Annotated in this window: 49 protein-coding genes, 1 tRNA gene and 1 riboswitch (2 of these 51 running past the window's edge); of the genes, 27 read left to right on the plus strand and 23 right to left on the minus strand. The window is 69.4% G+C overall.

The window, feature by feature from the left end; all coding sequences use genetic code 11:
* Together AC1DSZ_RS06780 and AC1DSZ_RS06785 are read left to right on the plus strand one after the other, a co-directional pair.
* Positions 1–69, plus strand: partial view of a TIGR02186 family protein gene (locus AC1DSZ_RS06780; RefSeq protein ID WP_476837612.1) — the 3' portion only. The gene continues 693 nt to the left of window position 1, outside the view; 69 of the gene's 762 nt are visible here — the last part of the coding sequence; its start codon lies beyond the left edge, outside the window; the stop codon is at positions 67–69.
* Positions 70–131: 62 nt separating this feature from the next.
* Positions 132–629 (plus strand): DUF3429 domain-containing protein, encoded by a 498-nt coding sequence (locus tag AC1DSZ_RS06785; protein WP_476837613.1) that lies wholly within the window; start codon positions 132–134, stop codon positions 627–629.
* Here AC1DSZ_RS06785 and pdeM read toward each other — a convergent pair.
* Positions 626–1,342, minus strand: coding sequence for a ligase-associated DNA damage response endonuclease PdeM (gene pdeM / locus AC1DSZ_RS06790; protein ID WP_476837614.1), 717 nt, complete (start codon positions 1,340–1,342; stop codon positions 626–628). The two genes, AC1DSZ_RS06785 and pdeM, sit on opposite strands and share 4 nt — an antisense overlap.
* The gene (locus AC1DSZ_RS06795; RefSeq protein WP_476837615.1) at positions 1,339–3,915 is read right to left on the minus strand and encodes a ligase-associated DNA damage response DEXH box helicase; all 2,577 of its coding nucleotides are present in this window, start codon (positions 3,913–3,915) and stop codon (positions 1,339–1,341) included. Before AC1DSZ_RS06795 ends, pdeM begins: the two co-directional genes overlap by 4 nt.
* Before the next feature lie 170 nt (positions 3,916–4,085).
* Here AC1DSZ_RS06795 and AC1DSZ_RS06800 point away from each other — a divergent pair, with 170 nt between their 5' ends.
* On the plus strand, positions 4,086–4,418 hold the full coding sequence (locus AC1DSZ_RS06800) for a hypothetical protein (protein ID WP_476837616.1): 333 nt from the start codon (positions 4,086–4,088) through the stop codon (positions 4,416–4,418).
* A 104-nt stretch (positions 4,419–4,522) separates the two neighbouring features.
* On the opposite strand, the gene AC1DSZ_RS06805 is transcribed toward AC1DSZ_RS06800, so the two are convergent.
* Both AC1DSZ_RS06805 and AC1DSZ_RS06810 read right to left on the minus strand, forming a co-directional pair.
* Positions 4,523–5,866, minus strand: coding sequence for an MATE family efflux transporter (locus AC1DSZ_RS06805; RefSeq protein WP_476837617.1), 1,344 nt, complete (start codon positions 5,864–5,866; stop codon positions 4,523–4,525).
* 10 nt (positions 5,867–5,876) lie between these two features.
* Complete coding sequence (locus tag AC1DSZ_RS06810; protein WP_476837618.1) at positions 5,877–6,143, minus strand: DUF6460 domain-containing protein; 267 nt, start codon at positions 6,141–6,143, stop codon at positions 5,877–5,879.
* Between the two features lie 143 nt (positions 6,144–6,286).
* On the opposite strand from AC1DSZ_RS06810, the gene AC1DSZ_RS06815 reads away from it, so the two are divergent.
* Positions 6,287–7,231 carry an alpha/beta hydrolase gene (locus AC1DSZ_RS06815; RefSeq protein ID WP_476837619.1) on the plus strand — a complete coding sequence of 315 codons (945 nt, stop codon included), beginning with the start codon at positions 6,287–6,289 and terminating at the stop codon, positions 7,229–7,231.
* 24 nt (positions 7,232–7,255) lie between these two features.
* Here the strand turns inward: AC1DSZ_RS06815 and AC1DSZ_RS06820 are convergent, their stop codons facing one another.
* Complete coding sequence (locus AC1DSZ_RS06820) at positions 7,256–7,894, minus strand: response regulator (protein ID WP_476837810.1); 639 nt, start codon at positions 7,892–7,894, stop codon at positions 7,256–7,258.
* Positions 7,895–8,122: 228 nt separating this feature from the next.
* Between AC1DSZ_RS06820 and AC1DSZ_RS06825 the strand changes: the two genes are divergently transcribed.
* From AC1DSZ_RS06825 to AC1DSZ_RS06835, 3 genes are all read left to right on the plus strand, one after another.
* A complete protein-coding gene (locus tag AC1DSZ_RS06825; RefSeq protein ID WP_476837620.1) occupies positions 8,123–9,508 on the plus strand; it encodes a hypothetical protein in 1,386 nt (461 codons plus the stop codon).
* A gap of 101 nt (positions 9,509–9,609) precedes the next feature.
* The gene (locus AC1DSZ_RS06830; RefSeq protein ID WP_476837621.1) at positions 9,610–9,783 is read left to right on the plus strand and encodes a hypothetical protein; all 174 of its coding nucleotides are present in this window, start codon (positions 9,610–9,612) and stop codon (positions 9,781–9,783) included.
* Positions 9,784–9,807: 24 nt separating this feature from the next.
* On the plus strand, positions 9,808–10,413 hold the full coding sequence (locus tag AC1DSZ_RS06835; RefSeq protein WP_476837622.1) for an SCO family protein: 606 nt from the start codon (positions 9,808–9,810) through the stop codon (positions 10,411–10,413).
* Here AC1DSZ_RS06835 and AC1DSZ_RS06840 read toward each other — a convergent pair.
* Complete coding sequence (locus tag AC1DSZ_RS06840) at positions 10,358–12,268, minus strand: glycosyltransferase family 2 protein (protein ID WP_476837623.1); 1,911 nt, start codon at positions 12,266–12,268, stop codon at positions 10,358–10,360. The genes AC1DSZ_RS06835 and AC1DSZ_RS06840 overlap by 56 nt on opposite strands.
* 181 nt (positions 12,269–12,449) lie before the next feature.
* Here AC1DSZ_RS06840 and AC1DSZ_RS06845 point away from each other — a divergent pair, with 181 nt between their 5' ends.
* The 3 genes from AC1DSZ_RS06845 (at position 12,450) to AC1DSZ_RS06855 (ending at position 15,891) form a co-directional block, all read left to right on the plus strand.
* Positions 12,450–13,295 (plus strand): transporter substrate-binding domain-containing protein, encoded by an 846-nt coding sequence (locus AC1DSZ_RS06845; protein WP_476837624.1) that lies wholly within the window; start codon positions 12,450–12,452, stop codon positions 13,293–13,295.
* A gap of 115 nt (positions 13,296–13,410) precedes the next feature.
* On the plus strand, positions 13,411–15,126 hold the full coding sequence (locus AC1DSZ_RS06850) for a lysine--tRNA ligase (RefSeq protein WP_476837625.1): 1,716 nt from the start codon (positions 13,411–13,413) through the stop codon (positions 15,124–15,126).
* A gap of 3 nt (positions 15,127–15,129) precedes the next feature.
* Positions 15,130–15,891, plus strand: a complete 762-nt coding sequence (locus AC1DSZ_RS06855; protein WP_476837626.1) for a TSUP family transporter — start codon at positions 15,130–15,132, stop codon at positions 15,889–15,891.
* Here the strand turns inward: AC1DSZ_RS06855 and AC1DSZ_RS06860 are convergent.
* A complete protein-coding gene (locus AC1DSZ_RS06860) occupies positions 15,872–16,513 on the minus strand; it encodes a S24 family peptidase (RefSeq protein WP_476837627.1) in 642 nt (213 codons plus the stop codon). The genes AC1DSZ_RS06855 and AC1DSZ_RS06860 overlap by 20 nt on opposite strands.
* A gap of 158 nt (positions 16,514–16,671) precedes the next feature.
* Here AC1DSZ_RS06860 and AC1DSZ_RS06865 point away from each other — a divergent pair, with 158 nt between their 5' ends.
* From AC1DSZ_RS06865 to AC1DSZ_RS06880, 4 genes are read left to right on the plus strand one after another with little or no spacing between them, the layout of a single operon-like run.
* Positions 16,672–17,013, plus strand: coding sequence for a DUF952 domain-containing protein (locus AC1DSZ_RS06865; RefSeq protein ID WP_476837628.1), 342 nt, complete (start codon positions 16,672–16,674; stop codon positions 17,011–17,013).
* Positions 17,010–18,128, plus strand: a complete 1,119-nt coding sequence (locus AC1DSZ_RS06870; RefSeq protein WP_476837629.1) for a quinone-dependent dihydroorotate dehydrogenase — start codon at positions 17,010–17,012, stop codon at positions 18,126–18,128. The genes AC1DSZ_RS06865 and AC1DSZ_RS06870 overlap by 4 nt, the downstream gene beginning before the upstream one ends.
* A gap of 50 nt (positions 18,129–18,178) precedes the next feature.
* Positions 18,179–19,240, plus strand: coding sequence for a ligase-associated DNA damage response exonuclease (locus tag AC1DSZ_RS06875; RefSeq protein ID WP_476837630.1), 1,062 nt, complete (start codon positions 18,179–18,181; stop codon positions 19,238–19,240).
* The gene (locus AC1DSZ_RS06880; RefSeq protein ID WP_476837631.1) at positions 19,237–20,925 is read left to right on the plus strand and encodes a cisplatin damage response ATP-dependent DNA ligase; all 1,689 of its coding nucleotides are present in this window, start codon (positions 19,237–19,239) and stop codon (positions 20,923–20,925) included. Before AC1DSZ_RS06875 ends, AC1DSZ_RS06880 begins: the two co-directional genes overlap by 4 nt.
* A 301-nt stretch (positions 20,926–21,226) precedes the next feature.
* Here AC1DSZ_RS06880 and AC1DSZ_RS06885 read toward each other — a convergent pair whose 3' ends face one another.
* The 6 genes from AC1DSZ_RS06885 to AC1DSZ_RS06910 all read right to left on the minus strand — a co-directional run bounded on the left by AC1DSZ_RS06885 (position 21,227) and on the right by AC1DSZ_RS06910 (position 28,833).
* On the minus strand, positions 21,227–22,951 hold the full coding sequence (locus tag AC1DSZ_RS06885) for a serine aminopeptidase domain-containing protein (protein WP_476837632.1): 1,725 nt from the start codon (positions 22,949–22,951) through the stop codon (positions 21,227–21,229).
* Positions 22,952–25,369, minus strand: coding sequence for a glycoside hydrolase family 2 protein (locus AC1DSZ_RS06890; RefSeq protein ID WP_476837811.1), 2,418 nt, complete (start codon positions 25,367–25,369; stop codon positions 22,952–22,954). It lies immediately after the preceding gene.
* A 56-nt stretch (positions 25,370–25,425) separates the two neighbouring features.
* Entirely contained in the window at positions 25,426–26,403 is a 978-nt protein-coding gene (locus AC1DSZ_RS06895) for a DUF1839 family protein (protein ID WP_476837812.1), read from the minus strand.
* A gap of 47 nt (positions 26,404–26,450) precedes the next feature.
* Positions 26,451–27,359: an amino acid--[acyl-carrier-protein] ligase gene (locus AC1DSZ_RS06900; protein WP_476837633.1), complete on the minus strand. Its 909-nt coding sequence runs from the start codon at positions 27,357–27,359 to the stop codon at positions 26,451–26,453.
* 5 nt (positions 27,360–27,364) lie between these two features.
* On the minus strand, positions 27,365–28,510 hold the full coding sequence (locus AC1DSZ_RS06905) for an acyl-CoA dehydrogenase family protein (protein ID WP_476837813.1): 1,146 nt from the start codon (positions 28,508–28,510) through the stop codon (positions 27,365–27,367).
* Between the two features lie 71 nt (positions 28,511–28,581).
* Positions 28,582–28,833 carry an acyl carrier protein gene (locus AC1DSZ_RS06910; RefSeq protein WP_476837814.1) on the minus strand — a complete coding sequence of 84 codons (252 nt, stop codon included), beginning with the start codon at positions 28,831–28,833 and terminating at the stop codon, positions 28,582–28,584.
* Positions 28,834–29,198: 365 nt separating this feature from the next.
* Here AC1DSZ_RS06910 and AC1DSZ_RS06915 point away from each other — a divergent pair, with 365 nt between their 5' ends.
* Complete coding sequence (locus AC1DSZ_RS06915; RefSeq protein WP_476837634.1) at positions 29,199–30,197, plus strand: DUF2865 domain-containing protein; 999 nt, start codon at positions 29,199–29,201, stop codon at positions 30,195–30,197.
* On the opposite strand, the gene AC1DSZ_RS06920 is transcribed toward AC1DSZ_RS06915, so the two are convergent.
* On the minus strand, positions 30,198–31,904 hold the full coding sequence (locus AC1DSZ_RS06920) for an AMP-binding protein (RefSeq protein WP_476837635.1): 1,707 nt from the start codon (positions 31,902–31,904) through the stop codon (positions 30,198–30,200).
* A 339-nt stretch (positions 31,905–32,243) separates the two neighbouring features.
* On the opposite strand from AC1DSZ_RS06920, the gene AC1DSZ_RS06925 reads away from it, so the two are divergent.
* Complete coding sequence (locus AC1DSZ_RS06925) at positions 32,244–34,235, plus strand: HWE histidine kinase domain-containing protein (protein ID WP_476837815.1); 1,992 nt, start codon at positions 32,244–32,246, stop codon at positions 34,233–34,235.
* A gap of 18 nt (positions 34,236–34,253) precedes the next feature.
* Here the strand turns inward: AC1DSZ_RS06925 and AC1DSZ_RS06930 are convergent, their stop codons facing one another.
* Together AC1DSZ_RS06930 and AC1DSZ_RS06935 are read right to left on the minus strand one after the other, a co-directional pair.
* Positions 34,254–35,021, minus strand: coding sequence for a CYTH domain-containing protein (locus AC1DSZ_RS06930; protein WP_476837636.1), 768 nt, complete (start codon positions 35,019–35,021; stop codon positions 34,254–34,256).
* 240 nt (positions 35,022–35,261) lie between these two features.
* Positions 35,262–36,953 (minus strand): HWE histidine kinase domain-containing protein, encoded by a 1,692-nt coding sequence (locus tag AC1DSZ_RS06935; protein WP_476837637.1) that lies wholly within the window; start codon positions 36,951–36,953, stop codon positions 35,262–35,264.
* 188 nt (positions 36,954–37,141) lie between these two features.
* Between AC1DSZ_RS06935 and AC1DSZ_RS06940 the strand changes: the two genes are divergently transcribed.
* A complete protein-coding gene (locus AC1DSZ_RS06940) occupies positions 37,142–39,253 on the plus strand; it encodes a TRAP transporter permease (protein WP_476837638.1) in 2,112 nt (703 codons plus the stop codon).
* A gap of 172 nt (positions 39,254–39,425) precedes the next feature.
* On the opposite strand, the gene AC1DSZ_RS06945 is transcribed toward AC1DSZ_RS06940, so the two are convergent.
* Positions 39,426–40,622, minus strand: a complete 1,197-nt coding sequence (locus AC1DSZ_RS06945) for an O-succinylhomoserine sulfhydrylase (protein ID WP_476837639.1) — start codon at positions 40,620–40,622, stop codon at positions 39,426–39,428.
* A 52-nt stretch (positions 40,623–40,674) separates the two neighbouring features.
* Positions 40,675–40,749: riboswitch (SAM riboswitch) on the minus strand.
* 107 nt (positions 40,750–40,856) lie between these two features.
* Between AC1DSZ_RS06945 and AC1DSZ_RS06950 the strand changes: the two genes are divergently transcribed.
* From AC1DSZ_RS06950 to AC1DSZ_RS06990, 9 genes are all read left to right on the plus strand, one after another.
* Positions 40,857–41,951, plus strand: coding sequence for a 2'-deoxycytidine 5'-triphosphate deaminase (locus AC1DSZ_RS06950; protein ID WP_476837640.1), 1,095 nt, complete (start codon positions 40,857–40,859; stop codon positions 41,949–41,951).
* Between the two features lie 43 nt (positions 41,952–41,994).
* Positions 41,995–42,069, plus strand: a tRNA-Gly gene (locus AC1DSZ_RS06955).
* Between the two features lie 202 nt (positions 42,070–42,271).
* Entirely contained in the window at positions 42,272–43,306 is a 1,035-nt protein-coding gene (locus tag AC1DSZ_RS06960; RefSeq protein WP_188516278.1) for a sugar ABC transporter substrate-binding protein, read from the plus strand.
* A gap of 13 nt (positions 43,307–43,319) precedes the next feature.
* The gene (locus tag AC1DSZ_RS06965; RefSeq protein WP_476837641.1) at positions 43,320–44,819 is read left to right on the plus strand and encodes a sugar ABC transporter ATP-binding protein; all 1,500 of its coding nucleotides are present in this window, start codon (positions 43,320–43,322) and stop codon (positions 44,817–44,819) included.
* Positions 44,820–44,872: 53 nt separating this feature from the next.
* On the plus strand, positions 44,873–45,907 hold the full coding sequence (locus AC1DSZ_RS06970) for an ABC transporter permease (protein ID WP_476837642.1): 1,035 nt from the start codon (positions 44,873–44,875) through the stop codon (positions 45,905–45,907).
* Between the two features lie 109 nt (positions 45,908–46,016).
* A complete protein-coding gene (locus AC1DSZ_RS06975; RefSeq protein WP_476837643.1) occupies positions 46,017–46,916 on the plus strand; it encodes an MBL fold metallo-hydrolase in 900 nt (299 codons plus the stop codon).
* Between the two features lie 37 nt (positions 46,917–46,953).
* Entirely contained in the window at positions 46,954–48,210 is a 1,257-nt protein-coding gene (locus AC1DSZ_RS06980; RefSeq protein WP_476837644.1) for a 3-isopropylmalate dehydratase large subunit, read from the plus strand.
* 12 nt (positions 48,211–48,222) lie between these two features.
* Positions 48,223–48,735, plus strand: a complete 513-nt coding sequence (locus tag AC1DSZ_RS06985) for a 3-isopropylmalate dehydratase small subunit (protein WP_476837645.1) — start codon at positions 48,223–48,225, stop codon at positions 48,733–48,735.
* Positions 48,736–48,765: 30 nt separating this feature from the next.
* The gene (locus AC1DSZ_RS06990; protein WP_476837646.1) at positions 48,766–49,659 is read left to right on the plus strand and encodes an isocitrate lyase/PEP mutase family protein; all 894 of its coding nucleotides are present in this window, start codon (positions 48,766–48,768) and stop codon (positions 49,657–49,659) included.
* A gap of 171 nt (positions 49,660–49,830) precedes the next feature.
* Here the strand turns inward: AC1DSZ_RS06990 and AC1DSZ_RS06995 are convergent, their stop codons facing one another.
* The 6 genes from AC1DSZ_RS06995 to AC1DSZ_RS07020 all read right to left on the minus strand — a co-directional run bounded on the left by AC1DSZ_RS06995 (position 49,831) and on the right by AC1DSZ_RS07020 (position 55,231).
* On the minus strand, positions 49,831–50,526 hold the full coding sequence (locus AC1DSZ_RS06995; protein ID WP_476837647.1) for an ABC transporter ATP-binding protein: 696 nt from the start codon (positions 50,524–50,526) through the stop codon (positions 49,831–49,833).
* Positions 50,498–51,298: an ABC transporter ATP-binding protein gene (locus tag AC1DSZ_RS07000; protein WP_476837648.1), complete on the minus strand. Its 801-nt coding sequence runs from the start codon at positions 51,296–51,298 to the stop codon at positions 50,498–50,500. The genes AC1DSZ_RS06995 and AC1DSZ_RS07000 overlap by 29 nt, the downstream gene beginning before the upstream one ends.
* Complete coding sequence (locus tag AC1DSZ_RS07005; protein ID WP_476837649.1) at positions 51,291–52,193, minus strand: branched-chain amino acid ABC transporter permease; 903 nt, start codon at positions 52,191–52,193, stop codon at positions 51,291–51,293. The genes AC1DSZ_RS07000 and AC1DSZ_RS07005 overlap by 8 nt, the downstream gene beginning before the upstream one ends.
* A 1-nt stretch (position 52,194) precedes the next feature.
* Positions 52,195–53,082, minus strand: a complete 888-nt coding sequence (locus AC1DSZ_RS07010; RefSeq protein ID WP_476837650.1) for a branched-chain amino acid ABC transporter permease — start codon at positions 53,080–53,082, stop codon at positions 52,195–52,197.
* Entirely contained in the window at positions 53,082–54,248 is a 1,167-nt protein-coding gene (locus tag AC1DSZ_RS07015) for an ABC transporter substrate-binding protein (protein WP_476837651.1), read from the minus strand. Before AC1DSZ_RS07015 ends, AC1DSZ_RS07010 begins: the two co-directional genes overlap by 1 nt.
* Before the next feature lie 200 nt (positions 54,249–54,448).
* A complete protein-coding gene (locus tag AC1DSZ_RS07020) occupies positions 54,449–55,231 on the minus strand; it encodes an IclR family transcriptional regulator (protein WP_476837652.1) in 783 nt (260 codons plus the stop codon).
* 148 nt (positions 55,232–55,379) lie between these two features.
* Between AC1DSZ_RS07020 and AC1DSZ_RS07025 the strand changes: the two genes are divergently transcribed.
* Positions 55,380–56,901: the 5' portion of an FAD-binding oxidoreductase gene (locus tag AC1DSZ_RS07025; protein WP_476837653.1), read on the plus strand. 86 nt of this gene lie beyond the right edge of the window; only the first 1,522 of its 1,608 coding nucleotides appear in the window; it begins with the start codon at positions 55,380–55,382; the stop codon falls past the right edge of the window.

A 56,901-nucleotide genomic window follows, 5' to 3' on the forward strand; every position in this document is an offset into this window, starting at 1 on the left:
GGCCTCGCGACCGCCGCCATGGCGCTGATCTTCGGCTGGCTCGCCACCGTGATCTTCCGCCGCGACTGAATGCGCCACTGGCGGATTCGCCACGCCTTGGCTATCGCTGCGCCTGACCTGCAGGAGTGACCATGACCGAAACCGCCGCCACCCCGGCCGCCGTCGACGACCGCGCCATCCCGACCAGCGCCATGCTGCTGGGCGGCGCGGGCGTGATCCCGTTTGTGGTTCTGGGCGTCGCCGCCCTGGTGCAGGCCGAAAGCCGGGTCGGCCTGGCGCCGGGCTTCTTCCGGGCCGCCCTGGTCGGCTACGGGGTGGTGATCACGTCGTTTCTGGGCGGCGTACGCTGGGGCGTGGGCCTGCTGCTGCCGGATCGCACGCAGGCGCCGAGCCTTTTTGCTATGTCGGTGCTGGCGCCGCTCGTCGCCTGGGGCGCGCTGTTCATGCCGCGCCCGCACGATCTCGTGGTGCTGATCGGGTGCTTCCTGGTGCTGGGCGTGTCCGACATTGCGCTCGCGTCGCGCGGCTCCACGCCGCGCTGGTACGGCACGCTGCGGCTGCTGCTCACGGCCGCCGTGGTGCTGGTTCTGATCGGCGTGCTGGCGCTGACGCCCGGCGTGGAAGGCTAGTCCGGCCGCAGTTGCGCGGGCGACACCGCGTAGACCCGCTCCGACCCCACCACATGGGCGGTGAAGCGACGCCCGAACAGCGGCGTAAACGCCCGGTCGAGCACGTTCAGCCCACCCGCATAGGCTCCGAAGGCCGGCATGACGCAGCGGCGGCCATCCGACACGAAGCAGCGCCGGCGCACCGCACGGCCGCGGCCCACCACCTTGGCGGCCGGATGCAGGTGGCCGGAAAGCTCCGGCTCATCCCCGCCTGCGGAGGGCTCGTGCCGGAAGGTCACGCCCGCGATGGACAGCGCGTCGTAGGCACGTCCTCCCAGGCCGTCCGGCGCGACAGGGTCGTGGTTGCCGGCGATCCAGATCCAGTCCGCCCCGGTCTGCAGAATGCGCAAGGCCGCGAGATCCTCGGATGGCATGCGCTCCAAGGCCCGGACGTCGTGCAGGCCGTCGCCCAGCACCAGCACGGTCGCGGGGCGAAAGCGCGCCACCACGGCGGCCAGCGACGCCAGCGTGGCCCGGCTGTCATAGGGCGGCAGCATGCGGCCGCGCTGCGCGAAGGCGGAGCCTTTTTCGAGGTGCAGGTCCGCGACCACGAGCATGCGCTCGCGCTCCAGGAACAGCGCGCCCGAGCGGCACGCCGCGAACACGAGTTCGCCGACCGCGAGGGGGGACTCGCAAGCCTCGCCCGTCGCCCAGGTGATCGGACGCGCGTTCACGCCGGGGTTTTCCCGGCCAGCGCCTCGTCCATCATCTCCGCTTCCGCCTCGGCCAAGATGTCCTCCGCCGCCTCGCCATACACCGCCTCGCGGCCGATCTCGAGCATGACCGAGATCGCGAGCGGCGAGACCCTCTCGAGGGCTTTGTGCACGATTCGCCCCCTGATGCGCGACAACATCCCGGCGAGGCGCTTCAAGTCGAGGAGACCAGTCGCCGCATCCTGCCGCGTCGCCTTCAGGAGGATGTGGTCCGGCTCGTGCCGGCGCAGCACGTCGTAGACGAGGTCCGTCGACATCGTGACCTGCCGGCCGGTCTTCTCCTGGCCGGGGTGGCGGCGCTCGATGAGCCCGGCGATGATGGCGCATTGGCGAAAGGTGCGCTTCATCAGGGCGGATTCGTCCAGCCACTCCTCCAGGTCGTCGCCCAGCATGTCCTCGGCGAAGAGGTCCGTGAGATCGAGCCGGCCCTGCGCGACGGCGGCGCTCATGTCCGATAGAGCCCAGACGGCGAGGCCGTAGTCGGTCGCCACGAAGCCGAGCGGGCGCAGGCGGGCGCGCTCCAGCCGCCGCGTCAGCAGCATGCCGAGCGTCTGGTGCGCCAGGCGGCCCTCGAACGGGTATGCGACGAGGTAGTGGCGCCCGGCGCGCGGAAACGTCTCCACCAGCAGGTCGTCCTGACGCGGCAGGACCGACCGCAGGCGCTGGTTCTCCAGCCACTCGGCGACGCCGCCCGGCATTCGGCCCCACTCGGAAGGGTCGGCCAGCATGGCGCGGACGCGTGCGGCCAAAAACGTCGAGAGCGGAAACTTGCCCCCCGCGTAGCTCGGCACCTTGGGGTCCGTGCCGGCCGGCGCGCGCGACACGACGACCTCGTTCTCGGCCAGCGCCTCGAAGCGCAGCACCTCGCCGGCGAAGATGAAGGTGTCGCCCGGGATGAGGTTTTCGGCGAAATATTCCTCCACCTCGCCCAGCACGCGGCCGCCGCGGGCGATGACGCCCGGCGATCCCGGCCGCGCGTGCTTGATGCGGCCAAGCCGGACCTTGAGCGACGTAGCCTCGATGATGGTGCCGACGTTCATGCGGTATTGCTGGGCAATGCGCGGGTTCGAGACGCGCCAGAGCCCGTCCGTCCCTTTCCGAATCTTGGCGAAGCGGTCATAGGTCGACAGCGCGTAGCCGCCCGTCGCGACGAAGTTCATCACCCGGTCGAAATCCTCGCGCTCCAGCCCCGAATAGGGGCTGGCGGATGAGACTTCGGCGAAGAGGTCGTCGGCGTCGAACGGGCCCGCGCAGGCCATGCCGAGCACGTGCTGCGCCAGCACGTCGAGCGCGCCGATGCGGGCGTCGGGCGTGTCCTGGGCGGCGACCTCGACGGCGTCGAGGGCCGCGCGGCATTCCATGATCTCGAAGCGGTTGGCCGGCACGAGGAAGGCCTTGGACGCCTCGTCCATGCGATGGTTGGAGCGGCCGATGCGCTGCATCAGCCGGCTCGCGCCCTTGGGGGCGCCGATGTTGATCACGAGGTCGACGTCGCCCCAGTCGATGCCGAGATCGAGCGTGGAGGTGCACACCACCGCGCGCAGCTTGCCGGCAGTCATCGCGGCCTCGACCTTGCGGCGCTGCCCGACGTCGAGCGAGCCGTGATGCAGCGCGATGGCGAGCCCATCCTCGTTGATGCGCCAGAGCTCCTGGAACATGAACTCGGCCTGCATGCGGGTGTTCACGAACACCAGCGAGGTCTTGTGCGCCTGTATGGCGGCATAGACGGCCCCCATGGCGTGCACGGCGTTGTGGCCGGCGAGCGGCAGGATGCGGGCGCCCTCCAGGATGCGGATCAGCGGCGGCGCGCCACCCTCGACCACGACGAGGTCGGCCATCGGAGGGCCGCTCTGCGGCGCCGCGGCGGCGTGACTCTCCGGCGTCGTGGCGCCGTGACTCTGTGGCGCCAGGTAGCGACGCAGGTCATCGGGCTCGCGCACGGTGGCGGACAGGCCCACCGCCGTGAGGCCGGGCGAGAGCCGGTTCAGCCGGGCCAGCCCCAGCGACAGCAGGTCGCCGCGTTTGGAGGTGACGAGCGCGTGCAGCTCGTCCAGCACGACGCGCCGCAGATCGCCGAACACCGTCTGGGCGTCACGATGCGCCAGCATCAGGGCGAGCTGCTCGGGCGTGGTCATCAGGATGTCGGGCGGACGCTGCATCTGGCGCGTGCGCTTGTGCGAGGGCGTGTCGCCGGTGCGCGTTTCGATGCGGATCGGCAGCTCCATCTCGGCGATGGGCGCCTCAAGGTTGCGGGCGATGTCGGTCGCGAGCGCCTTCAGGGGCGAGATGTAGAGCGTGTGGAGGCCCCTGCCCTTCAGCCCGCCCGACGGCGCGTCCGCCAGCTCGATCAGGCTGGGGAGGAACCCGGCGAGGGTCTTGCCCGCGCCGGTGGGGGCGACCAGCAGGGCCGAGCGGCCGGAACGCGCCCGCGCCAGCAAGGCGAGCTGGTGGGGACGCGGCGCCCAGCCGCGCGCCGCGAACCAGCGCTGGAAGCGCTCGGGAAGAAGGGCGGCGTCGGGGGTTGGGGCGTTCACCGCCTTTAGGTAGCGCCCGAGGGGCCGGACGTCATCCCTGGCGACGCGGCGGCCCGTGTGCGGCCTCACACATCGGCCCGGCCGCGCGCAGGGCATTGTCCCGCCATGGCCGAGAGAGAACCGGCCAACCCCAACGCCGGGCCGTCCGGCCCGCCACCCAGGAGTTCGCCATGACCGCAATCGCCGCCCGCACCGCCCTGCCCTCCCGCGCTCGCAAGCTCCTTGTCGGCGGCCTCGCCGCGCTCACCTTTGGCGGCTCCGTGGCGGCCACCGCGACGCCGGCCTCGGCGGGCGGCTGGGGCTACCATCACGGCGGCTGGGGGTATGGCGGCGCAGCGGCGGCCGGCGTGGTTGGCGGGCTGGCGCTCGGCGCCCTCGCGGCTTCGGCCGCTCGCCCCACCTATTACGGCCCGGCCTATGTGGCGGGCGACTGCTACGTCGTCCACCGGCGCGTCCTGACCGACTATGGCTGGCGCCGGGTGCGCCGTACGGTTTGCGACTGATCCTTTTTCGAACGGCCAGGTCGCGGCCTTGAACCTCCACGCGACCTGTCCCCGACGGCCCCGCGTTGCCCCCGCGGGGCCGTCATTTTGTTTCGGAAGGTGGCTCAGGCAGCCGGAAAGGTCCGTCGCGCCAGTCCGGGATAAAGCCGCCACTGGCCGACGCCGCGCACGCCGAGAAAGACCAGGAAGGCGATCCAGAGCCCCGCATTGGTCCAGGCGCCCACGAGCGCGACGCCGCCGTAGAACACGGCCAGATAGATCGCCAGGGCGGCCAGCATCAGATTGCGCATGGCCGCCGTCCAGGTCGCGCCGACATAGACGCCATCAAACGTGAACGCGGCGGCGCCGACCAGCGGCGTCAGCGCGGCGAGCGGGAGGTACGACTTCGCGGCCCCGCGAACGGCCTCATTCGTCGAGATCGCGTCAATGAACGCCGCGCCGCCCATCAAGGCGGCCGCCGAGACGGCAGCTCCCACGCCGAGGCTCAGTCCCAGGGTCAACCGCACCGTCGACCGGAACCCGCGCTCGTCGCGAGCGCCGACCGCCTGGCCGCAGAGTTGCTCGGCCGCGGTCGCGAAGCCGTCCAGGAAATAGCTTCCGATCAGGAAGAGGTTGTACAGCACCGCGTTCGCGGCGAGCGCGACGTCCCCGGCGCGAGCGCCCTGGGCGGTGAAGAACGCGAAGGCGGACAGAAGCGCAACGGTCCGGATCGCGACGTCGCGGTTCACGGCCAGCATGCGGCGCAGCGCCGGCCCCTCCACGATGGCGCTCCACGCCAGCCCGCGCGGCAAGCCGCCGATGCGGCGCAGCAGCAGCACGCCGCCTAGAAGGCCGATCGCCTCGGCCAGGAGGGTCGCGAAGGCCGCGCCCTCGATGCCCCATCCAAGGCCGGGCACGAACAGGATCGTGCCCGCCACCTTGGTGAGGTTGAGCCCGACCTGCAGCAAAAGCCCCAGATCCGTGCGGCCGCGCCCGATCAGGGAGCCCAGAATGGCGTAGTTGCTCAGCGCCAGCGGCCCCGACCAGATGCGGATGGCGATATAGGCGCGCGCCGCGGCGTCGACGGCCGGGCTGGCGTCCATCAACGCGAAGGTCGCCGCCATGATGGGGCGCTGCAGCACGATCAGGGCCACGCCGAGCGTGACGGCGAGCACCAGCGCCCGCGCGAGCGCCAGAGCGACGTCCCTGTCGTCGCCTGCGCCATGGGCCTGGGCGGTGAGCCCGGCGGTGCTCATGCGCAGGGAGCCGAGGCCCCAGAACAGCATGTCGAACAGCACGGCGCCGATCGCCACGGCGCCGAGGAGGTGGACCTCGCCCAACCGGCCGATCACGGCCGTGTCCACCAGGCCGATCAGCGGCTCGGTGAGATGAGCGAGCATCAGGGGCGCTGCGAGCCCAATGACGCTCGCCGCCGTGGCCTCGACGGGCCGGCGGGCGCGCTCGAGCACCAGACCGGGCTCAGTTGCGGCCGAAAAGCCGCATCAGCAACCAGATCGGCACCACGATCACCGCGCCGTAGACGAAGTAGCGGAAGACCTCGCGCACCGCGCCGAAACCGAGATCCATCACCCGATCGATGAGGTCGCGCAGTCCCCGCAGCAGGTCGGGCGGCGTGAGCCCGAACAGGGACAGAAACGCGCCGACCAGAACGGACATGAAGATCAGCTTCACGAGCACCGCGCCCGGCGAGCCGCCGAGCACGCGAGAAAAGTCCGAGTTGGCCATCATCGTCTCCAGCCCGCGCAGATCGGGCGATTCCACGCCGTCACTGATAGCACGATCACGGCTGAATCACGGCCATGGCGCTCTGGACCTGCGTCCCGAAGGGCGGTTCTATGGCGGCCCAACTTCGCGACCGGAAACACCTCATGCTCGTCGACCCCACCGCCTTTGATCCCGCCACGGTGGATCCGGACACGCAGAAGCTGAACGCCGACATTCTCGCCAAGCTGAGCGGCCTGCCGGACCAATGGTCCGTGCCGCCCGCGGTTGTGCGCGAGCGCCGCAAGCAGGGGCTCGGCGCGTTTCCTCTGGTTCCGCCCAGCCGGCGCGCCCGCACGCTGACGATCGAGGGGCCGGGCGGTCCGCTGGAGTTGCGTGTCATCGCCCCGGACGCGCCGACCGGGGTCTACCTCCACATCCACGGCGGCGGCTGGGTGTTCGGCACGGCCGACATGCAGGACGACCGGCTGGAGCGGCTGGCGCAGAATTGTGGGCTGGCCTGCGTGTCGGTCGAATACCGGCTCGCGCCCGAGAACCCCTATCCGGCGGCGCCGGACGATTGCGAGGCGGCCGCGCTCTGGCTGGTTCGCGAGTGCCAGGCGCGCTTCGCGACCGATCGGCTGTTCATCGGCGGCGAATCCGCCGGCGCCCATCTGGCGGTGGTGACGCTGCTGCGCCTGCGCGATAGGCACGGGCTCACGCCCTTTCGCGGCGCAAACCTCACGGCCGGCTGCTACGACCTCGCGCAGACGCCGAGCGTGCGGCGCTGGGGCGACCTGAAGCTCGTCCTGAACACGCGCGACATCTTCCTGTTCGCGCAGAATTTCCTGCGGCTGAAAGGCGACCTTCGCGACCCCGACGTGTCGCCCATCCACGCCGATCTTGCGGGCTTGCCGCCCGCGCTGTTCTCGGTGGGAACACGCGATCCGCTTGTGGACGACAGCCTGTTCATGGCGTCGCGCTGGACGGCGGCCGGGAATGCGGCCGAACTCGCCCTGTGGGCCGGCGGCGCGCACGTGTTCATCGGCTTTCCGGGGCCGCTGACCGAAAAGGCGCTGGCGAAGACGGACGCGTTCCTGAACGGGCTCTGATCCCGCGAAGGCGGGCGGTCTTGGCTACTCCACCGCCACCGGCTGCCCGGCAGCGATCTTGGAGGCCGCGATCACGGCCTGCGTCCGGCTCTCCACGCCGAGCTTCTGCAGGATGGCGGAAACATGCGCCTTCACGGTGGCTTCCGACACGCTGAGCTCGTAGGCGATCTGCTTGTTGAGCAGCCCTTCCGACAGCATCATCAACACGCGGACCTGCTGGGGCGTGAGGCTGCCGAGCCGACGAACGAGATCACCGGTTTCGCGATCCATCGGCGACGTCATGTCGACATCCGGCGGCGTGTAGGCGCCGCCATCGAGCACGTCCCGAATGGCGCCGCGCATGGTCTCGACATCGACGCTCTTGGGGATGAAGCCCGATGCGCCGAACTCGATGCAGCGGCGGATGACGCCGCGATCCTCGTTGCCGGACACCACCACCACCGGCGTGCCGGGGTGCTGCGCGCGCAGATACATCAGCCCCGAGAAGCCCTGCACGCCCGGCATGCTGAGATCGAGCAGCACGAGATCGAGATCGGCGCCCTTGCCGAGGCAGTCGGTGACATCCTCGAAGGTGCCAGCCTCGACGATGTCGGCTTCGGGAACCACCCCGGCGAGCGCGGTTCGCAGCGCGCCCCGCACCAGCGGATGGTCGTCGGCGATCATGATCCGAGTCTGTGCCGTCGCGCTCAAGCTCGCCTCCCCCGATGGAACCTTGTTGAAACCGGTCCGCATTGTGAACATTCCGCGAAGACGTTAGCCTTCGCAAGGGCTCGGCGCATCGGCGAAACTCCTGATGGCCAAGCTTACGACCAAGCTTAAACGCAAGGGTGCGCCTATTCCCATTTGCGAAGTGATTTGCTTGCAAGCGATGCGTGCGGGATTTGCAGTTCGATGATGTCTTCTCCGCTGGTCTTCGCGCGATTTGCGGCCCTGTGCCTGTTCGTGATCCTGCTGTCCGCCGCCTCGGTGCTCGTGATCGAGCGGCTGGGCATCCCCCCCTCGTGGGCGCTCGCGGCCGGCGCCGCGGTGGTGACGATCGGCCTGGCGGTCGTGAGCGGTCTCTCGTCCGGGACGATGCGCCTGCCCGAATTCCTGACCCAGAACCGGGCGCTCCCTTCGGCCGGCGTCACGCTGGCCACGGCGGCGTTGCTGCCCTTTGGCCTCCCGGGCCAACCGGCGCTCGGCGTCGCCGCCGGGCTCGTGTTGGCGGCTTTTCTGCTGGGGCCCGTGCTGCGCCGGTCGGGCGCGCCGACCTGGCCGTGTTTCCTGGGAGCCCGCTTCGGCAGCCCGGCGCTGCGGGTGGCGGCGGCCGCGGTGCTCGCCGCCGCTGCGCTCGGGCTCGGAGCAGCCGCCCTCGGCCACGCGGCCGACAGCCTTGCGCGCCTGTTCACGCTCACGCGCCCCCAGGCGGCCGTGCTGGGCGGCCTCGTTCTGGCGTTCACGAGCCTTCCGGGCGGATCGCGAAGCCAGTCCCGCGCCGGCGTTGCGCTGGCGCTTGTGGTCGCGACCTGCGCGGCGGCCCTCTGGGCCACACAGGCCGAGTCTTCGCCGGAACGCATGATCGGGCTCCTGTCGCCGTTGACGCGGCCGGGCGGGATGGCGATTGGCGTGGGGGCGGCCCTGAGCGCGCTGGCGTTTCCGGCATTCCAGACAGTGTGGCCCGGCATCGACAAACCCGCCGACATGCGGCTTGCGCTTCTGTGGGCGGCCATCACGGTGTGCCTGATCGCATTTGCGGCTGGGCCAACCTTCGCTAGCCCAAGCGGCGTTTTCGGACCGATCGCGATCGAGATCCTGTTCTTGGCCGCGAGCCTTGCGGCCGCCGGAGCGTTGCTGCTCGCCGCCGGCCAGGCGATTGGCTTCGATTTCCGCCCCCGCATCGACCGGCGGCGCACGCCCGCGTCGGCGCGCTTCGCGCTGATCCGCTTCGCCATCCTCGCGTCCATCGTGGTCGCGGCAGGCGCCGTCGGCTGGGCCCCGGGCGTCGCCGCCACGCAGGCTGAAGCCGCGGCGGCGCTCACGGTCGGCGCGCTGCTCCCGCCCATCCTGCTCGGCGCGGCCTGGGACCGCGCCACCGCGGCCGGAGGTTTTGCGGCGCTCGGGGCCGGGCTCGTCGTCACGCTGGCGCTGATCGACGGCCGGCTTGGGCCATCCGGCCTTCCGGCGTCGGCTGGCGTGGTCGGCTGCGCGGTGGGGCTGGCGGCCGGTGCGGTCGCGAGCCTGTTCACCCGCCGGTCGACCGTGCTGCCGAGACCTCTGGCCGACGACATGCTCTGACGCGGGCGGCGCCAATCGCGGATTGGCCAAGCGGCCGCATGCGCCTATATCAGGGGCACGATCGAGGCATGCGGCTTCGACTGGCTCGCGGAGCATTCGCGATGACGCAACCTGCCGAATGGGACGACCCCGGCGCCGGACGGCGCGGGCTTCACGTCGCCTTGTGGGCGGGCGTGGCCGCGAGCCTCACGGGCGCGGGCCTGCTTCTGTGGGCCGCGCAGGGCGAGATCGTCTTCACCGACGTGGTGTCGGCGGCGCTAGCCTGGTGCTTCTGACCTCCTCACGCTTCGAGTTCACCCATGACCGACCCCGCCCCGAAGTCCGCGACCCGGCTCGTCCTGCCCCTCGTGGCGTTCCTGTTCGGCGTGATCGGGCTCGGCGTCGCTGCCTATGTGGCGCTTGCGCCGGGCGGGCAGCAGAGCGCCGCCGGCGCGGTGGGCGGGCCGTTCCGCCTCGTCGACCAGGATGGCAAGCCGGTGAGCGAAGCGATCCTGAAGGGCAAGCCGTCGCTGATCTTCTTCGGCTTCACGCATTGCCCGGACGTGTGCCCGACCACGCTGCAGGATGTCACGCAGGTGTTCGACGCGCTGGGCCCGCAGGCGGACCGTCTGCAGGCGTTCTTCATCACGGTGGATCCCGAGCGCGATACGCCGGAACTGATGAAGACCTACCTGTCGAGCTTCGACAAGCGCATCACCGGCCTTTCGGGCGACCGCGCGGCGCTGGACCCCGTGTTGAAGGCCTACCGGGTGTTCTCCCGCAAGGTGCCGCTCGAAGGCGGCGAGTACACCATGGACCACACCGCGCTGGTCTATCTGATGGACAAGAACGGCCGCTTCGCGGGAGCCTTCAACTTGCAACGCGGGGCCGCCGAATCGGCCAAGGACGTTCAGCGCTACTTCTGAGCGGGCGCGGGATGAGCACGCGCGGTCCTGACGCCCGCGACGGAGGCGATAGCCCGTGCTCGGTCTTGTTCCAACCCTGCGGGTTGCGGACGAGCTCCCAGGCCGCGCGCCAAGCCGCCGCGCACATCAGCAGCAGATAGAGGCAGAACAGGGCCAGATCCCCGGCGCCGAACCGCAGTTTTGCCCTGCGTGCGCCCAGGCCCAGCGGCAGGACCAGCGCGACGACGCCAACCGCGAACACCAGCACGGAGAGCCCCGCGGCCGCCCTGTCGACTGCTCCGGACGGGTTCAGGAGCGAGCCGTCGCAAAGCTTCCAAAACAGGGCCGCCAGGAAGAATGGAAAGCCCAGAGCGGCCAGAACGAGCCCGATCGTGTGCGAGACGATGACCAGCTTTTCGAACGGGGAGGCCCGCTCGTGGCGAAAAATGGCGCGGCCATGCACGAGGGATGACTGCATCCAGCCCTTTAGCCAGCGGCTTCGCTGCGCCATCCAGGCCCGGCTGGTGATCACCGCCTCCTCGCGGGTCGTGGACGCGAGCGCGCCGACCGACCAGCCTAGCCGGGCCAGCCTCAATCCGAGGTCGGCGTCCTCCGCAACGTTCCAGGCGTCCCAGGCGAGAATGCGGCGCAGGACGTCGACGCGGAAATGGTTCGACGTGCCGCCGAGCGGGATGGGGAGGCCCAACCTTGCGAAACCGGGGATGATGACGCGGAACAAGGCGGCATATTCCAGCGCAAACAGGTGCGCGAGCCGGCAAGCCGCGTGATTGTGCGGCGCCAACCGGGCCTGCAGACAGGCGAGTTCACGGGGCGCTGACGCGAAGCGGGCAGCCGCGAGGCGGAGTTGATCGGGATCGGGCAGGTCTTCGGCGTCGTAGACGACGAGGAGCGCGCCGGTGGCGCTGCGCAGACCCATGTTGAGCGCGCGCGGCTTCGTGCGCGGCAGGCCCGGAGGGCAGATCACGACGGCGAACTGGGGAGGCATTTCGAGCCGGCCCGCCGCCGACAGCGTTTCAGCATCGTCCGCCTCGACCAGCAGCTTGATGTCGAGCTTCTCGGGCGGGTAATCGAGCGCGGCCAACGCCTGCACGAGTTGGTGAAGCACCCGTCCTTCGCGGTGGAGCGGGGCGAGGATTGTGTAGCGCGGCAGCGCGGCGTCGCTGAGGGGTGGGCATGTCGGCTCGCTGTCACGGACCTCGAGGCATGCGGCCAATCGCAGGGCCGCGCCGAACAGGAAGAGCGCTCCACACAGCAGCATCAGGATCGAGATGGTCATCTGCGGTGACGCCGCGACGGCGGCGAGCAACCCGGCCGCCAGGCTCCCCAGCCAAAAGCGCTCACGCGGCGTGCAGCCATCCCGCACGGACAAGAGCGGCGATGCATCCGGTAAGGCGTTTGCGGCCTCATGCGCCATCCGGGCCTCGATGCCGGCGCGCAGCGACGAGGCCAGGCGCGACGGCGTGGTGACGCCGGCGCCGGGCATCGATCCGCCCGGACGGGCGCGCTCGAGCAGCCGGTCGAGCGCCTCGCCGCGCGGCGCCAGTGCGAAACGCGCGCCGAACCCGGGCGCCAGAGGGGCGGCTCCGACGTCCGCTCCCGGCGCCGGAAGCGCAGGATCGGTTGCGAAGCTGCGCAGAAAGGGCGCACCGATGCGCCTCGCCAGACCGCGGTAGAACTCCTCCTCGCTGATCAGGCCCGCACCGACGACGATCTCGTCCAGCGGCCGACCGGTCCCTTTCGCCCGCGCGAGACAGGCCGCCGCGTCGGCGACCGGCAACCCGATCTCGGCGAGAAAGCTGAGCGTGTGCGGCAGCGGAGGCGCGCGCTGGGAGGCGGGAGACGCAATGTGGCTCATCGGCAATTCCCGCCCGGCAAGCATCGGTGTAATAGTGAAAGGCTAGAGCGGATATCGATGCCTCAGAGTGAAGAGTCTCACATTGATCAATTTACAACCTAACCTATCCGGAAAAGACGGGTTGTGGTTACGTAGCTGGCGCCTTGTCGCCGTTCTGCTGATTTGCTTCGCCGTCATGCCGATGTCCGAGCCGGCGACGGCGCAGACTCGAAGCCCCGATACGGGCGCTCAGGCGCAGTCCCCGGCCCAGGCCGCCGCGCAGGACAAGGTTTTTATCCCGGGCTTCTGGGATCCGGCGCAGCGGCCGGACAAGCCGGACCTGTCGTCGATCCGGGTCATCCGCTTCCTCACCGAGGATGATTACCCGCCCATGCATTTCCTGACCGAGGAGGGCAAGCTGGCGGGCTTCAACGTCGACCTCGCGCGCGCGGTGTGCGACGCGCTCAGCGTCGCCTGCACGGTTCAGGCGCGGCGCTGGGACACGCTGTTCGACGCGCTGCGCGAGGGCCGGGGCGACGCCATCGTGGCGTCGCTGCGGGTCACCCCCAAGCTGCGCGAGAGCTACGGCTTCACGTCGCCCTATCTGCGAACCCCGGCCCGCTTCGTCGGCCGGGCCGGCGCCGCGCTCGATCCGTCGCCGGCCGCCCTGGCGGGCAAGACGGTCGCGGTGGTGGCGCGCTCGGCGCATGAGGACTTCCTGGAGACGTTCTTTCCCCAGGCGCAGCGCAAGCCGTTCGACGATCTCGACCGGGCCCGGGCGGCGTTGATGCGCGGCGACGTCGACCTCCTGTTCGCGGACGGCCTCACGATGGCGATCTGGCTCAACGGCCAGGAAGCGGGCGACTGCTGCGCCTTCGTGGGCGGCCCCTACCAGGAAAGCCGATGGTTCGGCGAAGGCGTCGCGATCGCGACCCGCAAGAACGAGGTCGTGCTGCGGCGGGCCATCGACTGGGCCCTCCAGCGCGTCGCCGAGCGCGGCGTCTACGCCGAGATCTACCTGCGGTATTTCCCGGTGGGGTTCTACTAGGGGCGCGGCGCGCCTCCGCATTGACCCTTCGGCCTCGGGTTCCTATGGTCCGCCGCGCCCGGGCCAGCGATGGCGGCCGGGCTTGATCCCGTTGAACGCACCGAAAGTCCCGCTCATGTCCGCGCCCGCGACCGACCAGCCGCAGACCCTCCAGGAGGCCGCCCAGGCCGGTCTCGCGTGGCCGTTCGAGGAAGCGCGCAAGCTGGTGGAGCGGATCAAGCGCTCGGGCAAGACCGAGGTGCTGTTCGAGACCGGCTATGGCCCGTCCGGCCTGCCGCATATCGGCACCTTCGGCGAGGTGGCGCGCACCACCATGGTGCGCCACGCCTTCCGGGTGCTGACGGACGACAAGATCCCGACCCGGCTGGTCGCGTTCTCGGACGACATGGACGGGCTGCGCAAGGTCCCCGACAACGTCCCGAACAAGGAGATGCTGGCGGGCGCGCTCGGCAAGCCGCTGACGCAGGTTCCCGACCCGTTCGGCACGCATCCGAGCTTCGGCGAGCACAACAACGCCCGGCTGCGGGCGTTTCTGGACGCGTTCGGCTTCGACTACGAGTTCCTGTCGGCCACCGACTGCTACAAGGCCGGCCGCTTCGACGCGACCCTTCGGCTCATGCTGGAGCGCTACGACGCCGTGATGGCGATCATGCTGCCGTCGCTGCGGGCCGAGCGGGCGCAGAGCTACTCGCCCTTCCTGCCGCTTCACCCGAAGACCGGGGTGGTGATGCAGGTGCCGATCGACGAGGTGAACCGCGACGCCGCCACCATCGTGTGGCGCGATCCCGACAGCGGCGAGCGCTTCGAGACATCGGTGCTGGGCGGCGCCTGCAAGCTGCAGTGGAAGCCCGACTGGGCGATGCGGTGGGTGGCGCTCGGCGTCGACTACGAAATGGCCGGCAAGGACCTGATCGACAGCGTGAAGCTGTCGGGCGAGATCGCGCGGGCGCTCGGCGCCACGCCGCCGGACGGTTTCAACTACGAGCTCTTCCTGGACGACAAGGGGCAGAAGATCTCGAAGTCGAAGGGCAACGGCCTGACCATCGACGAGTGGCTGGGCTATGCGAGCCCCGAGAGCCTGTCGCTGTTCATGTACAACAAGCCGCGCGAGGCGAAGAAGCTGTTCTTCGACGTGATCCCGCGCGCCGTGGACGACTATATCGGCTTCCTGGAGCGCTATCAGAAGCAGGGCCTGCGCGAGCAGCTCGCCAACCCGGTCTGGCACATCCATGGCGGCAATCCGCCTGCGCCCGAGACGATCCACAGCGCGGACGCCAACGCGGCCGCCACCACGGTGACGTTTGGCATGCTGCTCAACCTCGTGGCGGTGGCGAATTCGGAGGACCCGGCCGTGCTCTGGGGCTTCCTGCGCCGCTACGCGCCGGGCGCCTCGCCAGAGGCGAACCCACGGCTCGACAAGCTGGTGCGCTACGCGGTGGCTTATTTCCGCGACTTCGTGCGGCCCTCGAAGGTGTACCGCGCCCCGACCGAAGCGGAGCGCGCCGCCCTGGAGGATCTCTCGGCCGCTTTGGCACAATTCGAGGGCTCGACGGACGGCGACGCCATCCAGTTCGCCGTTTACGAGGTCGGCCGCAAGCATTTCCCCGACACCAGCGGCAAATCCAAGAGCCCGGACGGCCGTCCCGGCGTGTCGCAGCAGTGGTTCTCGATGCTGTACCAGATCCTGCTCGGGGCCGAGCGGGGGCCGCGCTTCGGATCCTTCGCGGCGCTGTACGGCGTGGCCGAGACCCGCGCGCTGATCGCGAAGGGGCTGTCCGGCGGGCTGATCGCCGAGCACGAGGCGTTCCTGGCGTCGCGCAAGCCGGCCTGATCGGTGGTTTTCGGGCCTGCCCTGGTCGCGGCGCTCGGCGGGACCGTCCTGGTCACGTCGTTTCTGTCGGGCATCTTCGGCATGGCGGGCGGGATGATCCTGCTCGGCGTGCTGCTGCTGATGCTGGACGTCGCGCCCGCGATGGTGCTGTTCGGGACCACTCAGATGGCCTCGAACGGCTGGCGCACGCTGTTGTGGCGGCGCTTTGTCCAGTGGCGGATCTTCACCGGCTACCTCATCGGCTCGGTGGCGGCCTTCGCGGTCATGAAGGCGATCGCGTACGTCCCCGACAAGGCGACGATCTATCTCGGCCTCGGGCTGCTGCCCTTCGTGGCCGAGCGCCTGCCGCATGGCTTGCGGATGGACATCACCCGCCGCGGCGCGCCGGTGTATTGCGGCGCCATCATCATGGTGCTGCAGCTCCTGGCGGGCGCGGCCGGCAACGTGCTCGACATCTTCTTCCAGAACAGCGGCCTCGACCGTAAAACGATCGTGGCCACCAAGGCGGCGACGCAAACGGTCGCGCACCTGCTGCGCGTCGCCTATTTCGGCAGCTTCGCGAGCCTCATGGACGAGAGCCTGCCCTGGTGGGTCTACGCACTCGCGATCGTGACCGCCTTCGCGGGCACGTCGCTGGCCGCGATCGTGCTGCACCGGATGAGCGACGCCGGCTTTCGCTGGTGGAGCCGCGTCATCATCCGCACCGTTAGCCTCACCTATGTGGCGCGCGGGCTGTGGCTGCTCGTCACTGGCTCGCCCACATGATGCGAGCCATCCAGACCACGTCGGCGATCGGGATGCTGCGTTCGGCGTGATCGGGATTGAGCGAGACGAGCTCGATCGACTTGGCGGTCTTGCGCTTCAACTCCTTGGCCATCACCTCGCCGGTCGCGGTCTTCACCACGACGCGGTCGCCGCGGCGCACGGAGGCCGAAGGCGAGCACACGATCACGTCGCCGTCACGGTAGAGCGGCAGCATCGAATCGCCCGTGACCTCCAGCGCGTAGGCGTCGCCCTCCGGCAGGTCGGGGAAATCGACCTCGTCCCAGCCCTCCCCCTTGGGCAGGCCGGCGTCGTCGAAGAAGCCGCCGGCGCCCGCCTGGGCGAGGCCGAGCAGCGGCAGGGAGCGGCTCTTGTACTCCACCGTGCGCGGCGCGATCAGCGCCATGAATTCCTCGATGGTGGCGCCGGTGGCGTCCAGGACCTTGGAAATCGACTCGGTGGAGGGCCATCGATCGCGCCCATCCGGGGATGTGCGCTTGGATTTATTAAAGGTCGTGGGGTCGAGCCCCGCCCGCCGGGCGAGACCGGAGGCTGAAAACTGGTATTTGGCCGCAAGGGCGTCGATCGCCGCCCAGACCTGGGTGTGAGAAAGCCGCGTGGTCATGCAAAAAGGCCTCCGGGCAAGTGGGAGGATCATCATCCGCCTTTATGGATTTAATCCCACCGCCTGCGGAATGCAACAGCGCTGACGTGCGCGGGGTTTATGAACCGTTGATCATTGCGGGCGCCATGGCTTAAAGCCGGAGGACATTCGGGGGGCGCATGCTCATCTACAAGATCGTTCCGGCTGCGCTGTGGCGCGTCGCCGAAGAGGCCGGCGCCTTCGCGGGAGCGCCTGTGGACCTGGCCGACGGCTATATTCATTTCTCGACCGGCGCGCAGGCCCGCGAGACAGCCGCCAAGCACTTTGCCGGGCAGGCCGACTTGCTGCTCGTGGCCGTTGAGGCCGACGACCTCGGCCCGGCGCTGCGCTGGGAGCCGTCGCGCGGCGGCGCGCTGTTTCCGCACCTTTACGAGCCGCTACCGGTCGCGGCGGCGCGCAGCGTCAGGCCGCTTGGACTCGGGCCAGATGGCGCGCACCTGTTTCCGGAGGATGTCGCGTGATCGGGCGGTTCCTCGCCGGGCGTCTCGGCGCGCTCGCCCTGCCGATGCTGCACCGGCTCGACGCCGAAACGGCGCATGGGATGACCATTCAGGCGCTCTCACGCTTGCCGGCGCTGCCCGCGCCCCGGCCCGATCCCCTTCTGCGCGTCGCGGCTTTCGGGCTGGACTTCCCCAACCCGCTCGGCATCGCGGCGGGCTTCGACAAGAACGCCGAGGTTCCGGACGCCATGCTGGGCCTCGGCTTCGGCTTTGCGGAGGTCGGCACGATCACGCCGCTGGCGCAGGCCGGCAATCCGCGGCCGCGCGTGTTCCGGCTGCCAGGCGACGAGGGCGTGGTCAACCGCCTCGGCTTCAACAACGCCGGCCATGCGGCGGCGCTCGCCAGGCTTCAGGCCCGCGCCGGCCGGCCCGGCATTCTGGGCGTCAACATCGGGGCCAACAAGGACGCGGCCGACCGCGCCGCCGACTATGTGCGCGGCATCGAGACGTTCGCGCCCCTGGCGACCTATTTCACCGTCAACATTTCGTCGCCCAACACGCCCGGCCTGCGCGACCTGCAGCACGAGGCGGCGCTGGACGACCTGCTGGCGCGCGTGCTGGCGGCCCGCGACGCCGCCGCCGAGCGTCATGGCCGTAAGCCCGTGCTGCTGAAGATCGCGCCGGACCTCGGGCTGGCGGATCTCGATTCGATCGTCACCGTGTCGCGGCGCCGGGCCATCGACGGCCTGATCGTCTCCAACACCACGATCAGCCGGCCGACCACGCTGCGCGAAACCGAGACTGCCCGCGAGCAGGGTGGCCTGTCGGGCCGGCCGCTCTTCGCCCTGTCCACCCGCATGCTGGCCGCCGCGCACCAGCGCGTCGAGGGCGCGTTCCCGCTCGTCGGCGTGGGCGGCATCGACTCGGCCGAGACCGCCTGGACCAAGATCGAGGCCGGCGCGACGCTGATCCAGCTCTACTCGGCGCTGGTCTACAAGGGCGCGGGGCTCGTGGACGAGATCCTGGCCGGGCTCGCCCGGCGGCTCGCGGCGGAGCGACTGGACAGCCTCGCGCCCGTGGTCGGCCGACGCGCGGCCGAGATCGCCGAACAGCCGGCCGAGGGCTGGATCGGCTGAGCCCGCGCCAACGCTCGCCGTCGCGGGGGCGCAACCCTACATAGTCGGGCATGCGCCCCTCCGAGTTGCTCACCCTCACCCCGTCCGGCCTCTACTGCCCCCAGGCGGACGCCCACATCGATCCGGTGCGCCCCGTCCGGCGGGCGCTGATCACGCACGGGCATTCGGACCACGCACGCGCCGGCCACGAGGCCGTGCTGGCCACGCCCGAGACGCTGGCCATCATGGCGGTGCGCTACGGGGTCGACTTCGCCGGCTACACGCAGGCGGTCCGGCTCGGCGAGACCGTTGACCTCAACGGCGTGAAGGTGAGCTACCACCCGGCCGGCCACGTGCTCGGCTCGGCCCAAATCGCCCTGGAATGCGAGGGGCTGCGCATCGTCGCGTCCGGCGACTACAAGCGCGCCCGCGATCCCACCTGCGCGCCGTTCGAGGTGGTGCCCTGCGACGTGTTCATCACCGAGGCTACCTTCGGCCTGCCGGTGTTCCGCCATCCCGACACGCGCGACGAGGTCGCCAAGCTGCTCGCCTCGGTCCGGCTCTTTCCCGAGCGCGCCCATATCGTCGGCGCCTATGCGCTCGGCAAGGCGCAACGCTTGATGGCGTTGATCCGGGAGGCCGGCTACGACCAGCCGATCTACGTGCATGGCGCGATGGAGCGGCTGACCGAGTTCTACCAGCAGAGCGGCGTGCCGCTGGGCGAGATCCGGAAAGTGCAGGCCGCCGAGCGGCCGAAGCTCGGCGGCGCGATCGTGATCTGCCCACCCAGCGCCACCCAGGATTTGTGGGCGCGCAAGTTCCCGGATCCGGTGACGGCCTTTGCGTCCGGCTGGATGCGGGTGCGCGCCCGCGCCCGCCAGAAAGGCGTGGAGCTGCCGCTCGTGGTGTCGGACCACTCCGACTGGGACGACTTGTGCCGCACCATCCTGGACACCGGTGCGGGCGAGGTCTGGGTCACGCACGGCCAGGAAGACGCGCTGGTGCACTGGTGCACGTCGCGCGGCATCCGGGCGAAGCCGCTGCACATGTTGGGCTATGGCGACGAGGGGGAGGTCGAGCCCGATACGGCCGGCCCCGCCGACGCGCCCGCGGTCGTTGAGGCAGCGTCGTGAACCGCTTCGCCGAACTGCTGGACCGCCTCGGCTACGAGCCCGGCCGCAACAACAAGCTGCGGCTGATGACAGAGTATTTCCGGACCACGCCCGATCCCGAGCGCGGCTTCGCGCTGGCCGCTCTGGCGGGCGGCCTGTCCTTCGCCAACGCCAAGCCGGGCCTGATCCGCGCCCTGATCGCCGAGCGCACCGATCCGGTGCTGTTTGGCATGAGCTACGACTATGTCGGCGACCTCTCCGAGACGGTGGCGCTGCTCTGGCCGAGCCCGCGCGAGGCGCATGAGCCGGGGCAGCCCGCGATCGGGCACAATCGGCCGCCGCCGAGCCTCGCCGAGGTGATCGAGAGCCTGCAGGCGAGCCACCGGTCGGACCTGCCCGGCCTCCTGTCTCGCTGGCTCGACGGGCTGGACGAGACCGGCCGCTGGGCCTTGTTGAAGCTCATCACCGGCAGCCTGCGCATCGGCGTGTCGGCGCGGCTGGCCAAGAGCGCCGTGGCGGCTCTGGGCGACCTCGAGCCCAACGACATCGAGGAGGTCTGGCACGGGCTGGAGCCGCCTTACGAGACCCTGTTCGCCTGGGTGGAGGGGCGCAGTCCCCGGCCGGAGGCGACCGACCCCGCCCCGTTCCGGCCGCCCATGCTGGCGCACCCCATCGACGACAAGGATTTCGACAGCCTCGACGCCCGCGTGATGACGGCGGAGTGGAAGTGGGACGGCATCCGCGTGCAGGTCGTGGGCGGGACCCGGCCGGATGGCCGGCGCGTGCAGCGCCTGTTTTCCCGCACGGGCGAGGATATCTCCAAGAGCTTCCCGGACCTCGTGGAGGCGATCGACTTCGACGGCGCGATTGATGGCGAGTTGCTGGTGCTGCGCGAGGGGCGCGTCCAGACCTTCAACGTGCTGCAGCAACGGCTCAACCGGCAAAGCGTGTCGCCCAAGATGCTGGTGGAGTTCCCTGCCCATGTGCGGGCCTACGATCTTCTGCACTGGGGCGGCGAGGACCTTCGCCCCCTGCCCTTCAGCGAGCGGCGCGAGCGGCTTGAGGCCATGCTGGGCAGCCTGGAGAACCCCCGCTTCGACATCTCGCGGCTGATCCCCTTCGAGACCTGGGAGGATCTGGCCGCCGCGCGCGCCAATCCGGCCGAGGCGGGCGCGGGCGTAGACGCCGCAGCCGTGGAAGGCTGCATGATCAAGCGGGCCGACAGCCCCTATGTGCCGGGGCGGCCCAAGGGGCTCTGGTACAAATGGAAACATGATCCGCACGTGGTGGACGCCGTGCTGATGTACGCTCAGCGGGGCCACGGCAAGCGCTCGTCGTTTTATTCGGACTACACGTTCGGAGTCTGGCGCGAGGGCGCGGCGGGCGACGAGCTCGTGCCGGTCGGCAAGGCCTATTTCGGCTTCACGGACGCGGAGCTGGCCGAACTCGACCGCTTCGTCCGCCGCAACACCGTGAACCGCTTCGGCCCTGTGCGCGAGGTCACGCACGAGCCCGACAAGGGGCTGGTTCTCGAGATCGCGTTCGAGGGCCTCAACCGCTCGACGCGGCACAAATCCGGCGTCGCGATGCGCTTCCCTCGCGTGTCACGCATCCGCTGGGACAAGCCGCCCGCCGAGGCGGACAGGATCGAGATTCTGGAGCGGCTGCTTCAGCGTGAGGGCGAGGCGGAGGAGACGCCGGCTTAGAGGGTCGGCGCCGCGTTGTAGCGCCCTGGGTTGTTTGTGAAGAGAAGCTTAAAGGCTGTGTACGCCGCCTCGAGAGAACGGCTGTTGCAACACTCATCACCCTCATCCTGAGGAGCAGGCCCTCTTGGGCCTGCGTCTCGAAGGACGAGGGGTCCAGATTGCAAGACGATGGAGCTTGCTGGAGTCCCTCGTCCTTCGAGACGCATCGCCAAGAGGCGACGCTCCTCAGGATGAGGGGACTCGTGAGCACCGGCTCGTGTCTCCAGCACGACGAACGCAGGGAGGAGTGGAGGGCCAGCCTTCACGCCGCCACCGAGCGCTCGTCCGCTTGGGCTCCCGCGAGGAACGCCTCTACGGCGCGCGCATAGGCGTCGCGGGCGTGGCGGGGGGTGAGGTTGTGGTCCGCGCCCGGGATGATGCACAGGGACACCCCCGGCAGCACCGCGGCGTCGCGGCCGCCCGGTCCCATGTGGCGGGCGAGTTCGTCCCGGCCGCCATCGTCCTCGCTGTAGGCGAGGAGCACCCGGCAGCCGCGCGCGGACAGCGCTTCAAAGCCGTCGCGCACCGGGTTCGACTCGGCGACAGCCCGGCGGCGGCGCGCCAGTCTGGAGCGTGCGGCGCGCCAGCCGCGGCGGGCAAGTTCGCCCGCGATGCCGGCCACCTTGACGTCCCCGGAGAGGATGCGGCGCCAGACCTCGCCGTCGGCGATCCTGGCGAGGTAGAAGCCGGTCGCCCGGTAGCTGTGGCGCATGGCGGCTTCGAGCGACAGGCCCTCGCGCCAGCTGAAGACCTGGTTGTTGAGCATCACGAGCCCGGCCACCCGCGGGTCGGCGATGGCGGTGTGGAACGCCCGGTAGGCGCCGCTGCACTGTCCGGCCAGCGTGACCGGGCCGAAGCCGCGCGCCTCCAGCCAATCGAGCGCCGCGACCACGTCGGCGTGGGACTGGTCCGCGTAGTGGACGCGGTCACGGCCATCCGTCGGCTCGGGCGCGTCGCCGAGGCCGAGTAGATCCATGCGCAACGCTGCGACGCCGCCGAGCGCGACCCGGCGGCAGAGGTCCACCGTCTGTCGCGCCCAACCGATGTGCGGGTTTCCGCCGGCGTTGACGACGAGCAGAACGGGACGGCCGAGCGCGGGCCCGCGCGGCTGGGTGAGCACGCCGGGCAGTAACCCGCCCGGCCCGAAGGCGACGAATTCCTCCGTGAAGCCGTCGCCCGCCAGCAGCGTCGGCGGGGCGACGCGCGGCAGGCGCGGCTTCGCGGGCTGAGCGCCGTCGGCGAGCCACCCCGTGAGGGCTCGCCAGTCCCGGCTTGGAACCGCCGAGGTGGTGGGATCCCGCAACAGCGCCGCCTGCCCGTCGAACGGGAGCGCCTCGATGGCGGCGCCGGCGGACCCGAGCGCGGCGGCGACGGACGGCGCGCCATTCTCGGCTGCGATCAGCACCCGACACGTGGGCGAGGCCGGCGCGCCGCGCCAATCCAGGGATTTCAAAGCATTGATCGTCGCGGTCGAGAGGAGGAAGCCGGCGGTTTCGACACCGTCGACGGGTTCGTCCTCGACAACGGAGCTGACGCCGGGCGGCGCCAGCAGGGACGACAAAGCCGCCATCTCTCGCCCATAGGCGCGGCCCGACAACGGCGGCGCAAGCAGGGCGAGGCCGGCGATATCCTTGCGCGAAGCCGCATGGGCGGCCAGCAGCGCGCCGAGGCGCAGGCCGACGAGGTAGACCTCGCGCACTCCGGCCTCGCGCCGCAGCGTCGAGACGGCGTCGCCGATGGACTTGAGCCAGGCCGCCACGCGATCCGGATCGGAGTCCCGGCCCAGCGAGTCAGCGACGCCGGGATAGTCGAAGCGCAGCGTCGGAAGGCCGGCGGCCGCGATCTCGTCGGCCAGCAGGCGCCAGGCGTGGCGGGCGCCGAGTTCCTCGAAGCCGTGAGCGGCGCAGAGCACGACGCCGCGCGAGGATGGCGCGGAGGCGGGGCGATGGAGCCAGCCCGCGCAGGAGCCGAAAGCGAGCGGAAGCATCTAGGCGGTCCGATACGGGAAGGAGGCCAGGGCGTTCACGGCCGTGACGCGTCCCGCAGGCGTTGCGTCGGCGGCGCCGCGCGGCCGGAGGCGGATGCGCTTGTCGCGTCCGGGCGGGAGGTGAAACCAGTTGTCGTCGGGGCTGAACGCGTCGTCGACGATGTGCACCGACTGGGCGAGGCGATCGGCGGCGACCAGAAGCGACCAGCCGTCGCGATCGCGGTCCACCTGCACGGAGAGCGCCACGGGAACGCGGGCCGCGCCACGCCCCTGGGGAAAATGGAAGGCCTCGGCCAGCACCCGGCCGGTCGCCGCATCCGCGAGGGTCGCCACGCAACTATCGTGGGCCGGTGGGCCGAAGCGATATGCGTAGGTGACGTCGAAGAACGAGCCGAGCAGAGCGGCCGAGCTGAGCGTCTGGCCGGAGCCGGGGGACAACGTCACCGCGCGTTCGCCGCGCGCCACGGGCGTCGCTCCGTCGCGGAGGCAGGCGAAGCGCAGGATGGCGTCCACCGGGCGCGGCGTGTCGTTGACGAGGTGCAGCGCGAGCCCGTTGACGCCTTCGTCCGTCATCGTGAGCTGCACGGGGCGAAATGCGCGCTTCAGGGCCCAGAATGCGGATTTCGGCTCGCCGGTCGCGTCGATGACGCCCCAGCCGGCGCCGGGCCACAGGTCCCGCAAAAACCAGACCAGGCCGCCCCGGGTGGGAGAGCCGGGCCGGCGCCATTCGGCGAAGGTCGCCTCCATGACTTCGGCCGTGGTCGCGCGGGAGAGAGCGAGGTAGCGCTCGGGGTCCTCGGCGCGCAGGCGCGTCGGGTCCACGCCATAGAGCAGGCCGAGATAATGGTCGCGGACGTCCTCGAAGTCCCACGCGGCGCCGACGTCGCGCGGGGTTCGCGCCTTCCAACGCGGATCGTGGACGGCCGGCACGGGCAGATGCCGATCGAGCGTCACGCTCTCGGGCACATTGGCGAAGGCCAGGCACTCGGAGGCGAAGCGCACATGGGCGCGCCGTGCGTCCTCCAGCGGACGGCGATAGGCGCCGACGCCGTAGTAGTGGGTGACGCCCTCGTCGGCCGCGAAGGGCAGGTCACCGCCCCAGGGCGATCCTTCGACATAGGGCACATCCGGCCGGAGCGCCGCGACGGCGGCGGGCAGGATCTCGCCCGTGAGCGGGCCGGACCAGGCTTCGGGCGGGTAGCCCAGCATGGCGGCCTGCTGGGCGATCTCGCTGCCGCCGCACAGCACCGCGATGGAGGGCGAGGCTTGGGTGCGGGACAGGAACTGCCGCGCCTCCTCGGCGACGCTCGCCGCGAAGGCCGGGTCGGCGACGGGGTAGTCGAGATTGGCGAACATGAAGTCCTGCCACACCAGCAGGCCGAGTTCGTCGCAGAGCGCATAGAAGGCGTCCGTCTCGTACACGGTCACGCCGCTGACGCGCAGCATGGTGAAGCCGGCGTCGCGCAGTTGCGTGAGCGCTTCTCGCAGCGCATCGGGCGAGGCGTTCAGGGTCACGATGTCCAGCGGCGTCCAGCACGCTCCGCGGCAGAACACCGCCTGGCCGTTCACGACCAGGCCGAAGCCCTTGCCGTCAGGGCCGCGGTCCACCGCGAGCGTGCGGAAACCGACGCGGCCGAGATCGAGCACCGCTTCGCCGATGCGCGCCCGCACGGGGTAGAGCGGCTGGGCGCCATAGCCGTTGGGCATCCAGGGATCGACGTCGGCAAGGTGGAGTTCGCCTTCGAGGCGACCGGACGAGCCCCGGCGTAGGCGGGCCTCGGCGCCCGCGCAGGACAGAATGGCGGGCGCTCCGTCCTCGGCGCCCGCGAGATCGAGCGAGACGCGGACCACGCCGCCCTCCCCTATCCGCTCGGCGCACAGGTCGACCGACTGGATGCGCAGGTCGGCAGTGTGCCGCACGCGGCTGATCGGCCGCCACGGGCCGACGATATCGACAGGCGGGCACCAGCCCGGCATGTGGCCCAGCAGCGTCGTGCGCAGATGGCGCAGGCCGTCGCCCGCGATCATGGCCGAGCGCCAGCGCGGACGCGGGCGGGATGCGGAAGCCTTGGAGGCGATGGCCCTGAACGCGATCGTGAGCGCGTGGGCGCCGGACAGCGTCACCTCAACCTCGTGGGCGAGGAACATGCTGTCCGAGACGAGGATACGGTCGTCGTCCAGCCAGACTTCGGCCAGTGTGGCGAGGCCATCAAACCGCAGTGTTTCGCGGCCATGCCCCTGGATCGAGGCCCGGCACCAGACGTCCTTGTCGTGCAGCGCGACAGGCTGGTCGAAGCTCCAGCGGCCGTCAGCCGCAAGCGCCCCGGCGGCCGTGCCCGGAACCGGGGCCGCGAGCCATGCGAGGTGTCCAGCGAGCTCGCCGGGCGTCGTCGCCGAGCCGGCCGGCATGATGGCCATCTGCCAGCCGGCGACGGGCTCGGCGATCTCGGCGGAGGACGACCAGCGCGCCACGGTCAGACGCCCAGCTTGGCGGCGAGCGCCGGCACGCAGGCGTTCCAGTCGGCCGCGAGCGGATCCAGCAGCGGCGGCAGCGCATCGAACCGCCGGCGCGCTACAGCACGGGCCATGTTGAATTGGAGGCTCTTGGCTCCCGTGGCGATGCGCCCGGCGGCGTCACGCTCGGCCGCGTAGGCGGCCTCGCCCGGCGCGAGCCAGTCGAGGAAGCTCGCCAGCAGCTCGAAATTCGCGCCGAGCTGGCGGGCGGTGTTGAACGCGACCTTGTGGAAGAAGGCGGGCTCGCGGTCGGCTACGGCCTGCATCTGCGCGGTGATGCGCTCTCGCCAGGCTTCGATCGGATTGGCGGCCGGCGCGCGTTCGAGGTGGCGGTAGAGCAGATCCTTGGCGGCAGCGCGCAGCCGCTCCGGGCCGAGCGGGGCGCGGTCGAGCTTCACGAACTCGGCATAGGGAAACAGCGCCGCGTCTGTACGCTGGCCCGGCAGGCGGCCGAACACGCCGTCGAAATCCTCGCCGGAAAGCGTGAACACGCCGGCGTTGTGGAAATAGCCGAGCGTCCGGTTCGCCTCGTCGATCTGGTTGATCCCGACCGTCGTCTTGGTGTGCTCGCTCCGGTAGGAGACGCCCTGCGTGTCGGGCAGCCAGAAACCGTCGACTTCCACGAGCACGATCCGGCCGCGCCGGAGCTGCTCGGCGACGTGGTCCTCCAGGCGGTCGAAAACCGACAGCTCCTGCAGGGTCACGCCGTAGAGGCGCTCGAGATCGTCTGTCGGGATCTTGAAGAACGTGAACTGGTCGCCCTCGAAGTCCTGCGTCACCGTGAACGCCATGGCGGCCGCGGGCTCCAGGCGCAGCGCGCCCAGGAGCTCGATCCAGAGGTCCACCGAGCAGTTGGTCTCGGGCCAGCTGCGCTGCGGATCGTGCAGCGCCTGCCGGGTTGCGCCCGCGCCGGCCACAACCGGGCCAACGGCGCGCAGGGGGCGGGCCGAGGCCGGCCTGGGGGCGAAGTCCACCGCCGACATTCTCAGCCCCACAGCACGCGGCGCAGCGAGCGCGGCCAGGCCTGGACGTCGACGCCGTGGTGGCGGAACAGCGCCAGCGCGACCCGCTCCATGCCGAAGCCCACGCACGCCGTATGGGCGACCTCGCCGGCGGCGGTCTTGAGGCCCCAGGTCTGGCCGAAATGATCCTGGTGGTAGTTGAAGCTCAGACAGGCGGTCGGCGACACGGTGCTGTTCACCGGCACCAGCAACTCGAACTTGAGCCCCTGGTCACGCTGGCTGTTCTTCATCATGCGGCCGGCGCGGCCAAAGAACGGGTCGTTTGCGACGTCGACCTCGAAGGGCAGTTCGAGCATCGAGATCAGGTCGCGCCCGCGCTGCAGCCAGGTCTCGCGGAAGGCCAGCACTTCGGCCTGCGTGCCCATTCGGACATATTCGCGCATGCGGAACATCTGCATGCGGGCGGGGTCGCGCGAGGGTTCGTGGCGGAAGCAGTAGGACATGAGGTCGAAGAGGCGGCCCTGCTCGGGCAGCGCGCCGCGCTTGGCCGCCATCGGGTAGAGCGGGTAGCAGGCCGCCGGCGTCAGCACGACGTCGGACATTTCCTGCTTGGCGGACCAGTCCTTGCCCTCGCCCAGGCACTGCAGCAGGTCGGCATGCGCGCCGTCGTCGCCGCAGAAGCAATGCACGGTGCCGGCGAGCTGGGGAAAGCTCTTCAGGTAGCCGCTCTTCTCGAAATGGGCGCGGTTCATGCCCGGCGGGAAGCGGATGATCTCGGCGTTGTCCTCGCGGCCAAAGGAGGTGATCAGCGCGTCGAAGCGGGCGATCACGTCCTCGAATTGGCCGCTGCGGCCATACAGCCCATCCACCCCCGTCTCGATGAGCAGGCCGGCGTCGAAGAGCTGATCGATCAATGCGACTTGTGCGTCCATCGGGTTCACCCTGCCAAATCGGTTTCGAGGCGGGACACCAGCAGCATGGTGGCTGTGTTCCCGGCGATGCGGTCGTTGCTGATCATGAGCGGCGCCGACATGGCGTCGCGGAGGAAGCGGCCGATGCTGTAGGGCCCGTCGTTGCGGTAGCCCTGGATGCCGGCGATCTGCATGGCGGCCTGGCAGACCTCCACGGCCGTGCGCGATGCGACCAGCTTCACGGTGTTGATCGCCACCGCGAACCCCATCGAGGAGAGCTCGTCCCCGTCGTGCCGGGCGCGCTCGTAGCGGCGCAGGGCGCTCGCCAAGGTGGACTGGAGCGACTGGAGCTTGCCGACCGCCTCCGCGAGATGCAGCGCCCCGGGGGGAGTCACGTCCGGCCGGCGGCGCGCGTCGGCGCGCACGAAGGCCTGGGCCCGCGAGAGCGCCGCGCCGGCGATGCCCTGCCACACCGCGCCCCAGAGGAGGTGCGAGTGGACCAGCATGGATTGGGCCGCGATCTCGGCGAAGGGCTTGGGGAGGATCTGCTCCACCGGGGCAGCGCCCTCGAAGCGGAAGCCCGCCGAGCAGGTGCCGCGCATTCCGAGCGTGTCCCATCCGCCGGTCTGCTCCAGCGTGTACTGGTCCTTCGCGAACACGGCCATCATCTGGTCGGACGAGGGCGCATCCGGGTTGCGGCGGGCCGTCACCATGATGGCGTCGGCCTGCGGGCCGTAGCTGATCACGCTCGCGTCCTTGCCGAGCCGGAAAAGCCCACCGTCCTGCTCGATCGCGCAGATGGAGTTGCGCAGGTCGCCGCCGATGCCGGCTTCCGTGGTCGCGGAGGCGATCAGCAGTTGCTCGGTCGCGACGCGCCGCATGAATGAGCGGTGCCAGGGGCTGTCCATGCCGTGCGTGATCAGGCTGGACGCCTTGATCTGGTGCATGGCGAAGATCATCGCGGCGGACGAGCAGCCCTGGGCCAGGACGCCGCAAATGGCGGCCGTCTCGGCGAGCGTCGCTCCGTCGCCGCCGAACTCGACCGGGATCATGAGACCGAAAAGGCCTTCGGACCGCATGGCGGCGACCGCCTCGGCGGGGAAGCGCGCGGCGCGGTCCACCGCGTCAGCGTGCCGGGCCGCGATGTCGGCCACGCGGCGGGCGCGGAGCATCAGGCCGAGCCTGCGCTGCTCGTCATCCGGGAGAGCGGATTCGAGCAGGGCCGAGGGGCTTTGATAACCCATCAGGCCGCCTCCCTTTCGGTCAGGAGTTCGCTCACCACGGCGCGGATGGACGCGATGCTGGCGAAGGAGCGGCGGTTGAGATAGCGGTCCGGGAACTCGACTCCGAAGCGGTCCTCGATGGCGAGCATCAGCTGCACGGAAGCGAAGGAGGTGAGCCCGGCCTGATAGAGATCGGCGTCGTCGGTCAGCGTTTCGGCCGCGACCGGGAGACGGCCTGCCTCCGCGATGATGGCCACGATGGTGTTCCTGATCGCCTCGCTCATGGTTCTCCGCCCTTCTCGTCGGTCGCGCGGCACAATGCGCGCGATACAATTCCCGGTTGTTGCGGCCGCGAGACTTCTTCCCGCCAGCGTTAACGAGCCCCGCGTTGCCTTCCGCCGTTTCGAAGCGATCCATTCCGGAAAGCTTCGTTCTGATCCGGGACCTCGGTTCGGCGGCTGCGTCCCGCCTTTGAACAAAATCCCGAGATCCTCGTGGCGACCTCGCGTGTCCCAATGCGCTTTGCAATTTTTGCGCGCATGATCGGGGGCATAGCCGTTAGGGTTAACATTTGGTAAAGGCTGCGCAGCCGTGGGGCGTGTGCCACATCGGAATCAGTTTTGCGGGAGCTTTGTGCGTGCAGCGTCGTCGTTTCGTACCGTCCCTCGTCCTTGCCGCCGCCGCGTGGATTGGCGGCGCGTTGGTCGGCCCCGCGCAAGCGGCCGGGCTTTTCGAGATGTTGTTCGGTGGGGCGCCTTCGCACCCGCAGGTCCGCGCTTACGCCCCGCTTCCACCCGTCTCCATTCCGGCCTGGGAGGTTCCGTCTTCCAGGCGCATGTCGGAACGGCGGGCGTTGACCCGGGTGGACGCCCCGACCCGCGAGGGCGCGGCGCGCGTCGTTTCGGTCCATTCGGGCGGTGCGGGCTTTTGCGTGCGCGCCTGCGACGGCTTTTATTTTCCGCTGGGCGCCAAGGCGCAGGACGGAAAGAGCGACGCCGAGATGTGCTCCTTCGTGTGCCCGGGTACGCAGATGGAGGTGTTTCGCAGCCGCGGCGAGGACATGAGCCTCGCGGTCGGGGTCACCGGCCGGCTGTACAAGGACCTGCCCAGCGCCTTCGCGTATCGCAAGGCCAGCATCCCGGCCTGCGGCTGCCAGAAACCCGGCTCCTATGCGGAATGGGCGAAGCGGCTCCTGGCCGATCCGACCCTGAAGAGCGGCGATATCATCGTGAACGAGCAGAGCGCGGCGCTGTTCACCGGTTCGGTCCGTCGCGACGGGCCGATCAGGACGTCGCAGCTGCGCGACATCCAGGGCTCCGGCGAAGCCCGCAAGGCCGACCAGCGCGACGCCGACCGGCTGCTCGGCTTCTCGTTCCGGCGCGAGATCGCCAGGAACTCCGGATTTGAATACGCCAGCGCGCGCGAACCGATCAGCATCGTCGTGGTGGCGTCCCGCTCGGCCGCGCTCGCACCGGCCGCAGTGGCTGCGCCAGCGGCGATCAGCAGCAGCGCCGTCGCGAAAAGCGCTGCGGCGCGGGCCGCCGCGACGCCTGTGGCCGCGACGTCGGTCGCCGCGACGTCCGTCGCCGCGATCGCGCCGGCGCGGGTCGTGCTGTCCTCGCCGTTCGTGCGCTGATCAGCCGGCGGCCTTGTCGGCGACACCGTCACGCAGGGCGCGGCGCAGCACCTTGCCGACATTCGTCTTGGGCAGGGCGTCCACGAACTCGATGCGGCGCGGGACCTTGTAGGGCGTCAGGTTTTCCTTGCAGTAGGCCCGGATCGCCTCGGCCGTGACGGCGTGGTCCTTCTTGACCACATAGGCGACCACGGCCTCGCCCGAGTGCTCGTCCGGCACCCCGATCACGGCGGATTCGAGCACGCCGGGGTGGGAGGCCAGAACATCCTCGACCTCGTTCGGGTACACGTTGAACCCGGACACGAGCACCATGTCCTTGATGCGGTCCACAAGCCGCACCTGGCCGTCCGCCTGCAGGACGCCGATGTCGCCGGACCGGAAGAAGCCGTCGGCTGTTGTCACCTTGGCGGTCTCGTCGGGGCGGTTCCAGTAGCCCGCCATCACCTGCGGGCCCTTGATGCAGAGCTCGCCCGGGATGCCGGTCGCGCATTCCTGGCCGTCGGATCCGCGGATCGACACCTCGGTGGAGGGCACCGGGTATCCGATCGTGCCGGAGAATTCCTGCAGGTCGAGCGGGTTGGCGCAAACCACGGGCGACGTCTCGGACAGGCCGTAGCCTTCCACGATCGGCTTGCCGGTGAGCGCCTTCCAGGCCTTGGCGACGGCCTGCTGGGTGGCCATGCCGCCCGACACCGAAAACGCCATGTGGGAGAAGTCGACCGTCTTGATGTCGGGATGGTTCAACAACGCGTTGTAGAGGGTGTTGACCATCACCATGCAGGTAAACGGCCGCGATTTCAGCGTCTTGATCAGTCCCGGAATGTCGCGCGGGTTGGTGATCAGAAGCTGGCAAGCGCCGATGCGGCACATGAACATGCAGCAGGCCGTGAGGGCGAAGATATGATAGAGCGGCAGCGCCGTGACCATGATCTGGTCGTCGCCGCGCATGAAGGGCCGCATCCAGGCGTCGCATTGCGCCACGTTGGCGGCGATGTTCCGGTGCAGCAGGGTGGCGCCCTTGGAGACGCCGGTCGTTCCGCCCGTGTACTGCAGGAAGGCGACGTCGCCGGGCTCCACCGCGACGGGTTGCAGCGCGCGCGCCTTGCCGGTGGCCACGACCTCCGCGAAGGGCGTCATGGTGGGCAGCTTGAAGGGCGCGACGGCCTTTTTCACGTAGCGCGAGACGATGTCGACGATCTTGCCCTTGAGACCGAGCAGATCGCCCGGGCGGACAACGACGACGCGCTGGAGCTTCGTAGACGGAAGGGCCTGCTCCACCGTGTGGGCGAAATTCTCCAGAACGAACAGCACCGTCGCGCCCGAGTCGTTGAGCTGGTGCGCGAGCTCGCGCGGGGTGTAGAGCGGGTTGACGTTGACCACCGCGCAGCCGGCAAGGAGCACGCCGAACAAGGTGGGCGGATAGGCCGCCACGTTCGGCATCATGATGGCGATGCGGTCGCCCTTGCGCGCGCCGTTGGACTGCAACCAGGACGCGATGGCGTCGGAAAACACGCCGAGCTGGCCGTAGCTGAGGCGGACGCCGAAGCTCTCGACCGCCGGGCGCCCATTGAAGTTGCGCACGCTGTCGCGGAACATGTCGACGAGCGTCCCGACCGCCTCCACGTCGATCGTGGCCGGAACATTGGGCGGGTAATGGTCGAGCCACGGAAGTTTGAGGCTCGCCATCGCCCGCGCGGTTTCGACCATGACGTCCTCCCTCAGATGTTCACTCCGGCTTTTTGCGCCAGATGGTTCATAATTAAACTATCTTTGCGACCCATGGGAAGCCCTGAAGCTTACCCGACGATCTCCCGAAATTGCGAGCGGATCTGGCGCCCGGAGAGATCCCGACCGATCGCAAAGTGGACATCAAACCGGCGCCCATCAAATTTGCTAGCAGGTTTGCTCAAGCTATGATGTCCCTGATTGCGTCGGCTTCCCCTTGCACGCGATGCTGATCCAGGACCGGGTGCGATGACGAGGCCGAATTTTCTCCGCCGACGATTTTCCATTGCGGTTCATCTCGCGATTTTCGGCTTGGCGATCGTGATCCCGATCGCGTTGGCGGGGTTGATCGCGTCCATCGGCCTCGCCGAAGCCGAGCGGGCGCGGCTCGAAGATCATGCGCAGCAGATCGCACGTTCGCTGGCGCGCAATCTCGACCGGGAGTTCGAGTTTCTTGTCGCGTCGCTGCAGGCGCTCGCGACATCGCCGGCCGTAGCCGCCGGCGACTTCGCGACCTTGCACGCCCAGGCGCAGAAAATCCTGCCGGGGCGCAGCCCGGTGATCACCGTGCGCGCGGCGGACGGCAAGCTGGCGTTCAACACCGAGGCGCCCTGGGGCGCGCCGCTCCCGATCGGCAACGACCCGGCGATCCGTGACGCGGCCGACAGGGCGATGGCGAGCGGCGCGCCGACCATCACGAACCTGTTCACAGGCGTGATGACCAAAACGCAGTTCGTGATGGTGGTGGTGCCGATCACCGTGAACGGGCGAACCGACCATACCATCAACGTCGCGGCGCAACCGAACGCGATCACGGCGGCGCTGAAGCTTGCCGACATGCCGCCTGACTGGATCGTCTCGGTGACGGACGGCGCGAGCAAGGTCGTGGCGCGCTCGCGCCAGCCGGAGCGGTATGTCGGATCAACGGCCTCGGCGGCGTTCCAGGCCAATGCGGCGGCCGGCAAGACCATGTGGAGCGGCGTGACGCTGGACCGCGCGGACGTGCTCACGCTGTCGGAGCGCACCGTACATGCGCCTTGGCGCGTCTCCGTTTCGGTGACCAGGGCTTCGCTCGAGGCTCCCCTGCGCAAGGCGTTGGGCGGCGTCGCGGCGCTCACGGGGCTCGGCCTGGCAGGCTCGCTCGCCTTTGCGTTCGCGTACGGGCGCCGGCTCTCGCGCCCCATCCAGGCGGTGGCGTCCGCGGCTGCGACGCTCACCTCCGAGGCTCCGGCCTGGCCGGCCACATCGTCCATCGCCGAGGTGCAGGAAATTTCGGCCGCCCTGATGACCACCGCGGACGAACTCAAGATGCGGGCCGCCCAGCGCGACCTCGCCCTGCGTTCGGCCGAGGACGGAGAGCGGCGGCTGCGCGCCACCTACGAGAACGCCAGCGTCGGCATCGGCGAGATCGATCGCGACGGCCGCTTCATCGCGGTGAACGACGCGCTGTGCCGCATCACGGGCCGTGAGCGCGAGGACATGATCGGGCGGCGCTTCCAGGAGTTGAGCGACGAGGACGACCTGCGGGATGACCTCCTCAACTTCGCCCAGCAACGCGACCGCGCCCGCCCCGCCTATGTGGTCGAGAAGCGGTTCCGCCGCCTGGATGGCGAGTTGCGGTGGGGTCGCGTGTTCAGCGCGGCCGTCTGCTCGGATGGCGCGTTCGCGTATGCGGTGAGGGTGGTGCTGGACGTCACCGAGGAGCGGCGCGCCTCCGAGCATCAGGCGCTGCTGATCGCCGAACTGAATCACCGGGTGAAGAACACTCTCGCGGTGGTGCAATCCCTCGTGCACCAGACGCTGAACTCGACGTCCTCGCCAAAGCAATTCCGCGACGCCCTCACGGGCCGCATCATGGCGCTGGCGCGCTCGCACGAGCTGCTGAGCGAGTCGGAGTGGCGGGGTTCAACTCTCGAAGCCGTGCTGCGCACCTCGCTCCAGGCGAATGACGGGCCCGATTTCACCCGCACGGCGCTGAGCGGCCCGCGGATCCGCGTCGGGCCGCGCTCGGTAGTGTCGCTGTCGTTGACGCTGCACGAGCTCGCCACCAACGCCACCAAATATGGCGGACTGTCGCGCCCCACCGGAGCCCTGGCGGTGTGCTGGTCCGAAATCGACGCCGGCAAGGCGATCCAGCTCGACTGGCGGGAGACCGGCGCCCGCGACCCTGGCGCGGAGACCGGCACGGGGTTCGGCAGCCGGCTGGTGCGGCTCTGCATCGAGAACGAGATGGGCGGACGCTACGAAACGGCGTTCAGCGACGGCGGGTATCACCTCACGGCGACGATCCCGCTCGCCGCCATCGCGCGCTAGGCGGGACGACCGGAGACCTCAGGCCTCGGCGCCGGCCGTGCGCGGCGCGAAGGGAGCCGCCACTACGTTGGGCGACCGCGCTTCACGGCGCTCTGCGGCCGAGCGCTCCGAGGCGGGACGCTCCGGCGCGGTGCGTTCCGCGGCGGGTCGCTCCGTGCCGGAACGCTCGGAAGCGGCCGTCGAGCGCTCCGCCGGCGCCGGGCGCTCCGGGGCAGTCGGGCGGCGTTCGCCGTCGCGGGTCGCGAAGCGCTGCAACGCGCCGATGCCCTCGATGTCGTCCAGGAAAGCGCTCAGCGCGGTTTCGTTGGCCTGCGGGGTCGACTTGTTGGGCAGACCCTCCATGGCCAGCGAGCGGTCGCTCCAGGTCTCGTCCTCGGTCACTTCCGGCCCGAACCAGGCCGGAGGCCAGAACCGCGACACGTCCTCGCCTTCGGCGAACTCGACGTCGATCAGCTCCACGGGCTGGGACGTGAGCAGCCGGGTGAGCTGCACCATGCGGCCGCCCGCATCCATGCGGGTCCGCTCGAAACCGATGCGCGCCGCGCAGGATTCCAGCAGCGCCTCCGCATGCCGACGGGGAACGTCGAAACGCTCCTCGTTGGAGGGGCCTTCGCCATCGCGGGTGATCAGCACCAGCGTGCTGCTCTGCTGGCCGATCTCCACCGCCTGCTGACGGTCGGACTGGCCGGGGAAGTAGCCTATGACCGAACGGTCAGAGATGCCGCGCTCCTTGCGGGCGAGCCGCGCGAGCGCCGGCGAGACAAGAAATCGACGATTCGATTTCATGGCCTTCTCCTCTTCAAACACAACGCAGGAGGCCCAGGCGGGTCCGCTTTCGACAGCAACACTGCGCGACCGAACCGGATTCGTCAATTCGCTCAATGGTTCTTGGTCGTATTCCGCACCCGTCGTGGGCCATATCAACCTAAAAGGCAGCGTATTCAGCTGTAACGCTTCAGCTTGATATTCCACAACATGCGAGTTTGTTTGTTGATCGTTGATAGGCCGCTTGTGGGCGCGAGCGAACTACGCGGCGTCCTTGGCGGTCTCGGCGATCTCGAGGTCGATCCGGCACACCACGCCATCAGGCTCGAAATCGACCCTGACTTCGCCGACGTCGCCGAAGGCCCGAGCCATCAGGCGCGTGCCGAATCCGGGGCGCGACCCAGGCGCGGCCACGGGCGGCCCACCGCGCTCGCGCCATGTCAGCGTCAGTGTCGGGCCCGACACCGCCGGTGCGGTCGCCCACGTGATCGACACGCTGCCGTCCGGAACCGAAAGAGCGCCATACTTTAATGCGTTGGTGCACAACTCATGCAGCACCATCGTCATGCCGAGCACCTCGGAGGGCCGCAGATGCAGGGGCGCGCCGGCCAGCGCCACCCGGCTCTCGTGGTCGACCACCAGCGGGCCGGTGACGGCGCGGATCAGCGCGTGCAGCTCCGCGCTTTCCCAGCGCTCGGAGGTGAGCACGTCGTGCGTGCGCGCCAGGGCGGCGATCCGCGCGAGATAGTCCGGCAGGATCTCGCGTCCCGGGCTCGACTTGTTCAACGTGCTGGCCGCGATGGCGTGCACGGTCGCGAGCGTGTTCTTGACCCGGTGGGCGAGCTCCCCGGCGAGAAGCTCCCGCTGGTCCTGAGACCGCACGATCTCGTCCATCATGCGGTCCAGCTCGGCGCCGAGTTCGCCGATTTCGCCATGCCGGGCGCTGAACCCCGTGCGGGCGGTTCTGTCGCCATCGCGCCAGCGCCGCAAAGTCGTGGTCACGGCCTCGACCGGCCGCACGAAGAACCTCCGCCCCGCGAGCCAGGTCGCTCCGAGCGTGGCGATCGCGCCAAATGCGGCGAGAAGGCCGCCCAAGCGGGCCGCGCGGCTCACGGTCCCGAAGCTCACCTCGGTGGACAGCCCGGCGCTCACGTAGAGGTCCGAGAGCGGGTCGACGACCGGCACGTAGCCCAGCACGCGCGAGGTGCCGTCCTGGCTGTCGATCACTTCGGCGCCCGGAGCCGACGCCTTCACGAGCCGCAGGAAGGGATCCGGGATCTTCGCGCCGACGAAGCGCTCAGGCAAAGGCTGCCGAACCAGGATGGCGCCGTTGACGTCCGCCACCGTCAGCGAGCCGCCGGGCGGGACGCCCCTGTCCCTGATCACATCGCCAAGCCACGCGAGATCGATCGCCGCCACCACGACCCCCGTCGGCGTCTTTGCGGAGTCTCGCATGGCCAGCGCCACTGGCAGGACGGGTTTCCCGGAGAACCGGCCCACCGTGTACTGCCCCAGCACGATGCCGCTGTGGCGCAGGGCGTCCCGGAAATACGCGCGATCGCCATAAAAGGCGTTTTCGGGCGGAGGCGTCGAGCCGCAGCGAAACCGTCCGGCCGTGTCGATCACAGTCAGCCCGATCAGGTGCGGCAAGTCCGGCTGGAGAGCGGCGAGGTAGGACGAGCATCCCGGATCGGCCATGTCGCGGACGCCTTCGGCCCGCGACACGGCTACGAGCAGGTTCTGAACGCCAGAGATGATGCGGTCGAGCTCGGACGACGCCAGAACGGCGCTCCGCGTCGCAAGATCGAGGATCTCGGCTTTCCGCGAGCGATCGATCTGAAACTGCGTGTAGCCCAGGACGAGGAAGCCCGGCAGAAGCGCCGCCACCGAGAGGGCCAGCAGCCGCAGCCGCAGGGATGCGCCTTTGCCCAGCGGCCTCCACCGCACCGTCATATGCCCCCCGGCCTATATCAGAGGTTGTGACAATGAAGCACGGGCGCTGCAGCTGTCCACCCCCCGCCTCTCTCCGGAGCGCTGGCGCGCCGCCAGGGCGCCAATGCGACCATCGGCGTTTCCATGCAGGCCGCGCAGTGCTTTAGTGCCGCCAACGAGCGATTCAAAAACAGGCGCAGGGACGAGAAATGAGCACGGCCGCCGATACGCATCACCACCCTGCGACCACGAGCCTCACCGAAATGGAGATCGAGCACGGCCTGCCGGCAGGCTGGGGCGAAGGCTGGTCGGCGCGACTCGTGTTCTGGATCGCGCTCGCGTTCTCGGTTTTCCAGATCGCCACCGCGGTCTACGCCATCCTGCCCGCGCAGGTGCTGCGGTCCGTGCATGTCGGCTTCCTCGTGCTGGTCGGCGGCGCTCTCATCGCCAACCACAAGGCCCCCAACTCCGCCCTGAAGCTGCTGGGCTGGGCCGTGGCGCTCATCGGCTTCGCGGCGGGGCTATATCACTGGGTCTTCTTTATCGACCTCGTGAACCGCGCCGGCGAACTCACCACGGCGGACTTCGTCGTCGGCGTCACCACGCTGGTGATCCTCTTTGCGGTGGCGTGGATGCTGATGGGCGCGGCGCTGCCGCTGATCTGCCTCGCGTTCCTGGCCTACGGCATGTTCGGCCACCTGCTCCCCGCCCCGCTGGACCACCGCGGCTACAGCCTGGACCAGATCGTCGAGCAGATGTCGTTTGGCACTGAGGGCATCTACGGCACGCCGACGGGTGTCTCGGCGACCTACATCTTCCTGTTCGTGCTGTTCGGCGCCTTTCTGGAGCGCGCCGGCATGATCCAGCTCTTCAACGACGTGGCGCTCGGCCTGGTCGGCTGGGCCAAGGGCGGCGCCGCCAAGGTGGCGGTGGTGTCCTCCGCCTTCATGGGGACGATCTCGGGCTCGGGCGTCGCCAACGTGGTGACGGTGGGCCAGTTCACGATCCCGCTGATGAAGAAGTTCGGCTACAAGTCGTCCTTCGCGGGCGGCGTCGAGGCGACGGCCTCCATGGGCGGGCAGATCATGCCGCCCGTGATGGGTGCGGTGGCGTTCATCATGGCCGAGAACATCGGCGTGCCCTACGCCGAGATCGTCAAGGCGGCCATCATCCCGGCCATCCTGTATTTCGCCTCGGCGTTCTGGATGGTGCATCTGGAAGCCGGCAAGGAGAACCTGCGCGGCATGCCGCGGTCGGAGCTGCCGAGCCCGCTCGCGGCGCTGAAGCGGCAATGGCACCTCGTGCTGCCGCTCGCGCTGCTGATCTACATGCTGATGCACGGCTTCACGCCGCTGTTCGCCGGCTCGGTCGGGCTTGCGCTGACGGTGGTGATGATCCTCGGCGCCACGGTGGCGCTGGGGCTCGGCTCGCAGGCGTTCCGCGTCGCATTCTGGATCGTGATCGGCCTGCTGACAGCCTCGTTCCTGAAGTTCGGCGTGCTCGTGCTGGTCGGCCTCGTGGCGGCGCTGGTCGTCGTCAACCTCCTGAGCCGCGGCGGCCGCGAGACGCTGGCCATGTGCCGCGACGCGCTGGCGGACGGCGCCCGGCAGGCGCTTCCGGTCGGCCTCGCCTGCGCGATCGTGGGCGTCGTGATCGGCACGCTGACGCTCACCGGCTCGGCCACCATCCTGGGCAGCTACATCGTGTCCTTCGGCAAGGCGTCGCTGTTCGCCTCGCTGGTGCTCGTGATGGTGACGTCCATCATCCTGGGCACGGGGCTTCCGACGATCCCGACCTACATCATCACGGCGTCGCTGGCTGCTCCCGCCCTGCTGCAGCTCGGCGTGCCGCTGATCGTCAGCCACATGTTCGTGTTTTACTACGGCATCATCGCCGACCTGACGCCGCCGGTGGCGCTGGCCGCGCTGGCGGCCGCGCCGATCGCCAAGGCGTCGCCCGACGCCATCGGCTGGCAGGCGACCCGCATCGCGCTCGCGGGCTTCCTGATCCCGTTCATGGCCGTCTACGAGCCCTCGCTGATGCTGCAGAACGGCGGGGCCATTGCGGCGGCCTACGGCTACTGGGTCGAGGTCGCGGTGGTGTTCACCAAGGCCATGATGGTGATCGCCATGTCGGGCATCGCGGCCATCGGCTTCCTGAAGGTGCGTACGAACCTGATGGAGCGTGTGCTGGCCGGGCTCTCGGCCGCCCTGCTGATCAGCGATTTCTCCTACAGCGACACGATGGGCTTCGTGCTCGGGCTGGTGGTGATCGCCTTGAACGTGACGCGTGGAGCGAAGCTGCAGAGTGCGGCGGCCTGAGCGCCTCTCGCAGTTCATCCACCGTCATCCCCGGCGACCTGCGCAGCAGGTCGGGAAGGGGATCCAGGGGCAAAGGCGCTCACCCCTGGATCCCCTTCCCGGCGCTTCGCGCCGCCGGGGATGACGGAGAGGAAGCCAAGCGCCTGCGTGCCTGGCGCCGAAGGCCGCCGCCCTACCCCCGCGCGGCCTGGGCGAAATCGGCCAGCAGGTCCTCGGGGTGTTCCAGCCCCACGGATAGCCGCAGAAGGCCTTCGGTGATGCCGAGCTCCTCGCGGGCCTCGCGCGTCAGGCGCTGGTGCGTGGTGGTGGCCGGGTGGGTGACGATGGTCTTGGCGTCGCCGAGATTGTTGGAGATCTTGACGATCCGCAGCCGGTTTCCGAACGCAAAGGCGCCGGCCTTGCCGCCCGTCACCTCGAACGCCACCATGGTGCCGCCGCTGCCCATCTGGCGCTGGGCCAGCCCGTGCTGCGGATGGTCGGCGCGGCCCGGATAAAGCACCTTGCCGATCCCCGGGAGCCGCGAAAGCTGGTCGGCCACGAGCGCCGCCGTATGCGCCTGACGGGCGACCCGCAGGGGCAGCGTCTCCAGACCTTTCAGCAGCACCCAGGCGTTGAAGGGCGACAGGGCCGGGCCGGTCTGGCGCAGGAGATTGTGGACATTGTCGTTGATGAAGGCGGCCGAGCCCAGGATCACGCCGCCGAGACATCGCCCCTGCCCGTCGATGTGCTTGGTGGCGGAGTACACGACGCAATCGGCCCCGAGCCGCAGCGGCTTCTGGTAGATCGGCGTCGCCAGCACGTTGTCGACCACGAGCTTCGCGCCAGCCGCATGCGCGATCCCGGCCACGGCCTCGATGTCGATGATCTCGAGCGTCGGGTTAGTGGGGCTCTCGAGAAAGAACACTTTGGTGTTGGGCCGGGCCGCGGCGCGCCATTGCGCGAGATCGGTTCCGTCCACCAGCGTCGACGCGACGCCGAAGCGCGGCAGCAGATCCTCGACGACGTAGCGACAGGAGCCGAACAGCGCCTTGGCGGCCACCACATGGTCGCCGGCTTTCACGAGGCCCATGAGGGCCGCCGTCACGGCCGCCATGCCGCTCGCGGTGGCGCGCGCCGCCTCGGCGCCTTCCAGCAGCGCCATGCGGCTCTCGAACATCGCCACCGTGGGGTTGGAGAAGCGCGAGTAGATGAAGCCCGGATCCTCGCCGTTGAAGCGGGCCTCGGCGGCCTCCATGGTGTCGTAGGCGAAGCCCTGGGTAAGAAACAACGCCTCGGACATCTCGCCGAAGGACGATCGCATGCCGCCGCCATGCACCAGCAGCGTGTCGGCGTGCAGGTTGGCGGTTTCAAAGCGGCTGTCGTCGGGCATGACCGATCTCCGGACACAAAAAATCCGGCCGGATCATAAAAGACCGGGCCGGACATGCGTCGCCCCGGCCTTTTAGCATTTTTTACGTGGATGCAAGCCGGCCGGCACAAAGACCACGATGTCCACACCTGCTTACGCCTGCGCCGCCGCCGTGGTCAACGGTTGTTTGCGCCGGGCCTGCGATGCGCTAGTGGATGGGAAAGCCCCTTGGGGCGCTCGCGCCAGGACCCAGCCTTGACCCGCAAGCCCGGCATTCTTCCCTCGCAGGCCATCGAGGCGCTCGTCTCGGCTGGACATATCCGCACGGATGCGCCGCTCGCGGCCGGGCAGATCCAGCCCGCGAGCCTGGACCTCCGCCTCGGCCGGCGCGCCTTCCGGGTGCGGGCCAGCTTCCTGCCCGGGCTGAAGACCAGCGTCGAGGAGCGCATCGCGCAGCTCTCGTTCCACGAGATCGACCTGACGCGCGGCGCCGTGCTGGAGACCGGGGCGGTCTACATCGCCGAATTGGGCGAAAGCCTCGATCTGCCGGACGACATCGCGGCGGGCGCGAACCCGAAGAGCTCCACCGGGCGGCTGGACGTGTTCACGCGGGTGATCGCCAACGGGGCGACCGAATTCGACCAGATCTCGGCCGGCTACAAGGGGCCGCTCTACCTCGAAATCTCGCCCCGCACCTTCCCGGTGCTGGTGCGCACCGGCTCGCGCCTGTCGCAGGTGCGGTTCCGGTCCGGCGCGGTGAGGCTGGACGACGCAGAGCTCGCGGCCCTGCACGCGCGCGACCGGCTGGTGACCTCGGCCGAGCCCTCCATCCAGAACGGCGTGGCGGTGAGCGTCGACCTCGTCGGCTTCGGCCCGGACCGGCTCGTCGGCTACCGGGCGAAGCGCTACACCGGCCTCGTCGATGTCGATGCAGTGGGGGCGCGGGCGGTCGAGGACTACTGGGACCCGCTCCATCTCAAGGGCGAGGGCGAGCTGATCCTCGATCCGGGCCAGTTCTATATCCTGGCCTCCAAGGAAGCCGTTCACGTGCCGCCCGACTACGCGGCCGAGATGACGCCCTTCGATCCGCTCGTGGGCGAGTTCCGCGTGCATTATGCGGGCTTCTTCGATCCCGGCTTCGGCCATGCGGGCGCGGGCGGCGCCGGCAGCCGCGCCGTGCTGGAGGTGCGCTCGCGCGACGTGCCGTTCATCCTGGAGGACGGCCAGATCGTCGGACGCCTCGTCTATGAGCGCATGGCCGAGCGCCCGGCGGCGCTCTACGGCTCGGGGCTGGGCTCCAACTACCAGGCCCAGGGCCTCAAGCTTTCCAAGCATTTCAAGGGCGGCTAGCGCCTTGCGGGGCGCGCCGATTCCGCCCTATAAGGGCGGGCGCGCGGGCGTAGTTCAGTGGTAGAACGACAGCTTCCCAAGCTGTATGTCGAGGGTTCGATTCCCTTCGCCCGCTCCAATTTCTCCTCATGATTGCGTCTGATCAACCCCATCGCCCCCGTGCCGCCGCGGGGCACAAAGGGACGTGTCGCACATCCTGCGCCGACGCATTCGAGGCATGCGCGGACTTAGCCGCAATGGGCCGTGACTAAGCCTTCAGGACATGCCAGCCTAGTCCTCGATACCAGGCCGCATAAGGCCGGATCGCAGTGGAGGAAACCATGACCCAAGACGATTCCGTCGGGGCTTCCCGGCGTGGCTTGATGCTCGGCTCTGCGGCGGCGGCTGGCGCCGCGGCGCTTTTCGGCGGGATGGGGGTGAGCCCCTTCATGGCGGCCGCCATGGCCAAGGAGGCGGGCCGGTCCTCGAAGCCGCTCAAGGCCGCTTTCTCCAACGCCGGCCTCCAGGCCACCTGGTGCGCCCAGGGCAAGCAGGCCGCCGAATACTGGGGCAAGCTCTTCAACGTTGAAGTAACCTGGTTCGACGGCCAGCTCGACGCCGTGAAGCAGCGCTCCGCCATCGACAACATGGCCTCCCAGAAGTGGGACTTCGTCGCCATCCAGGCCTTCGGCATCGGCACGCTCACCGCGCCCGTGAACCGGATGATCGAGGGCGGCACGCCCGTGATCGACATGGACACGCTGATCGCGCCGCTGGACTCCATCAACGTCCACACCTTCCTGGCGCCCGACAACGAGTTCATGGGGGCCTCGGTCACGCAGGCGCTGGTGGACGCCATCGGGGGCGAGGGCAAGGTCATCATGACGCAGGGCGCCCTCGGGCACACCGGCGCGCAGGGCCGGGCGCGGGGCTTCGACTCCGTTGTGAAGAAGTTCCCCAAGATCGAGGTGCTGGAAACGCAGCCGGCCGACTGGGACGTCACCAAGGCGGTGCGGCTGTGGGAGAGCTATCTCACCAAGTACCCGAAGATCGACGCCGCCTTCTTCCACAACGACGACATGGCGCTGGCCGCCTACAACGTCATGAAGGCCAAGGGCCGGACCGAGATCAAGATCGGCGGCGTCGACGCCATGCCGCCCGCGATCGCGGCGGTGAGCGACGGGCGCATGTTCGCGACGGTGCGCAACCCCTCCTGCCGCATCCATGGCGGCGCGATCATCGCGGGCGTTGCGGCTGTGATGAACGGGGCCAAGACTGGAACCGACATCCCCAAGCACATCATCACGGACGGGCCGGTGGTCACCAAGGCCAACGCGGCCGGAATGGCGTGGATGGAAGAGCAGTTCCTGATCTGACGGGGGCCGCGCCATGGCGGTCGAGCCCATCCTCGAACTGGTCGGCATCTCCAAGGCGTTTGGCGGAGTCCAGGCGCTGCGGGATGTCGACCTGGCGCTCGCGCCCGGCGAGATCCACGGCCTCGTGGGCGAGAACGGGGCGGGCAAGAGCACGCTCATGAAGATCATCGCCGGAGTCCACCCGGACTTCGTCGGGATCATGCGGGTGCGTGGCCGCGAGGTGCGCTTTCGCGCCTCGCGGGACGCGCTGGCGGCCGGCATCGGGATGGTGCACCAGGAGCTGAGCATCGCGCCGGACCTGAGCGTGGCCGAGAACGTCTATCTCGGCGCGCAGCCCACCAACAGCTTCGGGATGGTGGACTGGGGCGCGATGCGCCGCGGCGCGCGCGAGCTGCTGTCGCGGCTTGGGCTGGAAATCGACGTGGACGCGCCGGCCGGCCTCCTGCCGATCGGCGTTCAACAGCTCGTCGAGCTCGGGCGGGTGCTGTTCTCGGGCGCCGAGGTGATCATCCTCGACGAGCCGACCTCGGCCCTGTCGCCGCCCGAGACGGAGCGGCTTTTCGGCGTGCTGCGCCGCCTCAAGGAGGAAGGCCGCAGCATCATCTTCATCTCGCATTTCCTGGACGACATCCTGCGGATCTCGGACGTGGTCTCGGTGTTCCGCAACGGCCGCAAGGTCGTGACCGAGCGCGTGTCGCCGGCCACCGACAAGAGCTGGCTGATCGAGCGCATGATCGGCGCGCAGGCGGCGGACCTCGAGGAAAGCTGGATGGGCTCCATCCAGCTCGCGACGCCGCGGGATGCGCCGATCGCGTTCGAGGCCGTCGGCCTTTCGCACGCGCCGGCGTTCCGGGACGTCAGCTTCCAAGTGCGGGCCGGCGAGGCGCTGGGCGTCTACGGCTACATGGGCTGCGGCCAGATCGAGCTGTCGCGCGCGCTGTTCGGCAAGATCCAGCCCAGGCGCGGAGCCATGCGCATCGGCGGCCAGCCGGCCCGGCTCGCCGGAACGGCCGCGGCCAAGCGGGCCGGCATGGCCTTCGTGCCTGAGAGCCGGCGCGCCATGCTGTTTTCCGAGGAGCCGATCTACCGCAACATTTCGATCTCGATCCTCGAGACGATCTCGCGCCTGTGGGTGAAGCCCGACCGAGAGCGCGCCATCGCGGCCGGCCACATCGGGACGCTCGGCATCCGCGCGCCCGGCCCCGGGACGCGGCTCGGTGCGCTGTCGGGCGGCAACCAGCAGAAGGTCGCGCTCGCGCGCTGGCTCACCCGCCCGCCCCGCGTGCTCGTGCTGTGCGAGCCGACCCGCGGCATGGATGTCGGGGCCAAGGAGGATGTCGTGCGCATCGTGCGCTCGCTCAAGGAGCAGGGCATCGCCGTGATCGTGCTGTCGACCGAGCCCGAGACGGTTCTGTCGATGGCGGACCGCATCCTGGTGCTGCGCCGGGGCGAGGTCGTGCGGGAGTTCGCCGACATGGCGATCTCCAAGGAGGATCTGCTCGCGGCGGCCTGACACAGGTCGCCGCCATTGCGGCAGGCCGCTGATTTCATCCCGGGGACCCGTTCATGGACGCTGCATCCGCCACGCAAAGCCGGCCTCCCCTCGCCAACCGGGCCGGCCGATGGCTGAGCCATCGCCTGCGCAACATCGCGCCGCTGCTGACGCTGCTGTTCCTGATCCTGTTCTTCTCGATCGCGAGCCCGTCCTTCACCAGCATGGGTAATGTCTGGAACATCCTGCAGCAGGTCTCGGTGACGGCGATCATCGCGGTCGGGCTCACCTTCGTGATCCTGACGGCCGAGATCGACCTCAGCGTCGCGGCCGTCGCCAACGCGACCGGCATCGTGGTGGCGTTCTTCACCCTGCAGGACGCGAGCGTGGCGATCGCCAACCTGCCGCTGCCGGGCCCCATCGCGATCCTGCTTGCGCTCGCGGCTTGCGGCCTGCTCGGGCTCATCACGGCGGTCGGCGTGACGCGGATCGGCATCCCGTCCTTCATCATGACCCTGGCGATGATGCAGATCGGCGCAGGCGTGAGCGCGCTGCTGGTGCGCGGCCAGATCGCCTATTCGGTGCCGCCGCTGATCACCACGCTGGGCTCGCGGTCTTTCCTGGGCGTGCCCTGGATCGTGATTGTGGCGGCCCTGTTCCTGCTGGTCGCCCACCTCGTGCTCACCTACACGCGCTTCGGCCGCTACGTCTACATGGTGGGCGGCAACCGCGAGGCGGCCGAGAACTCGGGCGTCAACGCCGGCCTGGTGGTCGGCGCCGCGCTGGTGATCTCGGCCATGTGCTCCGGCGTCGCCGGCATGTTGGGCGTGGCCTATTTCGGCAGCGCGCAGCAGAACGAGTTCGACAGCTACCTCCTGGACGCCATCGCGGCCGTGGTGGTGGGCGGCACCAGCCTGTTCGGCGGCCGGGGCGGCATCGGCAACACCATCCTGGGCCTCTTCGTGCTGGGCGTGCTCAACAACGGCCTCGACCACGTGAACATCGACAGCTTCCTGAAGATCCTGATCCGCGGCCTCATCCTGCTCGCCGCGCTGGTGATCAACGTCTACGCCGAGAAGCTGCGCACGGGAGATCGCGGCGCGGGTTGAACCGCGCGCATGAGCGTGTCATCTGATGAAACGCATTTTGCTGATTGGCAGGATGCGTGCTGCGTGGTAACCCTTGGGCCAAGAAGACTGCGCCCAAGGGAGTGCGCCTGTGGCGAATTTTCAGCTCGGCGGCGTCTCTGTCGCCCGCGTCGAGGAGGTGCTGGAGCAGGGCTTCGAGCCCCGGTTCCTGCTGCCCGGCTTCGACGCCGCGCTGCTTGAACGTCACCCCCAGCTCGCCGGCCCCAACTTCTTCCACGCCGGCAGCGGCAAGGTGATGTCGAGCATCCAGTCCTGGCTGATCCGGCTGCAGGGCAAGACGATCCTGGTGGACACCTGCTCGGGCAACGGCAAGGCGCGCGCGCTGCCGCTGTTCCGGCGCTTCCACATGCTGGACTTTCCCTACCTGGACAATCTCGCGGCCGCGGGCGTGCGGCCCGAGGACGTCGACATCGTGTTCTGCACGCATCTCCACATCGACCATGTCGGCTGGAACACGCGCCGGGACGGCGATCGCTGGGTCCCGACCTTTCCGAACGCCCGCTACCTCTTCGGCCGGGCCGAATATGACCATTGGCGCGAGGGCGGCGACGGGCGCGCGCGCCTTCCAGAGAACGTCGACGTGATCCGCGACAGCGTCGATCCCGTCGTAGAGGCGGGGCTGGTCGACTTCGTGGAGGACGGCGACGAGATCCTGCCGGGCCTCAAGGTCGTGGCCGCGCCGGGGCACACGGCGACGCAGCTCAACCTCGTCTACGAGCGCGATGGCGAGAGCTTCGTGTGCTCGGCCGACGTGCTGCATCAGCCCATCCAGATCTATGCGCCGGACCTGAACAGCTGCTTCTGCGAGGACCAGGACGCCGCGCGCGAAACGCGCCTCAAGTTGCTGGAGCACTGCGCCGACACGGGCGCATTGCTGCTGCCCTCCCATTTCGGCCCGCCGCATGCGGGCTTCATCGGCCGCCGTCCGGGCGGCTTCACGTTCAAGCCGGCCGACGCCGCCGGCCATTGACAGAGGGCGGGCGCGAGCCTGCCCGAGGAGATCGCACGTGGGTTACACCATCACCGAGAAGATCCTGGCCCGGGTGTCCGGCAAGGAATTTGTGAAGGCCGGCGACGAGGTCATGGCCAAGCCGGACTTCGTGATCGCGTATGATTTCCCCGGCTACACGGACGTCTACTTCAAGCAGATGAAGGAGGACTTCGGCATCGAACGGGTCGCCGAGCCGGACCGCTACGCCATCTTCATCGACCACATGGTGCCGGCGACAACGCCAAAGGAGGAAGAACTCCATATCGGCACCCGCAAGTGGTGCGCCGAGAACGGCGTCGCGCTGTATGAGCGCAAGGGCATCGGCCATCAGGTGGCGGCCGAGGTGGGCTACGCCGTGCCGGGCGCCTTCGTGGTGCATTTCGACGGCCATATCAGCCAGCTCGGCACCTTCGGGACGCTCGCGATGGGCATCCGCCGCAACCTGCTGGAGGCGTTCGTGCGCGAGCGCATCTCCATCAAGGTGCCGCAGACCGTGCGGGTGAACCTGCGCGGCACGCTGCAGAAGGGCGTGATGGCGCGCGACGTGTTCCACCATCTCGTGCGCACGCTGGGCCCGGCCTCCTGCCGCTTCCAGGTTCTGGAGATCGGCGGCCCTGCCCTCTCGCAGATCTCCACCGAGGGGCTGCAGACCATCACCGGGCTCGCGATGTTCACCGGCGCGGTGACGGCGATCGTGAACCCGGACGACGTGCGCCTCGCCTACGCGATGCCGCGCGCCAAGAAGAAGATCGAGCCGGTGTGGAGCGACCCGGACGCCGAATACGCGGCCGTGCACGACCTTGACCTCACCGACCTCGAGCCGCTGGTCGTGATCCCGCCGACGCCGGCGAATTCGCGCAACCTGTCCGAATTCCTCGGGCTGGAGATCAACGCCGGCTATCTCGGCTCCTGCGCGTCGGGGCGGCTGGAAGACCTGCGCATCGCCGCCAAGGTGCTGGAGGGCCGGCAGGTGAAGGCCGGGTTCCAGCTCAACGTGGTGCCGACCAGCCAGGAAATCATGGCGGCGGCCGGGCGCGAGGGGCTGATCTCCATCCTGGCCGAGGCCGGGGCGTTCATCTCGTCGCCGAGCTGCGACTACTGCTTCGGCCGCATCGCCACCATGTCGGCCAACCAGCGGGCGGTCTCGACCGGGACGCTCAACGTGCGCGGGCGCATGGGCAGCCCGGATTCGGAGATCTACCTCTGCAACGCCGCCACGGTCGCGGCCTCGGCCATCGAGGGCGCGATCGCCGACCCTCGCAAATATCTCTGACGGGAGGACGCCATGGCGCTGAAACCGCTGCACGGCCGCGTCGCCTTCGTGTTCGACGAGGAGAACTTCGACGTCGACCAGATCGTCGGGGTCAAGAACATCAAGATCACGGACGTGGACGAGCTCGCCAAGGTGGCGATGCTCTCCTACGACCCGGACTTCCACGCGAAGGTGAAGACCGGCGACGTGATCGTCGGCGCGCACAACTTCGGCTACGGCCACCCGCATTACCCGCCGATGCGCGCCATGCGGCATCTGGGGGTGAGCGGCGTGATCGCCGAGTCCTTCTCGCCCGGCTACTGGCGCGGCGAGATCAGCATGGGCTTCCCGCAGGCGAGTTGCCCCGGGATCCTGTCGCTCGTGGACCGCTGGGACGAGATCGAGGTCGACTGGGACGCCAACCTCGTCCGCAACCTCACCAAGGGCCGCTCGCTGCCGATGGAGCCGCTGTCCTACGCCGACCGCGAGATGCTGGATGCGGGCGGCCTCGTTCCCTACCTGAAGCGCCCCGTCGCGGCCGTGTAGCCGCCGCACCCCCCTCAAGGAGCCACCACCATGCCGTTCACCGGACACCAGGATTTCCGCGCCAAGGTGCTGGCGCAGAAGACGCATTGGGCCGCCGGCGCGTATGACGCCCTGTCGGCGCGCTTCATCCAGGCCGCCGGCTTCGACGCCCTGCTGACCAGCGGCTTCGGCGTTTCCGCCTCGCTGCTCGGCATGCCGGACGCCGAGCTCTACACGATGACCGAGAACCTCGGCGTCGTCCGCAACGTCACCAACGTGGTCGACATTCCGGTGATCGCCGACATCGACACCGCCTATGGCAACGCCATCAACGTGATGCGGACCATCCGGGAGTTCGAGGCGACGGGCGTCGCGGCGGTGATCATGGAAGACCAGGTCGCGCCCAAGCGCTGCCCGATCTGCGTCGGCGGGGTCGAGACCATCCCGATGGACGAGGCCGTCGGCAAGATCAGGGCCGCCGTGGAGGCGCGCCGCAACCTGAACATGCTGATCGTCGCCCGCACGGACGTGGCCACCGAGGCCGAGGCCATCGAGCGCGCCAAGGCCTATGTGGCGGCCGGCGCGGACGTGATCCAGCCGATCAGCCGCACCTTCAAGACCATCGAGGGCCTGCGCGCGCTGCGCGAAGCCTGCGGCGTGCCGCTGTCGTTGCAGATCCTGGGCTGGCTGGAGAAGAACCTGTCCCCGGACGAGATCGCCAGCGTGGCCGGGCTCGCCACCTTCCCGCTCGTGCCGCTGATGAGCATCGCGACCGCGCTGCAGGAAAACCTCGCCGCGCTGGTGCGCGACAAGACCACCAAGAACCTGCCGCGGCCGACCATGGGCCACGACCCCTTCATCGAGATGATCGGCTTCAAGGAAATCGAGGCGCTGCAGCTGAAGTACCTCACTGCGCCGCCGCCGAAGGCCTTCGCGGCGGAGTGAGGGGCGCGCTCTTTACCCTCCCCTCGAGGGGGAGGGTCGCCGCGCAGCGGCGGGGTGGGGTGACTCCGGGCGTGGATCACCCCGCCAACAACGCCCTCCCCCGGCTGCACCCCACCCCGCCGGCCTTTGGCCGTAGACCCTCTCCCTCAAGGGGAGGGTGGGTTGCGCCCCTTACGACAGGTACGCTTCCAGCACTTCGGGGTTCTGCTTCAGCGCGTCGGGCGTGCCTTCGACGACGATCTGGCCGCGGCGCATGACGTAGCCGTAGTCGCAGACCGAGAGCGCGATGGCGGCGTTCTGCTCCACTAGCAGGATGGACTGGCCCTCGCGGTGCAGCGCCACGATGGCCTGGAACACGAGGTCGACGATGGAGGGCGCGAGGCCCATCGAGGGCTCGTCCAATACCAGCATCTGCGGCCGGGTCATCAGCGCGCGGCCGATGGCGAGCATCTGCTGCTCGCCGCCGCTGAGCAGGCCGGCCTTTTGCAGGCGCCGCTCGGCCAGGCGCGGAAACAGCGTGTAGACCTTGTCGAGCAGCTCGGGGTCCGCGTTGCGGCCCGCAAAGGCGCTGAGGCCGAGATTCTCTTCCACGGTGAGCGGCGCCACCACCATGCGGCCTTCCGGCACCAGCGCGAGGCCGGAGCGCACCACCTTGTGCAGCGGCAGCCGCGAGATTTCGGCGCCGTCGAGGCTGATGGAGCCCGACACCGGCCGGTGCAGCCCGGCGATGCTGCGCAGCGTGGTCGACTTGCCGGCGCCGTTGGCGCCCAGCACGACGCAGAGCGAGCCGGCCTTGACCTGGAGGTCGATGCCCCGGACGGCCTGGATCGCCCCGTAGCTAGCGGAGAGCTTGGATACGGTCAGCATCGTTCTTGCGTCCGAAATAGGCTTCCTGCACGGCCGGGTCGGCGATGCAGGTCCTCGGGTCCCCTTCGGCCAAGAGGCGGCCGAAATTCATCACCGTACAGCTGTCGCAGAAGGCGGTGACGAGGCTCATGTTGTGCTCGACCATCAGGATGGTGAGGCCGGCGTCGCGCAGCTCGTGGACGAGGCGGCCGACCGCCTCCGCCTCGGAATGGTTCATGCCGGCCGTGGGCTCGTCGAGCAGCAGCAGCTTGGGGTCGGAGCCGAGCGCGCGGGCGATCTCGATGCGGCGCTGCTCGCCATAGCTCAGCGTCTCGGCCAGCTCGTCGGCGCGATGCGCCATCGCGACCCGGTCCAGCAGATGCAGGGCCTGCTCGCGGGTCGAGCGCCAGGCGGAGGACGCGGCCGGGAGGCCGAGGAAGGACGACCACAGCGAGACGCCGCGGCGCAGGTAGCAGCCGGTCATCACCTGCTCGAGCGCCGTCATGCCGCTGAACAGGCGGACATTCTGGTAGGTGCGCGAGATGCCCTTGGCGGCGATGTCCTGCGGGGCCATGGCCTCCAGCTTCGCGCCGTTGAAGCGGATGCTGCCGGCGCTCGGGTGGAAGAGCCCGGTGATCAGGTTGATCACCGTGGTCTTGCCGGCGCCGTTGGGGCCGATCAGGCCATGGACGCTGCCCTGGCGGACATGGGCCGTGAGCCCGCCCACGGCGGCGACGCCCCCGAAGGTTTTCACGACCTGGTCGAGCACGAGGAGGGGGCCGGCGTCACGCATGGGCGGCGGGCTCCGCGGCGCGCTTGGCTTCGGTTTCTTCCCGCAGCCGGGCGGCCTTCTTCAGCCCCCAGGCGCGCGGGTCGATGAGGCCGCGCGGCAGGAAGATCATGATCAGCAGCAGCACGACGCCCTTCGCGACGTCCTCGATCTGCGGCACGATGGCCTGCATGGTGGTGGGCAGCGCCGTGAACACGGCCGCGCCGATGATCGGCCCGAGCCAGTGGAAGGAGCCGCCCAGCACCGTGGAGGCGATCATCGTGAAGGCGATGCCGATGAAGTAGGTCTCGGGCGAGATGAACTGCAGCGTGAACGCCAGGGCCGCGCCGCCGAGGCCGCCCACCACGCCGCTGATCAGGAAGGCGATGAACTGGATGCGATAGGGGCTGATGCCCATGGTGGACGCCACCGCGGCGTCCTCGCGCACGGCCCGGGAGGCGAGGCCGAACCAGGACCGGTGCAGGCGCCAGAACACCACCGTGCACAGCGCCAGCAGAATGGCGAGTTCCAGAGGCTCGACGCGCACCGGCACGATCAGGCCGTTGACGCCGCCGGTGAGCGCCGGCGCGTTCAGGGCCGTCACGCGGGTGATGAGCACCAGAGCGAGGCTCGCCAGCGCCATCCAGTGGCTCTCGAGCCGCAGAAACGCGAAAGCCACCACGGCGGCCGCAAAGCCGCCGCCCAGCGCCGCGGCCGGAAACGCCGCCCAGAGCGGCAGGCCGAACTTGCCGGAGAGCTGCGCGGCCAGGAAGCCGCCCACGGCGGCGAACACCACCGTGGTGAAGCTCAGCACGCCGGTCGACAGCACCGCATAGGTCGAGAGCGCGAACAGCGCGTTGACCATCGCGAAGGTGACGGTGCTGCCATAAGCGGCCCAGAGGTCGAGGAGCGTCTCCATCTCAGGCCCGCACGAAGCTGGCGCTGCCGAACAGGCCGCGCGGACGGGCGATCAGGAAGGCGAGCAGCAGCATGTAGGTGAAGCCGTCGCGGAAGCTCGTGGAGATGTACTGGGCGACGAAGACCTCGATGATGCCGAGGCAGATGCCCGCGATGGCGGTGCCGCGCACGTCGTCGTAGCCGCCGACCACCACGGCCGCGAAGCCCTTCAGCATCAGGCCCTCGCCCAGCGTGAAGGACACGTTGGAGGTCGAGATGCCGCCGAGCACGCCGGCGAGGCCGGAGGTCGCGCCCGCCAGGAAGGCCGTGAGCAGGATCACCATGCGGGCGTTGACGCCGCCAAGCGCCGCCGCGACCTCGTTCCAGCCCACCGCCCGCATGGCCGCGCCGATGCGGGTCTTCTGGATCAGCAGGTGGATGCCGATGGTGCAGAACAACAGCGCCAGGATGGTGATGATCTGCATCTGCGGCACGCGCAGTGGGCCCATCACGACCATCTGGTTGGGGTAGCTCGCGGCCGGAAAAGCCAGGCTCTGCTGGCCGGTCGCGAAACCGGCCAGGCTGTCGAGGATGATCCAGAACGCGATGCTGGTGATCAGCGCGCCGAGCATGCCGGTCTTCTTGGCCCGGAGCGGCTGGAAGCCGATCTGGTCCACGACGACGGCCAGGAGGCCGCCGCCGATCACGCCCGCCGCGATCGCGACCGGGAACGGGACGCCGAAGCGCTCCACCGCGTAGTAGCCCGCGATGGCGGCCCAGCTCGCATAGGTCCCGTGCGCGGCGTTGAGGATGCCGAGCGTGGAGAAGACGAGGCCGAAGCCGATCCCGAACAGGGCGTAGAGCGAACCCAGCGCCCAGCCGTTGATCAGCTGCTCGACGAAGAGCTGCATCACTTGTTCTCCCAGCGCACGACCTTTCCGTCCGCCGTCCAGGCGGCGATCAGGGAGTTCTGGACTTCGGCCTGGCCGTTCACCATCGGCACGCCGCCATAGACGTTGTAGTCGATGGACTGGATCTTGCCGATCGAGGCCGCGAGGTCCTCACGCGTGGGCTTGCCGTCGAGGGCCTTCATGCCCTGCGCGATGTAGTAGAGCGAGGTGTAGCCCTGGGCCGAATAGGTATCCGGGGCCTCGCCGAACTTCTTGGTGTAGCCCTCGACGAACTTCTTCGCCTCTGGGGTGCTGGAGATCTCGGACGAGAAGATGATCGGGAACGGGATGCCGGCCAGCGGCGCGCCGATCTTCTTGAACACGGGCGCGGGCGAAATCACGTCCGAGGTAGCGATCTTGCCGGCGTAGCCGCGAGAACGCAGCGCCGCGATAATGCCGGCCGCCGGGGTCTGCGTGGTCCAGACCATGATGAGGTCCGGGTTCGTCGCCATCGCCTGGGTGGCCGGGGCGGTGAAATCCGTGTCGGCGGACAGGATGCTGACCACGCCGACATTCTTGACGCCGGCGTCGTCCATCACCTTCTGAGCGGCCTTGAGCCGGTTCTGGAAGCCCTCGTTGTCGGCGTTGACGAAATACGCCACCGTCTTGGGCTTCAGGGTCTCGGCCAGCACCTTGGACATCTTCACTTCCTGCGGGCCGGGCAGGCCCACGATGGAGGTGACGAAGGGCGGCTGCGGCAGGCCGGGCAGCGTCGCGCCGTAGATCACGAGCGGCAGCTTGGCGTTGGTGGTGACCGGCTTCAGGGCGGCGGCCACTGGAGACAGGATGCAGCACGTCACCGCGACGACGTTGCGGTCGGCCGAGAATTGCGTGAGCGCCTGCACGGCGCGAGCCGCGTCGGAGCCGCTTTCCTTTTCGCTGAGCTTGAGCTTAACGCCCTGCCCGATCCAGCCGCCCTCGTTGATCTCGTCGACCGCGAGCTGCGCGCCGCGATGATAGGACACGCCGGCGGCCGCCAGCGGGCCGGTGTTCTCGGTGATGAAGCCGACGCCGTATTCGCCGGCCGCCGGAGCGGCGGCGGCGGTTCCGGCATAGCCGATTGCGAGCGCCGCGGCGCCGGCCAGAACGCCACGCAATTTGCGCGCGGCTGCGGAAGCTTTGCTCATGTTCCCTCCCCGATCTTTCGCGTGATCTTGCTGATCATCGTCGAACCGTCGTGGACCGGGCCCGCGACGTCGTCGCCCTTGGGGCGGCGGCTCTTCGAGCGTCGGCTACGGCGTTCTCACGGCCTCGTCGGCCACAACCCAAACTAGCGCCAACGGCTCTTCTCTGTCAAACCACAACCCGTGTTTCACAGAGTGATACGCTAGCTCCGCCCGGCCCCCTTGAGGCGGCGCTCAATGGCGGCGGCGGCGTTCTGCACACGCGCAAGATGGACAGGTTTGTTGCGCGCCACCATCTGCGGCGTGAGGCCGGCGATGCTGATCGAGCACACGATGGCGTCGTCTCGACCCCGCACCGGTACGGCGAGCGCCGACAGGCCAAGCGCCACGTCGTCCACCGCCAGCTCCCAGCCGCGCTCGCGTATTTTCGCCAACGAGGCTTCGAGCTCGGCCTTGTCGGTGATGCTCTTGGGCGTGAGGGCGGCGGCCGGCTGCCGGAGGACGCGCTCGATCTCGGCAGGCTCCTGATAGGCGAGCAGCAGCTTGGGGGCGCCGCCGCAGTTGTACGGCAGGGTGCCGCCCACCGCCCACCAGTGCACCTCGATGCCCTTCATGTCGTGGATGCGGTCGAGGCACACCACGTCGCCCTCGTCGTAGACCGACAGAAAGGCCGTGCCGTGCACGTCGCCGGCGAGTTCGGTGAGCACCGGCAGCGCGAGGCTGCGCAGGTCGAGATCGTCCGCCACGTTGGCGGCGAGGTCACGGATCGCGCGGCCGAGGCGATAATGCTGGGTGGCCGGGTCCTGGGCGATGAAGCCGCTGCTCATCAGGGTCAGCAACAAGCGGCGCGTGGTGCCCTTGTCGAGCCCGGTGGCGTTGGTGACCTCGGCCAGCGACTGCACGCTCTTGCCCGAAAACGACGACAGCACGGAGAGGGCCCGGGTGACGGCCCTGACATTCTGGGTGGGGGAGTCGGTCTCGGCCATGGATCGTCCGGCAGCTTTCGCGGTCTGCCGTAGACTAGCCATGTCACAGTATGAAATGGAAGTCGAAAGTTGACACGCGGCGGCCTGCGGTGGTTCGATCCGCCCCAAATCGGCGGGCGACGAACCGCCCCGAATGGAGGAGCGCCCGATGTCGATGACGGATCACATTCGAGCCGACGACCTGATGGCTCTGGACGCCCTGCAGCGCGCGCTGGGCGACGACCGCGTGCTCGCGGACGCCAAGACGCGCGACTACTACGCCAACGACATCTTCTGGCAGCCCGGCATTCCGCCCCTCGCGGTCGTGATGGCGCGAACCGGCGAGGACGTGGCCGAAGCCGTACGGGTCGCGGCCGAGCACGGCCTTTCGGTAGTGCCGCGCGGCGGCGGCATGTCCTACACCAAGGGCTACCTGCCCGACCGCGCCGACTCGGTGGTGATCGACACGCGCAAGCTCAACCGCATCGTCGAGGTGAACGCCGACGACCGCTACATCACGGTCGAGGCCGGATGCACGTGGGAGAGCGTCAACGCAGCGCTGGAAGGCACGGGCCTGCGCACCGGCTATTGGGGCCCGCTGTCGGGCGTCAACGCCACGGTGGGCGGCGCGCTCTCGCAGAACAGCGCGTTTTTCGGCTCGGCCCTGAACGGTACGGTGGCGGAAGCCGTGCTGGGCGTCACGGTTGTGCTCGCGGACGGGCGCGTGGCCACCACGGGATCGGGCGGCCGCAAGGGGACAAAGCCCTTCACGCGCGAGGGCGGGCCAGACCTCACCGGCCTCTTCCTGGGCGACAACGGCGCCTTCGGCGTCAAGGTCTCGGCGACGCTGCGGCTGTGGCCGCGCCCGGCCGAGGCCGGCTTCCTGTCCTTCGGCTTCGAAAGCCTCCACGCCATGGCGGCCGCGCAGGTCGAGATGGCGCGCACCCGCCTGGTGGCGGAAGGCTTCGGCATCGACCGCACCAAGGCGCAGCACTCGGCGAGCGTGAACCGCATCTCGGACGGGCTGAAGGCGCTGGGCGCGGTGGCGACGTCCGGCAAGTCGCTGCTGGAGGGCGTCAAGGCGGCCGCCGGCGTGGCGGTGGCGGGCGCGGGCTTCCTGAAGGCGCACAACTACACGCTCCACATCGTCACCGAGGCCGCCGACGCGGACAACCTGCGCAAGGGCATGGCGGCGCTGAGCGCCATCGGCCGGGCGCACGGCACCGAGATCGAGAACAGCGTGCCCAAGGTGATGCGCGCGAAGCCCTTCGGGCCAGTGCGCGGCATGCTGGGCCTCAACGGCGAGCGGTGGGTGCCGATCCACGCGGTGTTTCCGCTCGGCGACGCCCAGCGCGTGGTGGACGCCAACGAGGCGTTCTTCGCCGAGCGCCGGCCCTTCATGGAGCGCCACGGCATCGTCTACTCGGTGATGAGCATGACGGTGGGCAACGAGTTCTTTCTGGAGCCGGCTTTCTACTGGACGGATGAGATCACGCCCCTGCACGCGGCCAGCGTGGGGGCCGAGATCGTCAAGCCCTGGATGAACCGCCCGGCCAACCCGGAAACCCGCAACGCCGTCGCGGAGCTGCGCCGCGCCACGCAGGAGCTCTATGCCGGCCTCGGCGGCGTCAGCTGGCAGATCGCGCGCGACTACCCGTTCGCCGAGATCCTGAAGCCGGAAACCTGGTCGC

This window comes from Alsobacter sp. P4_H11, assembly GCF_056400925.1.

Bases quoted from the DNA above. Each gene is read 5' to 3' on its own strand.
- AC1DSZ_RS06785 (WP_476837613.1), top strand. From the start codon at position 132: ATGACCGAAACCGCCGCCACCCCGGCCGCCGTCGACGACCGCGCCATC.
- AC1DSZ_RS06800 (WP_476837616.1), top strand. From the start codon at position 4,086: ATGACCGCAATCGCCGCCCGCACCGCCCTGCCCTCCCGCGCTCGCAAG.
- AC1DSZ_RS06810 (WP_476837618.1), bottom strand. From the start codon at position 6,143: ATGGCCAACTCGGACTTTTCTCGCGTGCTCGGCGGCTCGCCGGGCGCG.
- AC1DSZ_RS06815 (WP_476837619.1), top strand. From the start codon at position 6,287: ATGCTCGTCGACCCCACCGCCTTTGATCCCGCCACGGTGGATCCGGAC.
- AC1DSZ_RS06820 (WP_476837810.1), bottom strand. From the start codon at position 7,894: ATGATCGCCGACGACCATCCGCTGGTGCGGGGCGCGCTGCGAACCGCG.
- AC1DSZ_RS06825 (WP_476837620.1), top strand. From the start codon at position 8,123: ATGATGTCTTCTCCGCTGGTCTTCGCGCGATTTGCGGCCCTGTGCCTG.
- AC1DSZ_RS06830 (WP_476837621.1), top strand. From the start codon at position 9,610: ATGACGCAACCTGCCGAATGGGACGACCCCGGCGCCGGACGGCGCGGG.
- AC1DSZ_RS06835 (WP_476837622.1), top strand. From the start codon at position 9,808: ATGACCGACCCCGCCCCGAAGTCCGCGACCCGGCTCGTCCTGCCCCTC.
- AC1DSZ_RS06840 (WP_476837623.1), bottom strand. From the start codon at position 12,268: ATGAGCCACATTGCGTCTCCCGCCTCCCAGCGCGCGCCTCCGCTGCCG.
- AC1DSZ_RS06845 (WP_476837624.1), top strand. From the start codon at position 12,450: ATGTCCGAGCCGGCGACGGCGCAGACTCGAAGCCCCGATACGGGCGCT.
- AC1DSZ_RS06850 (WP_476837625.1), top strand. From the start codon at position 13,411: ATGTCCGCGCCCGCGACCGACCAGCCGCAGACCCTCCAGGAGGCCGCC.
- AC1DSZ_RS06860 (WP_476837627.1), bottom strand. From the start codon at position 16,513: ATGACCACGCGGCTTTCTCACACCCAGGTCTGGGCGGCGATCGACGCC.
- AC1DSZ_RS06865 (WP_476837628.1), top strand. From the start codon at position 16,672: ATGCTCATCTACAAGATCGTTCCGGCTGCGCTGTGGCGCGTCGCCGAA.
- AC1DSZ_RS06875 (WP_476837630.1), top strand. From the start codon at position 18,179: ATGCGCCCCTCCGAGTTGCTCACCCTCACCCCGTCCGGCCTCTACTGC.
- AC1DSZ_RS06885 (WP_476837632.1), bottom strand. From the start codon at position 22,951: ATGCTTCCGCTCGCTTTCGGCTCCTGCGCGGGCTGGCTCCATCGCCCC.
- AC1DSZ_RS06890 (WP_476837811.1), bottom strand. From the start codon at position 25,369: ATGGCCATCATGCCGGCCGGCTCGGCGACGACGCCCGGCGAGCTCGCT.
- AC1DSZ_RS06900 (WP_476837633.1), bottom strand. From the start codon at position 27,359: ATGGACGCACAAGTCGCATTGATCGATCAGCTCTTCGACGCCGGCCTG.
- AC1DSZ_RS06905 (WP_476837813.1), bottom strand. From the start codon at position 28,510: ATGCTCCGCGCCCGCCGCGTGGCCGACATCGCGGCCCGGCACGCTGAC.
- AC1DSZ_RS06920 (WP_476837635.1), bottom strand. From the start codon at position 31,904: ATGGTCGAAACCGCGCGGGCGATGGCGAGCCTCAAACTTCCGTGGCTC.
- AC1DSZ_RS06930 (WP_476837636.1), bottom strand. From the start codon at position 35,021: ATGAAATCGAATCGTCGATTTCTTGTCTCGCCGGCGCTCGCGCGGCTC.
- AC1DSZ_RS06935 (WP_476837637.1), bottom strand. From the start codon at position 36,953: ATGACGGTGCGGTGGAGGCCGCTGGGCAAAGGCGCATCCCTGCGGCTG.
- AC1DSZ_RS06940 (WP_476837638.1), top strand. From the start codon at position 37,142: ATGAGCACGGCCGCCGATACGCATCACCACCCTGCGACCACGAGCCTC.
- AC1DSZ_RS06945 (WP_476837639.1), bottom strand. From the start codon at position 40,622: ATGCCCGACGACAGCCGCTTTGAAACCGCCAACCTGCACGCCGACACG.
- AC1DSZ_RS06960 (WP_188516278.1), top strand. From the start codon at position 42,272: ATGACCCAAGACGATTCCGTCGGGGCTTCCCGGCGTGGCTTGATGCTC.
- AC1DSZ_RS06965 (WP_476837641.1), top strand. From the start codon at position 43,320: ATGGCGGTCGAGCCCATCCTCGAACTGGTCGGCATCTCCAAGGCGTTT.
- AC1DSZ_RS06970 (WP_476837642.1), top strand. From the start codon at position 44,873: ATGGACGCTGCATCCGCCACGCAAAGCCGGCCTCCCCTCGCCAACCGG.
- AC1DSZ_RS06985 (WP_476837645.1), top strand. From the start codon at position 48,223: ATGGCGCTGAAACCGCTGCACGGCCGCGTCGCCTTCGTGTTCGACGAG.
- AC1DSZ_RS06990 (WP_476837646.1), top strand. From the start codon at position 48,766: ATGCCGTTCACCGGACACCAGGATTTCCGCGCCAAGGTGCTGGCGCAG.
- AC1DSZ_RS06995 (WP_476837647.1), bottom strand. From the start codon at position 50,526: ATGCTGACCGTATCCAAGCTCTCCGCTAGCTACGGGGCGATCCAGGCC.
- AC1DSZ_RS07000 (WP_476837648.1), bottom strand. From the start codon at position 51,298: ATGCGTGACGCCGGCCCCCTCCTCGTGCTCGACCAGGTCGTGAAAACC.
- AC1DSZ_RS07005 (WP_476837649.1), bottom strand. From the start codon at position 52,193: ATGGAGACGCTCCTCGACCTCTGGGCCGCTTATGGCAGCACCGTCACC.
- AC1DSZ_RS07010 (WP_476837650.1), bottom strand. From the start codon at position 53,082: ATGCAGCTCTTCGTCGAGCAGCTGATCAACGGCTGGGCGCTGGGTTCG.
- AC1DSZ_RS07015 (WP_476837651.1), bottom strand. From the start codon at position 54,248: ATGAGCAAAGCTTCCGCAGCCGCGCGCAAATTGCGTGGCGTTCTGGCC.
- AC1DSZ_RS07020 (WP_476837652.1), bottom strand. From the start codon at position 55,231: ATGGCCGAGACCGACTCCCCCACCCAGAATGTCAGGGCCGTCACCCGG.